Raw genomic sequence first — 47,720 nt, 5'->3', positions numbered from 1 at the left:
CTCACCCTCCCACCGCTGCGCGGCGGGCCCCTCCCTCTCCCCTCCGGGAGAGGGTTTCTTCCTACTTCGCCGCGCGGGCTTCCATCTTCCTGGGGTCGGTGTTGATCGGCGGCAGGGTGGTCGAGCGCTTCATCGTCAGCACTTCGAGCGGCATGATCGTCGCGCACTTCATCCACTTGCCGGCCCAGGCATGGTCGGGGCCCCTGGCCTCGCAGCGCGCCTTCGGCCAGACCCACAGATAGTGGTAGGTGAAAACACTGGCGGACCCGGCCAGGAACAGGCCCAGGAAGATCAGCTGCAGGCGCTTGATGTTGCTCTTCATGCGCGCCTCATAATCGCCCGCCGCCGGGCTGGCCAGAGGCTAAGTGGCCGCGCCACGTCCCTAAGGAACCGACAGCTTCAGTGTGCGGCGCAGCAGACGCGGGCCGGGAAGTGTCCTACGATCGTTTGAACGCTCCTGCCGATAACGTATTACGTTTACGTCAGGGGAAACTTGCAAACCTGCGTGGACGCGGTAATGGCCTCCCCGCAGGCAGGAAAAACTAGCCAGGAGGCGGCGTAGACCGATGAAGGTTCTGGTCCCGGTTAAACGGGTTATCGATTACAATGTGAAGGTCCGGGTGAAGCCCGATCAGACCGGCGTCGACTTGGCCAACGTCAAGATGTCGATGAATCCCTTCTGCGAGATCGCGGTCGAGGAAGCCGTGCGTCTCAAGGAAAAGGGCGTCGCCACCGAGGTGGTCATCGTCTCGATCGGCCCGGCCCAGGCGCAGGAAACCATCCGCACGGCCCTGGCCATGGGCGGCGACCGCGGCGTGCTGATCACTACCGACGCCGACCCCGAGCCGCTGGCCGTGGCCAAGCTGCTGGCCGCCGTGGTGGCCGAGGAGAAGCCCGACCTGGTCCTGATGGGCAAGCAGGCGATCGACGGCGACAACAACGCGGTCGGCCAGATGCTGTCGGCCCTGCTGGGCTGGCCCCAGGCGACCTACGCCTCGGCCATCGAGGTTTCCGGACAGGCCGCCAAGGTCACCCGCGAAGTCGACGGCGGCCTGCAGACGCTGGACGTCGACCTGCCGGCCGTGGTCACCGCCGACCTGCGCCTCAACGAGCCGCGCTACGCCTCGTTGCCCAACATCATGAAGGCCAAGAAGAAAGAGATCGCGCAGAAGACCGTCGCCGACTACGGCGTCGACGTCGCCCCGCGCCTCAAGGTCCTCAAGGTCGTCGAACCGGCCAAGCGCTCGGCGGGCGTCAAGCTCGAGACCGCCGCCGACCTCGTTTCCAAGCTCAAAACCGCGGGGGTGCTGTAATGGCCGTTCTCGTCGTCGCCGATAACGACAACGCGCACCTGCGCGATGGCACCCACAAGACCGTCACCGCCGCCCTGAAGCTGTCGTCCGACGTGGACGTGCTGGTCCTGGGCAAGGGCGCCAAGGCGGTGGCCGACGCCGCCGCCAAGATCACCGGCGTCCGCAAGGTGCTGCTGGCCGAGAGCGACGCCCTGGGCCACGGCGTGGCCGAGGCGGAAGCCGACGCCGTGCTGGCCCTGGCCGGCAATTACGACGCGATCCTGGTTCCGGCCACGGCCGGCGGCAAGAACTTCGCCCCCCGGGTCGCCGCCAAGCTGGACGTCGCCCCGATCTCGGAAATCGTCGAGGTCGTCTCGGCCGACACCTTCACGCGGCCGATCTATGCCGGCAACGCCCTGGAAACCGTCCAGACCAGCGACGCCAAGAAGGTGATCACCGTGCGCCCCACCGCCTTCGCGGCGGCCGAAGAAGGCGGCTCGGCTCCGGTCGAGACCGTCTCCGGCGCCGACGCGGGCAAGACCCGCTTCGTCTCCGAGGAAATGGTCAAGTCGGACCGTCCGGAACTGGCCGCGGCCAAGATCGTCGTCTCCGGCGGTCGGGCCATGGGCTCGGCCGAGGAGTTCCAGAAGGTGATCGAGCCCCTGGCCGACAAGCTGGGCGCCGCCGTCGGCGCCTCGCGCGCCGCCGTGGACGCCGGCTATGCGCCCAACGACTACCAGGTCGGCCAGACCGGCAAGGTGGTCGCGCCGTCGCTGTACATCGCCATCGGCATCTCGGGCGCCATCCAGCACCTGGCCGGCATGAAGGACAGCAAGATCATCGTCGCCATCAACAAGGACAGCGACGCCCCGATCTTCCAGATCGCCGACTACGGCCTGGTGGCCGACTACAAGTCCGCCGTGCCCGAACTGATGGACGCCCTGACGGCGGCCGGTAAGTAAGGCTTTCGCGGTTCGCGAATAGAGAAGGCCCGGGAGTGATCCCGGGCCTTTTTCTTTGGTCGCCGCCCCCTCTCCGCTCGTCATCCCCCGCTTTATGCGGGGGACCCAAGCAGCGCCCCAGATCGCCCACTCAGCTTGGGTCCCCCGAACAAGTCGGGGGATGACGACCGTAGGTGCGTGTTCGCAACGCTTTCACTTCGGGCTGTCGATCGGGATGCCCGCCGCCCAGGCGAAGGCTTCTTCCTTGACCGGCGAGCCGGGGTTGTCGGCCGAGGCGAACAGCAGGGAGAGCAGGGCGATACCGGCTATGAGCAGCAGCTTCATCACATCACCTGTGAGCAAGAGGGGATGGGCCGAGTTGGCCCGCACCCACAAGATGCCGCTGCACGACAGACTTTACGAACGATGGTATCTGCGCGAACTTGTCAGCGGAGCTAACATCCCATGCGCCTGCCACCGTTCCTGACCCTGACCGCCCTCGAGGCCGCCGCCCGTCATCGCAGCTACAGCCGCGCGGCCCGCGAACTGCACGTCACCCATGGCGCGGTCAGCCAGCAGATCCGCAAGCTGGAGGACGAGCTGGGCGCCAAGCTGTTCCTGCGCCAGGGCAACAGCATGATCCCCACCGCCACCGGCGCGCGGCTGGCGGGACAGGTGACGATCGCCCTGACCACCCTGCGGCTGGGCGTCGAGGAGGCCAGCCAGGCGGCGCGCGGGCCGCTGGTGGTGAGCACCGGCGCGGCCTTCGCCAGCCGCTGGCTGGTCACCCGCCTGGCCCGGCTGGCGGCCGACACCGGCGAGCCGGACCTGACCGTGCGGGCCGAGGACCGGGTGTCGGACCTGTCGAGCGACGGCGCCGACGTCGCCCTGCGCTTCGGACGCGGACCGTGGCCGGGCATGGAGTCGGTGACCCTGATGACCGAGCGCCTGTTCCCGGTCTGCAGCCCGGCCTTCCTGCGCGTACATGGCATCGCCCACCCGCGCGACCTGATCGACGTGCCGCTGCTGCGTCACACCGGCCTGCCGTGGAGCCTGTGGCTGTCGGCCATGGGGGTGGAGGAGACGCCGCTGCACCTGGGCCTGCGGTTCGACGACACCGCCCTGATGCTCGACGCCGCCGCCCAGGGCATGGGCGTGGCCCTGGCCCGCAGCGGCCTGTCGGAGCGCGACCTGCGCGACGGCCGCCTGGTGCGGCCCTTCCCCGGCGAGGTGGCGGTCGAGACCGGCCACCACTTCGTCTGGCGCGCCGACAGCCCCAAGCTGACGCGGATCCTGCGGCTGCGGGACTGGTTCCTGGAGGAGACGGCGGCGGCGCGGGCGGACCGCTCGATGGCCTCGCGATAGCTCGGCCGTCCCGCCCCGATGCGGGCGTTGGCCCAAGCATTCCCGAACGGTCGGTCCCGGCCTATTTCGCGGCCTTGGGCGAGGACGGCGACGGCGGCTCGGCGGGCGCGGCGCAAGGGGCGTCGGGGCTGGACCAGTCGATGACGTCGGGGTCCTTGACCCCGAACGCGGGCGCGCCCGCGACCGGCTTGGGGCCCGCGGCCTTCACCAGCCGGGCCGGGGCCTCGAAGACGATCGAGATATTGTTGTCGAACGTCGGCAGAGCGTCGTTGGTCGCCTTGGCCTCGGCCGCCGTGATCTCGGGCGTGTAGACGCGACGACTCATCACCGTGCGCACGACCCCGTCGCGCAGTTCGGCCTCACGCCAGTAGGCGACACCGCCCAGCCGACGGTTGACCGGCTCGGCGCGATAGGTCCAGGCCCGCTTGGGTCCAGCCGGCGGCAGCCGGATCGTCGTGGCCCAGCACCGGTAGCGTGGATATTCCGTCAGCCACGGCGCGGCCTGGTCCTGCTCCTTGGGGCGCTTGTACTCGCCGGGCGGCGAGAACCCCGCGCCGTAGATGTCGAGGCTCTGACCGTCGGCCGCGTCGCCTTCCCATCCCGGCTTGCCCTCGCCCTCCATGGCCAGGATCAGCGCGCCCTGCGCCTCGTCATAGCGCCAGGTCACCGTGTCGGGCTCGACCTGGTCCAGCTGCTGGCGCCAATAGGCCTTTTCCTGCCGCTCGGCGTCATCGGGCGACAGCCCGGCCAGCGTGGTGCGCAGGTTGACCACCGCATCGCCGCGCATCACCTGCTGGGCCTTGAACCGGGCAGGAACGGAAGGACCTCTGCTGGCGTCGATGGCGATGACCTCGACCAGTTGGGGGACGGCGGGCGGCTCGGCCGCGACAGGCTCGAGATCGACCGTGCCGGACCGCACCGGCAGCGCCCAGCGGAACGGCGGCGGCGGCAGAGTCGCCAGGCCCCGGTCGCCCATACGCGTACCGTCCAGCCAGTAGGCGCGCCCGCCGATCGTCGCCTTCACCAGGACGTGGTTGAAGACCGTCGGGCTAGGCAGGCGTTCGTTCGTGCCGTCGCCGCCCGCTGTGTTGCCCAGCACCGGCTCGGCGGACACGCCCAGCTCGCGTAGCAGGGCGATCAGCAGCACGGTCTTGGCCTTGCAGTCGCCGAAGCGGCGGCTCCAGGTCTCGTCAGCCGTAGCAGGTCGGAAATTGCCGCCGTCCAGGCCGACATAGACATAGCGGATGCGGTCCTGCACCAACCGCAAAGCCGCCTCGGCGCGCGCGGTCGGATCGCCGGTCTGCTGGGCGATCTTGCGGGCCTCCTCCCGCACCGGCGAATTTGGCGCCAAGGTCGCGCCGCCGTCGAACAGCGGCTGAACATGGTGGGATACGTCCGCCCAACTGGTGAAGCCCGAATACTCGATCGTGCGGCGCAGGTTCACGCGCGAAGGCGCGCCGTCGGCGACGATGGCCGACTTGGGATCGCGCAGCTCGTAGGTCAGCTCGTTACGGTCGTCGCTCGCGACGGGCGACAGGGTCCCCAGGTCGGGCGTCGCCCGCCACTGCACCGGCCGGCCGTCGGGCCAGACCAGACGCATGCGATAGGCGCCCAACTGTCCGGTCGGCGGGATTTGGATCGCTCCGTACGAGCGGTCGCCCAGAGTGGGATCCTTGCGGCGGATGGTGGCCGCGAAGACGATCTCGTCGCCCACCTGCAAGCCCGGCGTCTGCAGCACGGCCGTCATCTGGCCGTCCAGCATGGCGTAGTCGAGGTTGTTCTCGCGCTGAAGGACCTGAAACTTGTTGTCGGCCAACACGTCGATGACGCGATCGCCACGATAGATCTTCAGCGCGTGGACGAAGATGTCGTCGGACCCGGCGTTCCACGTCGCTCGCGTGTTGCCCAACATCAGCGCCTCGGGCGTCAGCAACTTGACCCGGTAGGCAATGTACATCTCGTCGCCGTCGCGCCCCAGCCGCGTCTGCAGGTCGTTGTAGACCACGCGCATCGGCGCGCCTTCGGGCGTGGGGGCTTCCGTCGTCTTCGGCGCGGGGACGACCCAGGCCGGAGGCGGACCATATTGAACCTGCTTGGACGCCGCCTGGGCAGAACCGGCCGCGAGCAGGATCGCGACCACCGAGACACCAATACGCTGATACATCGAACTACCCCCGAAGCGCCACCATAGCGCTCGGCGCGCCACCCGCAATCTCAGGACGTCCCGGCTCAAATCTTCCTGAACCCCCGCAGCACGTTGGCCTCGGTGCTCAGTTGCAGCCGTCCATAGTCGATGCGCGGCGTGTCGGAGAACAGCAGGTAGTAGTACTTCATCTGCTCGGACCACCAGTAGCCGGGGCAGTTGTCGCCCTGGGTCATCGGCCTGGTGGTGATGTCCTTCAGCGCCGTGTAGCCGAAGGCCGCGCGGCTGGTGGCCTTCATTTCCCGGTAGTGGATGGCGGCCAGCTGGCGATAGCGGTCGTCGCGGCCCTCCAGCCACAGGTTCAGGCAGGCGTCGGGATATTCCGGGCGCAGGCCGGTCTGCTTGCGGCGCGGCTGGCGGGTGGCGACGTCGATCGATTCCGGGATGACGCCGAACGTCGCCTGCAGCTCGGTGAATGAGGCCAGGTAGTCGTCGCCCTCGGTCTTGTGGCCGACCTGACCCAGCAGGCCGGCATAGTAGGCGGCCAGTTCGCTCTGGGCCGTGGCGGTCACCGCGCCGGTCTCGAAGTCGACCATCGGGAACCACAGCCGGCCGTCGTAGCGCTTGGCCTGGTGGGCCAGCTGGGCGTCGACCGTCTCGAGCGCCCAGCGCTTGCAGTCGGCGTCGCCGAACAGCTCCCAGGCGTCCCACAGGTACTCGTAGAAACTGTCGGCATAGACGTCGATGCTGGCGTTGCGGCTGGTGAATTCGCCGGTCATGGCGTGGATGTTGGCGGCCATTAGGCCGATCTTCGAGCGGCGGTCCAGGGCGTGGTGCATGGCCCGCTTGGCCATGTCGAAATAGCGCCGGTCGCCGGTCAGCTGGCTCAGCACCCCGAATTCCGACAGGTAGGTGCCGATCTCGGCCAGGTTGGTCTCCGGGTCGCTGACCGCGCCGGTGCGAAGGTTCACGTAGCGCCAGGGCAGGCCGTGGGGCGAGGCCTCGAACGCCTTGACCAGGCGGTCGGCCAGATCCTTGGCCTTGACCAGCAGCGCCGGGTCGCCGCAGGCCAGGTGGGCCGACAGCAGGCCGCCGACCAGGCGGATATTGGTCTCGAACACCTGGGCGTTCCCATCGACATCGAAATCGAGATGGGCCTTCACCCAGTCGACCCCGGCCTGGAACTCGGCGTCCAGCCCCATGATCCACAGGGTGTCCAGCGCCTCGACCAGCGACAGGCCCAGGTCGTGGCCCTCGACGAAGAACGACGACGACGTGCCGCTGACCGGGTTGATCTCGTCCTTGCCCCAGGCCTTGGCGACATAGCCGCGCCAGGCCCACTGGAACTCGGAGCGGACGTCGGCGGCCAGGGCCTTCCAGTCCTCGGGGGCGGCGGTTTCCGCGGCGAAGGCCGGGATGGCGGCGGCCGAGGCGACCAGGGCCAGGGCGTGGCGGCGGGAGGGGCGAAGGCTGTTCATGGCGCCAGCTTATGCGGGGTTCGGCGGCGGCCGCCAGACCGACGAAACAGGCTTGACCGTCAGTGCAACTTTAGATTCAGTTGAGTTGTCGAAGCTGCACCTGAAGATTGATGAATAGACGCCGATTTTTCATCGCCGGGGCTGCGCTCACGGCCACGCTCACGGATACGGAAGCGCGCGCTCAAGATCGCGGCCCCCGAGAACTGGCGGCCTACGCCGCGTTGTCGGAGGCGTTCATGAACCTGGCGAACTCGCCGAGACCCGCCGGAGACCTTGCCGAGCGGCTCGTCTTTCGCCAGCACGAGACCCCCTGCTTCGATGCGTTACGCAACCTTGGCCTTGCCAACAGGCAGGTCATTAACGGCCTCTACCAGAAGAATTGCCCCAGTCAAAAAGACTTTCCCGCCCTGGAAGGGGCAGCCGTCGCAATCGATGCCGAAACCTCTAGATTCGCCGCAAGATCAAAAGACCTTGCCCGAATAATCAAGCCCACCGACCTTCGGGACGCCATCTACAAGGCGAGCACTGATCTTGGTGCAGTAATACGGCACGAATGGCCGCATGAAATCAATAAATATTGTGCATTTTCGATCCCCGAGAAGATGGCCTATGTGGACAGGATCACAGCTTCCTCGCGAGCGGCAAGGCAATGCGAGGGAGCTCTGAACGCGGCGTCGCGGAAGGTGGACCCTTGGGGCTGAGATCGCCGGAACCAGCCGCGCCAGGCCATTTGGCGCTAAGCGAAGTCCCGTTTCCGCTGCGTCGCAGCAAAGCCTTGGCGACGGTGGGGTTGCTCGTGCTAGAAAAGCGGGCATGAACTCGGGCATGGCGCGCGACGCCTTGCCCCGCCTCGAACAAGGCTAGCCTGAATGACGGATATCAAGACGGTCGGCGTGATCGGCGCCGGCCAGATGGGGTCGGGGATCGCCCATGTGGTCGCCCTGGGCGGCTATGACGTACGCCTGCATGACATTTCGCGCGAGCGCATCGACGCCGGCCTGGTCCTGATCGAAAAAAACATGGCCCGGCAGGTGCATCGCGGCATCATCGACGAGGCGGCGATGGCCGCCGCCATGGCCCGCATCACCGCCGCCGAAGACCTGGCCCAGATCGGCGCGACCGACCTGGCCATCGAGGCGGCCACCGAGAACGAAGAGACCAAAAAGGCGATCTTCCGGGGCCTGCAGCCGCACCTGGGTCCCGACACCCTGCTGGCGTCGAACACCTCGTCGATCTCGATCACCCGTCTGGCCAGCGCCACCGACCGCCCCGAGCGGTTCATCGGCCTGCACTTCATGAACCCGGTCCCGCTGATGAAGCTGGTCGAGATCATCCGCGGCATCGCCACCGACGTGCCGACCTACGAACGCGCCGTGGCCTTCGCCAAGTCGCTGGGCAAGATCACCAGCAACGCCGAGGACTTCCCCGCCTTCATCGTCAACCGCGTGCTGGTGCCGATGATCAACGAGGCGATCTACACCCTGTACGAGGGCGTGGGCACGGTCGACGCCATCGACACGGCGATGAAGCTGGGTGCCAACCATCCGATGGGCCCGCTGGAGTTGGGCGACTTCATCGGCCTGGACACCGTGCTGTCGATCATGAACGTGCTGCACGAGGGCCTGGCCGACAGCAAGTACCGCCCCTGCCCGCTGCTGGTGAAATATGTCGAGGCCGGCTGGCTGGGCAAGAAGGCCGGCCGCGGCTTCTACGACTACCGCGGCGAGGTTCCGATCCCGACGCGGTAGGCTCCTTCCGGCGCCCGGTTGCCAAACCGGGGAACCGTGTTACGCAAGAATCCATCTCGGGGGCGGGTTCATGCGGCATCTGTATCTGGCGTTCGTGTTGGCGTTCGCCGTCACGCTGTTCGGCTTCTTTCCCAGCTTCGCCGGAGCCATGGGGCCGCTGGACCCGATGCGAATCGTCCATGGCGCGCTGGCCACCACCTGGATGCTCATGCTGGTGGTCCAGAGCTGGCTGATCGGTCACGGCCATAACCGCTGGCACCGCTGGATCGGGCGCGGTTCGCTGGTCATCGCGCCCGCCCTGGTGATCAGCGCCTTCGTGGTGGTCATGGACATGCTGGGGCCCAAGTCGCATTTCGACGTCCCGCTGCGCTTGACCCTGGCCTGGATCGACGTCTGGTCGCTGGCCCTGTTCGCCACGGTGTACGTCCTGGCCATCCTGAAGCGGCGGACGATGTTCCTGCATTCGCGCTTCATGGCTTCGACCGTGTTCGTGGCCCTGCCGCCGGCCTTGGGCCGGGCCTATGGCATGAACATCCCGTCGCTGAACGGCCTGGCCGGCGCCCTGCCGCCGAGCTATTGGACGATCGAGGCGGTGCTGGTGGGCCTGATCCTGTGGGACGGCGTCCGGGGTCGCTGGCTGACGCCCTGGTGGCTGACCCTGGCGGTGACCACCGCCATCCACCTGACCATGTTCCAGGCCCCGACCTGGCCCGCCTACGTGGCCTTCGCGCGGCTGATCGGCCTGCCGGCGAGCTAGAGCGTTTTCGAGCGAAGCGGATACCGGTTCGCGTGAAGAAAACGCGTTAAAACAAATATCTAGAGCCCCGGCCCGATGCCATCAGGTCGTTCGCTCCTACCCCGCCCCCATCGACACGGCGACGTGGTAGGTGATGAACGAGGCCAGGTAGGCCAGGCCCGCCATGTAGAGGAACATCACGGTCGGCCAGGTCCAGCTGTTGGTCTCGCGCTTGACCACGCCCAGGGTCGCCGCGCATTGCGGGGCGAAGATGTACCAGGCCAGGAACGACAGGGCGCTGGCCAGTGACCACTGGTGCGACAGCACCGAACCGAGGGTGGCGGTCGAGACGTCGGTGTCGCCCACGGCATAGACGGTGCCCAGGGCGGCCACCGCCACCTCGCGCGCCGCGAAGCCGGGGATCAGGGCCACCGTCATCTGCCAGTTGAAGCCGATGGGTTGCATGACGGGCGCGATCAGATGCCCCAGCCGGCCGGCGAAGCTGTAGTCGATGGCCGGCCCGGTCGCGCCCTCGGGCGGATAGGGGAAGGTCGACAGCACCCAGACCAGCACCATCAGCGGCAGGATGATCCGTCCGGCCCGGTTGAGGAAGATGCGGGCCCGGGTCCACAGGTTCATCAGCACGTTGCGCGGCTCGGGCCAGCGATAGGTCGGCAGTTCCATCATGAACGGCTCGACCGTGCCCCGCCAGAAGATGCGCCGGATGACGGTCGACACCACCAGCGCGCTGACGATGCCGGCGGCGAACAGGCCGAACATCACCAGCCCTTGCAGCGACAGCCCGCCCCACACCGTGGTGCGCGGCACGAAGGCCCCGATGATCAGCGTATAGACCGGGATACGCGCCGAGCAGGTCATCAGCGGCGCGATCAGGATGGTGGTCAGGCGGTCCTGCTTGTTGTCGATCACCCGCGTCGACATGATCCCGGGGATGGCGCAGGCGAAGCTGGACAGCAGCGGGATGAACGCCCGGCCGTGCAGGCCCGCCACCCCCATCAGCTTGTCCAGCAGGAAGGCCGCGCGGGTCATGTAGCCGCTGTCTTCCAGCAGCAGGATGAAGAAGAACAGGATCAGGATCTGCGGCAGGAACACCAGCACGCTGCCGACCCCGGCGATCAGGCCGTCGGCGATGAAGCTGCCCAGCAGCCCGTGCGGCAGGTGGGTGGCCACCAGGTTGCCCAGGGCGGCGAACCCGCCGTCGATGAGGTCCATTACCGGCGCCGCCCAGGTGAACACCGCCTGGAACATCACGAACATCAGGGCCACCAGGATCAGCAGGCCGCCGACCGGGTGCAGCAGCACCGCATCGACCTTGCCGGTCACGGTGTCGGGCCGCTCGGGCGGGCGGACGCATTCCTTGACGATGCGCTGGGCCTCGCGGTGGGCGGCGCGGATCTCGTTGGCGGTCGGCTCGCGCCAGACGTTCTCGTGCTGGCCGGCGTGGCTGAGCGACAGGGCGTCGGCCTTGGCGACCAGTTCCTCCAGCCCGCGCTTGCGGGTGGCGACCGTGGTGACGATCGGCGCGTCGATCTCGGCCGACAGCCGCGCCAGGTCGATACGAAGCCCCTGGCGCTGGGCGATGTCGTACATGTTGAGGGCCAGGACGAACGGCCGGCCGACCTGCTTGAGCTCCAGCACCAGGCGCAGCACCAGCCGCAGGTTGGTGGCGTCGGCCACGCAGATCACCACGTCGGGCGCGACCTCGCCGGCCAGCCGGCCCAGCACCGCGTCGCGGGTCACCATCTCGTCGGGGCTGCGGGCCCGCAGGGAATAGGTGCCGGGCAGGTCAAGGATGTGCGCGCCCCGGCCGCTGGCCATGGTCAGCACGCCTTCCTTCCGCTCGACGGTGACGCCGGCGTAGTTGGCGACCTTCTGGCGGCTGCCGGTCAGGGCGTTGAACAGGGCGGTCTTGCCCGAATTGGGATTGCCGACCAGCGCCAGGCGCACGGGCCGCGCGGGCGCGGGCCTCGGGGGGGCGGACATCACGGTGTCGGTCACGGACTTAGATCTCTTCGAACTGAACGGTGACGGCCCCGGCTTCGCGGCGACGCAACGCCACGCGCATGTCGTCGACGCGCAGGGCGATCGGGTCGCGGAAGAACAGGCCCTCGTGCAGCACCTCGAACGCCGCGCCCTCGACGAAGCCCATCTCGAGCAGGCGCCGCTCCAGTTCGTCGGGGTCGATGGCCTCGGACCGGCCCGTCTGGCCGCCGACCCGCAGGATCACGCCGCGCTGGCCCTTGCGGGCCACGCTCAGCGGGCGCTCCGCCCCCGCCGCGGCGGGGATGTCCGAGATGTCGGGGGCAAGGCTGAGAGCGTCTGACATGGTCGCACCGGAAAAACTTGCGAACGATTATCAGTCTGAAGCCATGCTGTCATGCCCGGAATGGGGCGCCGCCCTCCTGCTCGTCAGCCGCGGGCCTGCGCCCCTCCAAACCGACACAGGTTCTTCGCGGCCATTGAAGGCCCGCCAACGTCCCAGGCGCCGACGGAAGACATTCGGAAGGTCTGGAAAGGGTGGTCGGTGGATATGGCCGCGTCAGACTTTCCGCTTCAGGGAAACATCGCCTGTCAGGAGAGTTTTGGGAATCATGCTTAATCGAGCGATAGCTAGAATGTAGTATTTGCCGACGGCATTCGGCCGAAATTTCAAATTTTATTCAATAATGACCCCAAAATACCCTGTATTGGGTATTTAACAAAGAGTTAATATGGGTAAATCATGAACCACTCGCCGCTGATGCGACGGGAGTGGGCGGGAAATTTCCACATTTGCAGGATCAGGATACGGAGACACACATGAAGATGCTTGTCGGCGTCGCTGCGGCGCTCACCCTGACGGCCCTGGCCGTTCCGGCCTTCGCTCAGAGCACCGCGTCGGCCTCGGGCTCGGGCACGGCCACCATCATCCGGGGCCTTTCGGTGACCAACAACGCCAACCTGGCCTTCGGCACCATCGTCCGGCCGTCGGCCGGCAGCAATTCGGTGGTCGTCAGCACCGCCGGCGCCCGTTCGATCACTGGCGGCGGCGACGCCGTGGCCCTGGGCTCGACCAGTTCGTCGGCCGCCCAGTTCACCGTGGCCGGCGAAGGCGGCCAGTCGATCTCGGTCGGCGTGCCGGCCTCCTTCAGCATCGTCAACGGCGCCGACAGCCTGCTGGTGACCACCAGCAACGACATGGTCGGTTCGGCCAGCGCCCAATTGCTGAGCGGCTCGCTGGGCGGTTCGGGTTCGCTGGTCGTCAAGGTCGGCGGTTCCTTCCCGGTGGCGACGTCCACCGCCACGGGCACCTATACCGGCAACTTCACGGTCAGCTCGAACTACAACTAACCCTCGGACGCAGCCACATTGGAACTCGCGGTTTTCAGGAAAACCGCGAGTTTCCGTTTGCTCCGAGCGGCGGGGGTGGGACAATTCGCGCCGTTGCGCACCCCCATGATTTCGTAAACGCTTGGATTAAAGACCAGAACGACTTGCTGTGGGGGAGCTATGTTTTCGCGAAGACTGTTGGGTCTCGCCGCGATCTCGATGATCGTCGCAACCACCGTTGGCGCGCCGTCGCTCGCCGAGGCGCAGGTCGGCGCCGAACTCAGCATTTCGCCCAAGCGCGTGACCTTCGACGAAACGGGGCGCAGCGCCACGGTCTACATCTTCAACCGCGGCTCCCAGGCGGCGACCTACAGCCTGGGTCTCGTCGACCGGGTCATGACCCCCGACGGGCAGATCCGCACGGTCGCGGAATCGGCGAGCGCGCCGGAAGGGGTCGCGGCCAACGCCCGGCTGAAATCGGCGACCGCGCTGCTGACCTTCGCGCCTCGGCGGGTGACCCTTCGCCCGGGAGAAAGCCAAACGGTGCGCATCCGCGTGCTGCGCCCCGCCGATCTGGCGGTCGGCGAATACCGCACCCACCTGACCGTGACCGACGTGCCGCCCGAGACCGCCGGCCTCACCGCCGAGGAGGCCGTGGCCCCCGGGGCGGGCGAGCTGGCCGTCCGTATCGTCGCGCTGTTCAGCGTCAGCATTCCGGTCATCGTCCGCCAGGGCCCCGCCGACGTCCAGGCGGGGATCGACACCGTCCGGTTCGCGGTCAAGGATCCGCCCGCCGCTGCGGATGCCGCCGCGCCGAAGCGGACGGGCTTGCTGACGATCGACCTGGTCCGCCAGGGGGCCAGTTCGCTGTTCGGCGATGTCGAGATCCGCGCCGTCAAGGCCGGCAAGCCGGGCGAGATCGTCGGCGGAGCCAAGGGGGTCGCCGTCTATGGCGAGATCGACCGCCGCACCCTGGCCCTGCCCCTGACCCGGATTCCGACCAGCGGCGAGACCCTCAACATCGTCTTCCGCGACGATGACACCCGCGCGGGGGCGCCCCTGGCCACGGCTGATTTCACGGTCCCATGAACCGCCGCGCCCCGCTGATCCTGGCGACGGCGCTGCTGGCGGCCGGCGGCGCCCGGGCCGCGACCATGGCGCCGCCGGCCGGGCCCGATGGCGTATCGACGCCGGTGGCCGCCGGTCCCCAAGACGCCGCCGCCCCCCAGGGACCGATCGTCGATCGGCCGCCGCTGTTCTCCCCCGACGACCTGCTGCTGTTCGAGGTCCATGCCGCGAGCGAGACGCTCAGCGACGGCCTGGGAGCTTACTCCTCGCGCGCCGGGGTGTTCGTGCCGCTGGGCGAGCTGTCGCGGCTGCTGGACCTGGCGATCGTGGTCGACCCGTCCCGGCGCCGCGCCGAGGGTTGGGTGGCTTCGGAGGACAACCGCTTCCGCCTCGACCTCGACAGCCGCCAGGCCCGGGCGGCTGACCAGGACTTCAGCCTGTCGCCGACCGAAGCCGTCTTCTACGGCGACGAGATCTATGTCCGCCTCGACCTGCTGCAACGGATCCTGCCGCTCGACGCCAAGGCGGACCTGGCCGACCTGACCCTGACCCTGACGCCGCGGATCTCGCTGCCGTTCCAGGACCGCCTGGCGCGCGAGCGTCGCCGCATCGGACCGGCCGGAGGCGCGGGCCAGGAGGCGGTCACCACCCTCGTCACCCCCTACGCGGCGTTCACCGCCCCCTCGATCGACATCAACCTTTCCGCCGGGGCCGGCAACCATCAACCGCGACGCACCGGCGTCTACGAGGTCCGGGCGGCCGGCGACCTGGCCTGGACCGGGCTGCAGGTCTTCGCCGGGTCCGACAGCGACTGGCGGCTCAACACCCTGCGCGTGCTGGCGACCCGCAAGGACCCCGACGGCAGGATCGCCGGGCCGTTCGGCGCCACCCTCGCCAGCGCCGGCGACACCTTCTCGCCCGCCCTGACGCTGGGGGCGCGCAGCGTCGGCGGGCGAGGCGTGGCGATCACCTCCGCGCCCCTCGAACAGCTCAACGTCTTCGACCGGGTCGATCTGCGCGGCGAACTGCCGCTGGGCTACCAGGTCGAGCTCTATGTCAACGAGGTGCTGCGCGCCGCCCAGTCGCAGCCGGTCCAGGGCCGCTACGAATTCCTCCAGGTCAGCCTGGCCTACGGCCAGAACGTCATCCGCCTGGTGTTCTACGGCCCGCATGGCGAGCGGCGCGAAGAGGTGCGGCGGGTCAATGTCGGCGGCGGCCAGCTGGCCAAGGGCCAGACCGTCTACAGCTTCGGCACCGTCCAGGAAGGCGCGCCGCTGTTCGACGTCGATGGCGCGGTCGCGCCGGCGACGGTCGCCGGCCAGGGGCGGTGGCGGATCGCGGGCAGCCTTTCGCATGGGATCAGCGCCTCCACGACCCTCACGGCCGGCGTCTCGCAATACACGCCGCGCCCGGACGACACGCGGCGGGTCGCGACCCTGGGCGTGGCCACGTCCCTCGGCGGCTACGCCCTGCAGCTCGACACCGCGGGCGACGACTCCGGCGGCGGCGCGGCGGCGGTCGGCCTGGCCGGACGGGTGGGCGACGCCTCGCTGGTCGTCCGCCACAGCGAGTATGCCGGCGGGTTCGTCGACGAGGTGCAGCCGGCGGCCCTGGGCGCCGCGGTCGCCCTGCGCCGCAACACCAGCCTCTATGCCGATGTCGTGGCGCGGCTGGGCAAGGCGGACCTGCCGCTGTCCCTGCGGCTGGGCCGCGACCAGTTCGTCGACGGCGAGCAGCGGATCCAGGCCAATGCACGCCTGAGCCAGGTGCTGGGCCGCTACCTGATCTCCTCGGCCTGGGACTATCAGCGGGTGTCCGGCGGCGCGGCGGCCAGGAACGAGATGTTCACCGGCATGCTCGACGCTTCGGTCCTGACGGGCGGGGCCTGGCAGATGCGCGGCGGCCTGGCCTACGAACTGGCGCCGACCGCCCAACTGAAGGCCGCCGTGGTCTCGGCCGACCGCCAGATCGCCGAGCGCAGCGCTCTGCACCTGAGCCTGGGCCACGCGTTCGAAGGCGGTCAAACCACCGTCCAAGCCGCCCAGACCTGGCGGCTGCGGCCAATGGATCTGTCCCTGGCCGCCAGCTACACCTCGGGGATCGACGATTTCCGGGTCGGCCTGCAGATCAATCTGGGCCTGACCTTCGACCCGCTGCGCGGAGCGTACCGGGCCCTGGGCCCCGGGGCCGCGTCGGGCGGGGCCGTGGCGGTCCAGTCGTTCGTCGACACCAACGGCGACGGCCGGCGCCAGGCGGGCGAGCGGGCGCTGCCCGGGGTCTCGGTCCTGGGCGGCCGCCGCCCGGTGGTCACCGACGCCTCGGGCGAGGCGGTGGCCAGCGGCCTGGGCGACGGCGCCTGGGCCCAGGTCCAGATCGACGCCGACACCATCGACGACCCCTATCTGGCCATGCCGCCGCGGACCCTGCGGCTGACACCGCGCCCCGGCCGAGTGGCGGTCGCGCGCTTCCCGCTGACCGTGACCGGCGAGGTCGAGCTGCACGTGCTCTTCCGACGCCCCGGCCAGGCCCCGCGCGGGCTCTCGGCGGTCCAGATCCAGCTGGTCGACGCGGCTGGCCAGGTCGTCGCCGAAGGGCGGAGCGAATATGACGGGACCCTGATTCTGGAAGCCCTGAGGCCCGGCGCCTACGCCGTCCGGCTGAACCCCGAACAGGCCCGACGCCTGAAACTGGCCATGACCGCGCCGGTCGGCCTGACCGTCCCCGCGACGGGCGGGTTCGCGGGCAAGGCGACGATCAACCTGGAGCTGGGCGCGCCATGACGCATCTCCGCCGCACAGACATCGGCCCATGCGGGCGACCGCGCTCGACGGCCGTCATCGCCTCCACCGCGACAAGAAAGCCCAGCGGAAGATATCCTCGCCCCAAACGGGCGATATACCCAGTATGGGGGATTGAAGGCCGCCCTCTTTGTCCGCAACAATTTCTTATGGTCGGGACATTACGCAAAATTATTCTGGGCCTTGGACTGGCATTTGTCTTAGGCGCCGGCGCATCGCATGCGGAAAACCTTTCGATCTCGGCGATCCCGGCGCTCGACATTGGCAAGGTCGTGGCGGATTCTTCGGTGTCGCGCTTCCATGTGGATGCGGCGACCGGCGTCGTCACCCGGGTCAGCGGCACGGCGATCCGGCTGACCGCCACCAACGCCACCGTGCCGACCGTGACGATCACCTGCGCCCAGTCGTCCGGCAACTGCAAGAAGACCTACACGGTGACGGTCACCAACGGGACCACTACCTCGGGCCGTTCGACCACCATTCCGACCTTCAACGTCTCCAACCTGTCGACCCAGGCCGGCGTCACCTTCTCGCCGGCCGCGCCCAGCCCGGCCGCGCCCCTGGTGTTTTCGATCGTCAGCACCAACAACAGCTTCACCGCCAGCTTCAAGCTGGCCTTCGACGCGACGTTCAATTCCAGCGCCGTGACCGGTTCCACGGCCTGGACCTATTCCGTGGTGGTGAACTAGATGCGCGCCCCCCTTCCCGGCCAGGCGGCATGGCGGATCTGCGGCGCGATCGGCGCGGCGGCGCTGATGGCCACCTTCGCCTACGCCGCCCAGCGCACCGTCGCCGGGACGGCGTCGATCATCCGCACCATGAGCGTCTCGACCACCGCCCAGATGTCGTTCGGCAGGCTGCAATACAATGGCAGCGGCCCGGCGACCGCCAATGTCGTGTTGAGCTCCGCCCCGCCGACGACGCGAACCTCGGCCAATGTCCAACTGCTGCCCAACGGCGGCGAGACCCCGGCCATCCGCGTCATCACCGGCGAGCCGGGCCGGATCTACCGGGTGACGCCGCCGGTCTCGGCGACCGCCACGCCCGGCGGGCTGACGGTCACCGCCTTCACCCTGTGGTCGGCCAACAGCGGCAACATCACCGCCAGCCGGCTTGGCCAACTCAACGCCCAGGGCACCGACACCGTCCGCATCGGCGCGAGCCTGGTCGTGCCCAAGGGCGCCAAGAACGACACCTTCACCGCCAACGCGCCGGTGACCATCACCTACGACTAGACGGTTGTCGGCATCCAACCCGCACTCGGATCTTGGATCGCGGTCCAGGCTGAGTGTCGGTTTCGGTCAACGCACGCCCGTGAAGCGGGGTCGGGCGCCGGGCGCCAGCGCTCCGGAAGGCGCCGAGGGGCTTTCGTCACGCGCCGAAGCCCGCAGACACATCCAAAAATAGTTCAAAGCATTTGACTCAACCTTTGAGATGTGTGGGAGCTGAAAGCTCTCAGCGGCCGAGCTTCCAATGGCAAGGAGGTGTTCAGTGCGCGTCTGCAGCATCACGATGAAGAACGCCGGCGCCGGCGACGCACACGTCGCCGATAGCCATCCTGGCCAGGGCGAATGGCGGGCCGACTTCGCGAGCACGCCCCGCCGGTGGCTTCCGCGAGGTTCAGGCGGCCCTCGGCTCCTGGCGTCCGCCCGCCGCGCCCTGGTCGCCTCGGCCTTCGCCCTGACCGCCGTCACGGGAACGGCGGCGTTCGCCGCCGACCCGCCCTACGCCGGGATCACCGAACCGGAGGTGCTCGCCGCCCAAAAGGCCTGGGGCGACGCCCTGGTGGCCATCTCGCGCGACTACGAGACCGGCGGCATCAAGAAGGCCCGGGCGACCGCCAGCGCGGTGCTCGACCAGGCCTATGGCTACAATCTGGGGCCGGTCCTCTTCAAACCGACCCTGACCCGCGACCCGCAGACCTTCCGCACCACCAAGGAAGGCGCCCTGGCCTATTTCGTCGGCCATGATCGGAACTACCCCCGCGACCGCGGCTTCGCGCTCAAGCACTGGCGCTCGGTGGAGATCCGGAACATCGGCATCCAGATCAACGGCGACGTCGCCAACACCATGGGCACGGTCATGATGCGCGACAAGGCCGGCAAGGTGACCACGGTCGACAAGACCTGGACCTTCAAGAAGGACGAGGCCGGCGTGGTCCGCATCGTCCTGCACCACTCCTCGTTGCCCTACACCGGCAGGTAAGGCCCCCGCCCCCCCCTGGACGCGCGCCTGGGCCTCCGGGCGACCCGAAAGACGCCGTCGCGCGTTCACGAAGAACTGATTTGTGGTTAAGGCGCGGCGTAATGGCTCACGGGCGTTAATCTGTTCGACTCGCGGCCTCCGCGACTCACATAATCAGGCTGGACGATTCGTGGGAAACCCTATGCGAAGGCTGATGCTGGCGCTGCTGACCGGCGCCTATCTCTGTCTGGCCTTGGTGACCTCCCTGGCGCTGTGGCGCATGGGAGCGGCGCCCGCCGTCGGCCTGGCCGCCTTCATCGGGGCCATGGGCCTGTGCTTCGCCGTGCACGCCGTGATCGCCAACGCGTTGCAGGGCGCGGCCCTGCGCGTCGACATCGAGACCATCCGCGAGGCCCACGGCATCCTGCTGGAGCAGGTCGAGAAGGTCGACGCCCGCATCACCGGCCTGCTGGAGACCGTCGCCGACGACGCCCAGCGCCGCTCGGCCGAACTGACCAGCGAGGTCCACCAGCTGGAAGACCTGGTCGGCCGGATGAGCGACCGCCTCGAACACCAGCTGACCTACCAGGTCGCCGCCGCCCGCACCGAAACCCGCGGCCGCTCGCCCCAGTCCGCCGCCCTGATCGACGTCGTGCAGGACGCCCTGGCCGAGAACCGCGTCGACCTCTACCTGCAGCCGGTCGTCAGCCTGCCGCAGCGCCGCACCGTCTTCTACGAAAGCTTCTCGCGCCTGCGCGACGACACGGGCCGCATCATGATGCCGGCCGAGTACCTGGCCGTGGCCGAGCCCGAGGGGCTGACCGCCGCGATCGACAACCTGCTGCTGTTCCGCTGCGTGCAGATCGTCCGCCGCCTGGCCAAGCAGGACCGCAAGGTCGGGATCTTCTGCAACATCTCGCTGGCCAGCCTGGCCGACGAGGTGTTCTTCGCCCAGTTCCTGGAGTTCCTGCAGGTCAACAAGGACCTGTCGGGGGCCCTGATCTTCGAACTGGGCCAGGCCGCCTTCAACGACCGCGGCCCGGTCGAGGCCCGGCACATGGCGCGTCTCGCCAGCCTCGGCTTCCGCTTCAGCCTGGACAAGGTCCACGACCTGGACCTCGACTTCCAGGACCTGGCCCGCGCCGACGTCAAGTTCCTGAAGATCGGCGCCCAGCTGCTGCTGGACCAGCTGGAAGAGCAGGACGGCAAGCTGGTCATCGCCTCGCTGCCCGACCTCAACGCCGCCGACTTCGCCGGCCTGACCCGCCGCTACGGCATCGAGGTGATCGGCGAGAAGGTCGAGACCGAGCGCCAGGTGGTCGACATCCTCGAACTCGACATCGGCTACGCCCAGGGCCACCTGTTCGGCGAACCCCGCGCCATCCGCGACGCCATCCTGGCCGAGGCCGATCCGCCCCAGGACTTCATGCGCGGCGCGCTGCGGCGCCGGGCCGGGCGGTAGGGCGGCTACGCCCTAAACCTCTCAACCGTCATCCCGGGCCTTGTGCCCGGGCCCCCTCGTTCAGCCGACGGTGAGGCGCCTTGGCGCGCTGGCGCGCCACACCCCCGCACTTGCGGCGGACAGAGGGGTCCGGGATGACGGTTGATATTGAAGCGTCGCACCACAGCCCCTACCAAACACCCCATGCTGATCGAGACCACCGACGCCCATTTCGCCGCCCTGATCGCCGGGGGCGCGCCCGAGGGCCTGACCGTCGCCGAGGGCGGGGTCGAGACGCCGGAGATGCTGGAGATGCTGCGCGACCTGTCGGCGACAGTCGGCGAGGAATTCGCCCCCAACGCCTGGATGATCGTCGAGGACGGCGAGGTGGTCGGCCTGTGCTCGCTGGTCAGGATTCCCTATGTCGGCGACACGGTGATGATCGGCTACGGCGTCGCCGAGTCCCGCCGCCGGCGCGGAATCGCCCGACGGGCGGTGGCCGACCTGCTGGACTGGGCGCGGGCCGACTACCGGGTGAGCGTGGTCACCGCCGAGACCTCGATCCACAACGCTCCCTCGCAGCGGGTGCTGGAAGCCAACGGCTTCACGCGGTCCGGCGAGCGGACGGACGAGGAGGACGGCGAGCTGTTCTGCTGGCGGGTCGAGGTCTAGAGGCCCCGGACGCGAAGGGGACACACACTCACCCCCTACGCCTCGCTATCCGGGTGGAGACCGTGGGGTGAGTGTGTGTCCCCGGCCCGATCTCCGGCCTCAGCGCGCCGCCGCCAGCTCGTTTTCGGCCGGGGTCTTGGCGATCTGGGCGGGGTTGCAGGCCGCCAGGTCGGCGGCCTCCAGCGCCACGCCCCGATAGCTGAAGGCCGTGACCGGACCCAGCTCGCGCGCCAGGCGCTTGCAGCTGCGCAGTGGCGGCAGCGACTTGACCTGCGGCGAACGGCAGACGTCGGCCTTGCAGCGCCAGACCGCGCCGTCGAACACCACATGGTCGCGGGTGGTCGGCGCGCTGAGGGTCAGCCAGCCGCTCTGCGGCTTGGTTTCGGCCATGGCGGGGCCGCCCGTCGCGGCGAGGGCCGCGACGGCGATGATGAGACTACGCATGACTTAGCTCCTGGGGAGAGGATTGAGGGGTGGGAGGGAACACCCACTCACGGCCACGTCTCGCCAACCCGGCTCTGACCGTGGGGTGGGTGGGTGTCCCCGTACGCGAACTAGGCGGCGGCCTTGTAGAGCGTGAACTCCTCGCCCAAGGCCCGGGCGACGGAGGGACGGGCTTTCAGGCGATCGTGATAGGCGGCCAGGGCTGGGTAGGCCGCCAGGTCCAGCTTCACGGCTCCGGCCCAGGTCAGCATCACCAGCAGATAGGCGTCGGCGACGCTGAACCGGCCCTGCAGGAACTCGCGCCCGGTCAGATGGGCGTCGAGGTGGGCGAAGCGCTCGGCGGCCGCCTCGCGGGCGAAGGCCTTGGCGCCCTCGGGCGCCTTGGCGTTCAAAAGCGCGATGAACGCCCCGGTGTGCAGCTCCGAACCGATGAAGCTCAGCCAGCTCTGCACGCGGCGGCGCTCGATCCCGTCGGGGGCGATCAGGCCCGCGGCCGGGAAGCGGTCGGCGACATACTGCAGGATCACCGGGTTCTCGGTGATCAGCTCGCCGTCGTCGGTGCGCAGCACCGGCACCTGGCCCATCGGGTTGATGGTCAGGAATTCGGTCCCATCCTCCACCCGCTTGGGCGAGGCCTTGGTGTTGACCTTGTGGAAATTGGCGTCGGCCCCGGCTTCGTAGAGGGCGATGCGGGTGGCCATCGAACAGGCCAGTGGGGAGAAGTAAAGATCCATCGGAGCCTCCGTTTGCATTTTCATACCATTTCGCATAAAAATAGCGGACGCAAGGTTTTTATTCGAAATGGTACAAAAATCAAATCCGGCTGAACCGCGTCTCCCGCCTGAAGGCGAGGCCCCTCCGGAAGCCCGGCGCAGGGGCAGGCCCCGCCGCTACGATCCGGACGTCGCGGTGCGCCAGGCGACCGCGACCTTCTGGGACCAGGGCTATGCCGGGGCGTCGCTGGACGACCTGAGCGCGGCCACCGGCATGAACCGCCCCAGCCTGTACGGCGCGTTCGGCGACAAGCAGACCCTCTTCCGCATCGCCCTGGATCGCTACATGGACGAGTCGCGGGCGGCGATGATCCAGGCCTTCCGCGCCGGCGGCACGCTGCGCGAGGCGCTGGAGCGGGTCTATCACGCGGCGCTGGGCTTCTATCTTTCGGGCGACGTCGGCGGGCGCGGCTGCTTCCTGGTCAGCGCCGGCCTGGGCCAGGCGGTCGTCGATCCGGTGGTGCGCGAGACGGTCGCCAACGGCCTGCACGAACTGGATCGGGGCTTCGAGCGGCTGTTCGCCCGCGCCCACGCGGCCGGCGAGCTGGCGCCCGGCGCGGATCATGCCGCCCTGGCCCGGGTGGCCGGGGTGATGATCAACGCCCTGTCGGTGCGCGCCCGGGCCGGCGAGACCCGCGAGCAGCTGGAGGCGACGATCGCCGCCACCATCGACCTGATCTGCGGACCGCGCGTCGCGGAATGACGGAATCCAGGCGCGCCGACGCGGCGATCGCCCCCGGCGCCCGACCGCCGAGGTTGTAGGGGGTCGGGGCCCTGGGTGATAGGCTACCGCCTCCGCAAATCCGGAGAACCGCCATGTTGAAGACAACGGTAGCGTTCTGCATCGGCCTCGCGTTCGCCTCCGCCGCCCAGGCCCAGGTAAATTCGCAAGACCTGAAATGGGGCCCCGCCCCGGCCATGTTCCCGAAGGGCGCGACGATCGCGGTGCTGTCGGGCGACCCGGCCAAGGCGGGTCTGACGACGGTGCGGATAACCGTGCCGGCCGGCTACCAGGTCCCGGCCCATCATCATCCGACCACGGAATATGTGACGGTGCTCTCCGGCGACCTCCATCTGGGCATGGGCGACAAGCTGGACATGACCAAGGCCGCCGCCCTGGCCGCCGGCGGCTTCGCCGAGGCGCCGGCGGGCATGAACCACTACGCCTGGAGCCAGGACGGCGCGGTCCTGCAGATCCACGCCCAGGGGCCCCTGGATATCGTCTACGTCAATCCGATGGACGATCCCCGCAAGAAGTAACGCCGCCGCGGGACGGAACGGGGACACGCCCATGTGCGTGTCCCCAGCCGTGTTCTGCGGCCCTACAGCGTCGCCCCCTACAGCGTCGCCATGTCGATCACGAAGCGGTAGCGCACGTCGCTCTTGAGCATGCGGGCATAGGCGTCGTTGATCTGGTCGATGGCGATGGTCTCGATCTCGGCGACGATGCCGTGCTGGCCGCAGAAGTCGAGCATCTCCTGGGTCTCCTTGATCGAGCCGATCATCGAGCCGGCCAGGGTGCGGCGGGCCGGGATCAGGGCGAAGGCGTTGACGGGCGCCGGCTCCGCGGGCGCCCCGACCAGCACCATTGCGCCGTCCACCTTCAGCAGGTTCAGATAGGCGCTCCAGTCCAGCACGGCCGAGACCGTGCAGATCAGCAGGTCGAAGGTCCCCGCCAGGGTCTCGAAGGTCGCCGCGTCGCTGGTGGCGTAATAGTGGTCGGCCCCCAGCTTCAGCCCGTCCTCCTGCTTGGACAGCGACTGGCTCAGCACGGTGACCTCGGCCCCCATGGCGTGGCCCAGCTTGACGCCCATGTGGCCCAGCCCGCCCATGCCCAGGATCGCCACCTTCTTGCCGGGCCCGGCCTGCCAGTGGCGCAGCGGCGAATAGAGGGTGATGCCGGCGCACAGCAGCGGGGCGGCGGCGTCCAGCGGCAGGTTGTCGGGGATCGACAGGACGTAGCCTTCCTTGACCACCATGTGGTCGGAATAGCCGCCATAGGTCGGGGTGTCGCTGCCCGGCTGCAGGCCGCTATAGGTCAGGACCAGGCCGGGCTGGTACTGCTCCAGGTCCAGGTCGCGCTGGGCGCAGGTGGTGCAGCTGTCGACGAAGCAGCCGACGCCGACCCGGTCGCCTTCCTTGAAGCGCGTGACCCCGGAGCCCACGGCGGTGACGACGCCGGTGATCTCGTGGCCCGGCACGATCGGATAGAGGCTCTGGCCCCAGCCGTTGTCGACCATGTGGATGTCGGAATGGCAGACGCCGCAGTGCTTGATGGCGATGACGACGTCGTCGGCGTTGGGTTCGCGCCGCTCGAAGGTGAAGGGGGTCAGTTTCTCGGACGCGGCTTGAGCCGCGTAGCCCTTGGCGATGGCCATCGGATAGTCCTCGGATTTGGGGGAACGGCCTGGGGAGCGGCCGGACGGCCAAGACTTGCCACGCGCCGGGCGTCCGGCGTTAAACCGATCCTGCACGTCTGATGCACGATCCTGTCAGAGCCGCCGGACGCGGCGCGCAAAGCTGGGGACACACACTCACCCGACCGCGCCTCGCCATCTTGGCGACGACCGTGGGGTGAGTGTGTGTCCCCGTCCCTGCAGCGAACCTTATCGCGCTCGCAGCATTCCCCCGCTGGCCTCCGCGCCTTGGCGGCCCTACATGCGCTACCGTTGACGCACCCGTCTCCGCCCGGTACCGCCCGTCTCCATGACCGACCTGCCCGCTGGACTATCCGCCCTCGCCGACCGCTACGACGTGCTGCTGTGCGACGTGTGGGGCGTGATCCACAACGGCGTCGCCAGTTTCCCGGAGGCCTGCCAGGCCCTGGTCGAGTGGCGGGCCCATCATGGCCCGGTGATCCTGATCTCCAACTCGCCGCGTCCGTCGGCCGACGTGGTGGCCCAGTTGGACGCCCTGGGCGTGCCGCGCGCGGCGTGGAGCGCCTTCGTCACCTCGGGCGACGCCACCCGGACCCTGCTGGCCCAGCGCGCGCCGGGCCCGGTCTGGACCGTCGGCCCCGATCGCGACGCCGTGCTCTACGAAGGCCTCGGCCTGGCCTTTTCGGGGCCCGAGGACGCGGCCTTCATCTCGGTCTCGGGCCTCTTCAACGACGAGGCCGAGGGTCCCGAGGACTATCGCGAGCGCCTGACCACGGCGGCCGAGCGTGGCCTGGCCCTGATCTGCGCCAATCCCGACCGGGTGGTGCAGCGCGGCGACCGGCTGATCTATTGCGGCGGCGCGCTGGCCGACCTCTATGAAGGCCTGGGCGGGCAGGTGCTGATGGCCGGCAAGCCCTACGGCCCGATCTACGACCTGGCCCTGGCCGAGGCCGAAGCCCTGAAGGGCGGAGCGGTCGACCGCTCGCGGGTGCTGTGCATCGGCGACGGGGTGATCACCGACGTCAAGGGCGCCCAGGACCAGGGCCTGGCCTGCCTGTTCATCGCCAAGGGCATCCACGGCGAGGCGGCGCTGGGCCCCGACGGCAAGCTCGATCCGGCCAAGGTCGAGGGCCTGCTGGCCGCCGAAAGCGTCGGCGCGACCCACGCCATGGGCGATCTGGTCTGGTGAAGCCGCCGCTGATCGCTAGATTGGTTGCAACGCACAATAAGAAAAGGGCGTGGGATGCGGGGACTATTTCTTGAGGATCTGAGCGTCGGCCAGTCGGCCGAGCTGGTCCGCACCGTCGGCGAGGTCGACATCGTCGCCTTCGCCGCCGTGACCGGCGACAACAACCCCGTCCACCTGGACGCCGACTACGCCGCGACCACCAGCTTCGGCGAACGCATCGCCCACGGCATGTTGTCGGCCGGCTACATCTCGGCGGTGCTGGGAACCACCCTGCCCGGCCCCGGCGCGATCTACCTGTCCCAGACCCTGAAGTTCAAGCGCCCGGTCAGGATCGGCGACGCGGTCACCGCCCGCGCCACGGTCACCGAGATCGACGAGGCCAAGGCCCGCGTCACCTTCGCCACCGTCTGCCTGGTCAATGGCAAGCCCGTGGTCGACGGCGAGGCCGTGGTCATGGTCCCGCGCAAGAACGTCTAGAGAGAGCTCGCATGCGCCTGAAGATCGTCCACGGCTGGAAGGACCTGCCCGAAGAGCAGCGGGGCGCGGCCGTGGCCCTGGGCAATTTCGACGGCGTGCATCGCGGCCACCAGCAGGTGATCGCCCAGGCCGCCAAAGCCGCCCTGACGGCCAAGGTCCCGCTGGGGGTGGTCACTTTCGACCCGCACCCGCGGCGGCTGTTCCGGCCCAGCGAGCCGGCCTTCAAGCTGATGACCCACGACCAGCAGGCCCGCGCGCTCGAGGCCCTGGGCGTCGACATCCTCTACCTGCTGCCGTTCGACTTCGAGATGGCCAGCTTCGGCGATCGCGAGTTCGTGGAGAGGGTGCTGGTCGGCGGTCCGGGAGAGGGCCTGGGCGTGAAACACGTGGCGGTCGGCTTCGACATCTCGTTCGGACGCGGCCGCACGGGCAGCGCCGACCTGATGAAGACCTATGGCCAGCAGGACGGCTTCTCGGTCTCGGTGGCCGAGCCGGTGGCCAGCCGCGACGGCGAGAAGTTCTCGTCGACCGCGGTGCGCTGCGCCCTGCGCGACGGCCATCCCGAGCAGGCCGCCCGCATTCTGGGCCGTCCCTTCGCCATCGAGGGCGTGGTGCGCCGGGGCCAGCAGCTGGGCCGCCAGCTGGGCTTTCCCACCGCCAATGTCGAGGTCGAGGACTATGTGGTGCCGAAACTCGGCGTCTACGCCACCCGCACCCGCCTGCCCGACGGCCGCCTCGTGCCCGGCGTCGCCAACCTCGGCAACAACCCGACCACCGGCGTGGTCGAGACCCGGCTGGAGACCTGGCTGTTCGACTTCGACGAGGACCTCTACGGCCAGATCATCGAGACCCAGCTGATCACCTTCCTGCGGCCGGAGCTGAAGTTCGACAGCATCGAACTGCTGGTCGAGCAGGTGCTGCGCGACGAGGTGGCCGCCCGGGCGATCGTGGCGCCGGGGTTCTAGGGGGACGGCCGGAGGTCCTCCCCCTATGGGGGAGGCGATCGCGCAGCGATCGGTGGGGGGCGTTTTAGGGTCGACCGTCGCAGGTCTGGCCATCGGCCGATCGCTCCCCCCACCGTCGGCTTCGCCGACACCTCCCCCAAAGGGGGAGGACCTGCCCCCGCTCGATCAAGCGCATGGCGCGGGGCCCCGCCAGGGTTTATTCTCAGGGCATGGCGACCAACCTGACCAAGGCAGACCACCTCCTTCTGGATCGCTATCTGGATTGTGTGCTCCTGCGCCACGCGGAAGGCGTCTACAATCTCGAGATGGCCCGGGCTGAACTGGCCGAGGCGTTCACCCAGATCACCCGCGACGAGCCCGCGTTCCGCAACCACATGCAGGCCGTCCTGGACGCCCGCGACGACGCCTGAAGGCCCGGTCGCCCCCGGCCGCTCATCGACTCGCCAACCCGCGTTCTTCCCGTTAACCTTCGCCATACGCAGGCGGGGGCCGGGACGTTGAAAGCACGCAAGTACGAACGGTTCGCCCAGGCCCGGCGGCCCCGATCCACGCGTCTGCGCGAGATCCTGGCCTATCCCGACATCGACGCCGACGGGGCGACCTTCGTCCTCGACCCCGGCGAGCCGCCGCGGGCCGGCGGCGCGGCGTCCGACGACACCCTGCTCGACGCCTATTCCAACGCCGTGGTCCGCGCGGTCGAGGCGGTGGGCCCCAGCGTGGTGCGCATCCATCCGATGCTGGACGATCCCCGCATCCAGGGCGTCGGCTCGGGCTTCGCCATCGCGCCCGGCGGGCTGATCCTGACCAACAGCCACGTGGTGCAGGGGGCGGCGCGCTTCGTGGTGATCACCGCCGAGGGCCGCAGCCTGACGGCCCGCTGCGTCGGCGACGACCCCGACACCGACCTGGCCCTGCTGCGCCTCGACCAGAAGACCGACCTGCCGGTGGCGCGGCTGGGCGATTCCAAGGCCCTGCGGCGCGGCCAGCTGGTGATCGCCATCGGCGCGCCGCTGGGCTTCGAGGCCACGGTGACCACCGGCGTGGTCTCGGCCCTGGGCCGCTCGCTGCGCGGCGAGCGCGGCCGGCTGATCGAGGACCTGATCCAGACCGACGCCGCCCTCAACCCCGGCAACAGCGGCGGGCCGCTGGTCGCCTCGAACGGCGAGGTGGTCGGCATCGCGACGGCGGTGATCGCCGGCTACCAGGGCCTGTGCTTCGCCGTGGCCTCCAACACCGCCAGCTTCGTGATCGCCCAGCTGCTGCAGCACGGCCATGTGCGGCGCGGCTCGATCGGCCTGGTCGCCCAGCAGGCCCCGATCCCGCCGGGCCTGGCCAAGGCCACCGGCGTCACCCAGGGCTATGCGGTGTTCGTGGCCCAGGTCGACGCCGGCGGACCGGCGGCCAAGGCCGGGGTGCGCGAGGGCGACCTGCTGGTCAGCGCGGCCGGCGCGCCCCTGACCGGCCTGGACGACCTGCTGCGGGCCCTGGACCACCACAGCATCGACAAGCCCGCCGCCTTCGTCCTGATCCGCGAGGGCCGGCTGATGACGGTGACCATCACGCCCCGGACTCGAAAGCGGGGCTAGGCGGGCGGGAACCCACAAATCCGGGTAACGATGGTTTTTCACCATAGACGCGACCATTTGACGCGCCTACACTTTTTCCGTCAGCGTCGGGGAATGGGTCTTGCATCACGACTTCAGGGGGCATCGAATTTGGCGGCGGTCCCTGCGGGCCGTCAAGCGGCTTACGCCGCCCGGGTTGGCGCGCCAGTCCCGCGAAGGCCGTTTGCTGATGGTCGCCTGGACCCTGGCCGCCCTGCTCACCCTCGGCGTCGCCCTCGCCCAGAGCCTGCCGATGTTCCTGGCCTCGTTCGCGGCGGTGACCTTCGGCACCTGCACGGCGCTGTGGCTGATGAACGCCATGGCGCGGCGGTAGGGGCGCGGCTTCCAACTTCCACGCACAATTCGTTGTCATCCCGGAAGCCTCGCAGAGGCTGTCCGGGACCCAGGGGACTGGGCAGATGCGGTGCGGCCGCCCCTGGGTCCCGGACAAGCGCTGCGCGCTTTCCGGGATGACAACGGTGGGGGATGACCTAGCAGTTCCAGGTCTCATAGAGATCGCGCCAGTGCGGGTTCGTCTCCTCGATCAACCGCAGTTTCCACGCCCGACGCCACCGCTTGATGCGCTTCTCGCGGATGATCGCGTCGCTGATGTCCGGATAGTCCTCGTACCAGACCAAACGGATGACGCCGTACTTCGAGGTGAAACCCGGCGTCAGACCCTCCTTGTGCTCCCATACGCGCCGCGACAGGTCGCCCATCACACCGACATAGAGCGTGCCGTTGCGCTGGCTGGCGAGGATGTAGACGTAGTAGGTGCGCATGAAACTCAACCATCGCGCGTAAACCTCTAGTTGTCATCCCGGAAGCGCGCAGCGCTGTCCGGGACCCAGGGGCCGGCGCATTGCGGTTGCCGCTGGGTCCCGGCTCTCCGCTTCGCTGCGGCCGGGATGACAACCTTTGATGATGTGAGGAAGAAGGTAACGCACCTCGCCGTTTGCCCCTCCCCTCCGCCTCTGCTATCCCCCGCCCATGCCTTTCGTTCGGAAAACCCCGCGAATTAACCGCCCGGCGTGACGCCGCCGGACGACTGCTCCAGCGCGCGCCGGGACGACCACCCGCACTTTCCGAACACTCCAAGCTGGATAGCTCTCCCATGGCCGACGACGCCACGCCCGCTCGCGACTACCGCGAAACCGTCTTCCTCCCCGACACCTCGTTCCCGATGCGCGGCGGCCTGCCCAAGAAGGAGCCCGAGATCCTGGAGGGCTGGGCGGCCCTGTCGGACAAGGGCCTGTACGGCGCGGTCCGCGCCAAGCGCCAGGCCGACGGCGCCCCGCTGTTCGTGCTGCACGACGGCCCGCCCTACGCCAACGGCGCGATCCACATCGGCCACGCCCTGAACAAGACGCTGAAGGACTTCGTGGTCCGCTCGCGCTTCGCCCTCGGCTACGACGTCGACTACGTGCCCGGCTGGGACTGCCACGGCCTGCCGATCGAGTGGAAGATCGAGGAGGAGTTCCGCGCCAAGGGTCGTCGCAAGGACGAGGTGCCCGCCGCCGAGTTCCGCGAGCGCTGCCGCGAATATGCCGCCGGCTGGATCGAGGCCCAGAAGGTCGAGTTCCAGCGCCTGGGCGTGCTGGGCGACTGGTGGAACCGCTACGCCACCATGGACTATACGTCCGAGGCCACCATCGTCGCCGAGTTCCACAGGTTCGCCACCAGCGGCCAGCTCTATCGCGGCTCCAAGCCGGTGATGTGGAGCCCGGTCGAACGCACGGCCCTGGCCGACGCCGAGATCGAGTACCACGACCACACCAGCCCGACGGTGTGGGTGAAGTTCCCGGTCAAGGCCTATGACGAGGACCGCTACGCCCTGTCAGGCGCCGAGGCCGGCGACAACGTCTTCCGCCTGCCGCCCAACGACGCCAGCGTCGTGATCTGGACCACCACCCCGTGGACCCTGCCGGCAAACCGGGCGATCTCGTTCGGGCCCAAGGTCGAGTACGGCCTGTACGAGGTCGAGGAGATGGAGGCCGACCTGGCGTTCGCCCCGTGGGCCGCGCCGGGCGACCGGCTGATCGTCGCCGACAAGCTGGCTGACGATGTGGCCAAGGCCGCGAAGATCGCCAAATGGCGGCGCGCCGAGCCGGTCGATCCGACCGGCCTGGTCTGCGCCCACCCGCTGGCCCAGTTCGCGCCTGATCCGGTGGGCGGCTACGGCTACGACGTGCCGCTGCTGCCCGGCGAGCACGTCACCGACGACGCCGGCACCGGCTTCGTCCACACCGCCCCGGGCCACGGCGCCGACGACTACCTGGTCTGGCTGAAGAGCGGCCACAGCCTCGACTCGATCCCCGACACCGTCGATCCCGACGGCGCCTATTTCCCGAGCGTGCCGCTGTTCGCGGGCCTGAAGGTCATCGAGACCGAGGGCAAGAAGGCCGGCAAGTTCGGGCCGGCCAACGGCGCGGTGATGGACAAGCTGATCGAGGCCGGCGCCCTGCTGGCCCGCGGCCGGGTCGAGCACAGCTACCCGCACAGCTGGCGCTCCAAGGCCCAGGTGATCTTCCGCAACACCCCGCAGTGGTTCATCCGCATGGACCACGCCGTCGACCAGCTCGGCGGCAAGACCCTGCGCGAGACCGCCGTCCAGGCCATCGCCGACACCGCCTTCCACCCCGAGGCCGGCCGCAACCGCATCGGGGCGATGGTCGAGACCCGTCCCGACTGGCTGGTCAGCCGCCAGCGCGCCTGGGGCACGCCGCTGGCGATGTTCGTCGACAAGGAGACCGGCGTCCCGCTGATGGACCCGGACGTCAACGCCCGCATCCTGGCGATCATCCGCGAAGGCGGCAGCGACGCCTGGTTCGAGCGCCCGGACGCCGACTTCCTCGGCAACCACGACCCGGCCCGGTACGAGAAGGTCGTCGATATCCTCGACGTCTGGTTCGACAGCGGCTGCACCCACGCCTTCACGCTGGAAGGCCGCGACGACAGCCGCACGCCGGCCGACCTCTACCTCGAAGGTTCCGACCAGCACCGCGGCTGGTTCCAGTCCAGCTTGCTGGAAAGCTGCGGCACGCGCGGCCACGCGCCCTACAAGGCGGTTCTCACCCACGGGTTCACCCAGGACGAGAACGGCGAGAAGATGTCCAAGTCCAAGGGCAACACCGTCGAGCCGCAGACCATCACCAAGGAGAGCGGGGCCGAGATCCTGCGGCTGTGGGCGGCGATGGTCGACTATTCCGAGGACCAGCGGATCGGCAAGACCATCCTGGCCACCACCACCGACGCCTATCGCAAGCTGCGCAACACCACGCGCTACCTGCTGGGGGCCCTGGCCGGCTTCGACGAGGCCGAGCGGGTGACGGACTACGCCGACTTCCCGCCGCTGGAGAAGTACATCCTGCACCGCCTGTGGGAGCTGGACGGCCAGGTCCGCGCCGCCTACGAGGCCTTCCGGTTCAGCGACGTGATCCGGCCGCTGATCGACTTCTGCCAGGGCGACCTGTCCAGCCTGTTCTTCGACATCCGCAAGGACAGCCTCTATTGCGACGTCCCCACCGCCCTGCGCCGCCGGGCCTATCGCACGGTGCTGGACTACGTGTTCGAGCGCCTGACGGTGTGGCTGTCGCCCCTGACCAGCTTCACCATGGAAGAGGCGTGGACGACGCGGTTCCCCGACGCCGGTTCGAACGTGCTGCGGGTGATCCCGGAGACCCCGGCGGATTGGGAAAACCCGGCGGAGCAACTTCGATGGGATCGGGTTCAGGAAGTGCGTCGCGTCGTGAACGGCATTCTTGAGGAAGAGCGTCGCGACAAGAAAATCGGCTCGTCTCTCGAGGCCTCCATCGAAATCTTCATCGCCGACCCGGAGCTGTTTGAAGCGTTTTCGGGCGTCGAGGCCGCCGAGACGTTCATAACCAGCATTGCCGTCATAACCCCCGTGAAACACACTGATTTCAAGGCCGCGTTCCCCGAAGGCGCACGCACCCTACCCGACCAAAAACTCGTCGGCGTATTGGTGAAATTGGCGTCCGATGAAGGCGCCAAGTGCGCTCGCTCGTGGCGGATTCTGCCGGAGGTGGGCAGCGACCCCCGCTATCCGGAGCTGTCCTTGCGCGACGCCGAAGCGGTGGCGTGGTGGGATGAGCGGCAGACCACAGCCTGAAGCCGGGGGCTTGATAAACGCGCGTCATCCTCCGCTTTATGCGGGGGACCCAAGCCGAGCTGGCCAACGCCGCTTGGGTCCCCCGAACAAGTCGGGGGATGACGGGATTTTTGAGTGACGGGATTTTTGAGGTCGGTCGAACGCCGACCAGGTTTGAAGAGGCCTCGTGAAACAACAGACCATCACCCGCCTCGGCTGGGCCGCCTACGCCATCGCGATCGCCACCCTCGTGCTGGACCAGGTCAGCAAGGCCTGGATCCTGTCGACCCTGGGCGCCGACCCCGGCGCCAGCCAGCCGCTGCTGGGTCCGCTGCACCTGACCATGGTCCATAACCAGGGCATGAGCTTCGGCCTGTTCCGGGGCTCGGAGCTCAGCCGCTGGCTGCTGACGGCCTTCTCGGCCGCCGTCGTGGTCGGCCTGGCGATCTGGGCGCGCAAGACCACGCGCTGGCTGATGGCCGGCGGCCTGGGCCTGATCATCGGCGGGGCGTTCGGCAACAACCTGATCGACCGCATCCGCTATGGCTACGTGGTCGACTTCATCGACGTCACCCGCCTGCACTTCCCGTGGGTGTTCAACGTCGCCGATTCGGGGATCACCGTCGGGGTAGCGCTGCTGCTGCTCGACAGCTTCCTGTCGGAGGAAAAAACCATCGCCCATCCCGACGGGCATGGGCTGTAAGCGTCTTCGCGCGAAGTGGCCGCCGGTTCGCGTGAAGAAACCGCGCCGAAACCCGGGAAACGAGATCGCGACGGCGATCTCGCCGCCCTAACGTAGCCACGTTTCCAAGGAAGATTGGCGCCCGGCCCCGGATGTCGTATCGAGGGCGTCCGAAATTTGGCCTACCCGGGGGCGGGCCGCTGGAGCATGGGTTTCATGAGTTTCTATCGGGTCGCGACCCTGAGCGCATTGGTCGCCGTGGCCGCCACCGGCTTGGCCGGCTGTCAGACGGCCTCCAAGGCCCTGGGCATGAACAAGGTGGTCCCCGACGAGTTCCGCGTCGTCACCAAGGCCCCGCTGGTGGTGCCGCCCGACTACAGCCTGCGCCCGCCGGCCCCGGGTGAGCCGCGCCCGCAGGAACTGCAGCCGGAAAGCGCCGCGCGCCAGGCCCTGATCGGCCAGAGCAACGCCGCCAGCCGTTCGGACGGCGAGAAGCTGCTGGTCTCCAAGGCCGGCGTCGAGAAGGCCGACCCGCTGATCCGCTTCGTCGTCGACGACGAGAACGGCGACCTGGCCCACAAGGACGAGAGTTTCGCCAGCAAGGTGATGTTCTGGAAGAAGGGCGACAAGACCGCCGCCCCGACCGCCTCGGAAACCGGCGCCACCGACGCCGCCCCGGTCGACGCCGCCACCGAAGAGGCCCGCCTCAAGGCCCTGACCGGCAACGGCGCCATCGTCATCACCCGCGACAAGCAGGGCAAGATCAAGCTGCCGGGTCTGTAGGCTTCGGCGGTCTTCGAATTCTGGAAAGGCTCGGCGGCGAAAGCTTCCGGGCCTTTTTTTAAGTCCTCCCCCCGTGGGGGAGGTGTCGGCGAAGCCGACGGTGGGGGGGAGCGGTCCGACCGCTCAAAACTCCCCCCACCGATCGCTACGCGATCGCCTCCCCCACGGGGGGAGGACCTAGTCCCCCGGCGTCGACACCGTGAACCCTCGCGCCCGCATCTGGTCCAGCACCCCGTCCCGGGCCACCAGGCCCCGCACGCCATAGACCGCCACAGCGTGCCCCGGCGTCCGCATCGCCGCGCTCAGCGCCTCGACCTCGTCCTGGGTCCCGCGCCGCTCCAGCTCGGCCATGCCCGGCAGGCCCAGCAGGCAGCGCTGGAAGTTGCGCGGCCCGCTGATCGCGCCGCGCACGTCGCCCAGCGCCCAGGCCCGGGCGGCGGTCCGCGTCGCGCCGGCCCCGGCGTTGATCTCGTCCAGCACCCCCTCCAGGCACACCAGTCCCGCCTCCGCCGAGTGCCCGCGCACCGCCGTCTTGAGCACCGGCATCGCCTTGTAGGTCGCGGCCGGGCGGACCTTGACCCGATGCTTGCGGGCCAGCCGGGCGATGGCGCGTTCCGGCTCGGCCGGCTCCAGCCTGACCGCCTTGCGATAGTCGCCGGCCATCATCACCCCCGCGCCCAGCGGGCTCCACTGGCGATAGGCGTCGGGGGCCTTGCCCAGGGTGGCCCGGGCCCGCGCCAGCTTCGGCGCCAGGCTGGCGGCGGCGACGTCGAGCGGCGTGTCGGACTTCAGCCGGCCGCGCAGGGCCAGGGCGGCGGGGAGGTCGCGGAGCCCGGCCTTGCCCTCCGGCGGCAGGATCACCGCGAAGGCCCCGGTCAGCCGTCGCTCCAGCACCGACTTGTCCCAGCCCTGGCCCTCCGGCAGGGCCTGCAGCACGCCCAGCATGTAGATCGTGGTGTCGCCGTCGGAAATCCGCCACCAGGCCGGGCCCGGCAGCTTGGCGCTGACGACCAGCTCATCAACGACGTTGGCTTCGGGGTCGTCGATCACCTGGGCGCGGGCGGGAGCGGCCGTCGCGAGGGCCAGCAGGGCGAAACCCAGAAGCGCCGATCGCCACATGCCGAATCTCCAACCCCGCCTGTCATCCCGGACGCAGCGTAGCGGAGATCCGGGACCGACGCCTGAGCGCCGCGCTTGAGACGGGGACACACACTCACGGCGAGGTCCATATGAGCCTGGCGGAAGGCGGTTGGGTGAGTGTGTGTCCCCACCGCGTCTCCGGTGTCACTCCCCCGGCGTCGTCACCGTGAACCCCTTGGCCTTCAGCCGCGCCAGCACCCCGTCCTCGGCGAGCAGCGAGCGCAGTTCGATCACCGCCACCGACTTGCCGGGCGTCTTCAGCGCCGCTTCGATGGCTTTCACCGCGTCATCGCGGCCGTCCCGCAGCTCGCGGGCGATCGACGGGGTCGAGGCCAGACAGCGCTGGAAGCCGCGGTCGGCCGAGACCACCTCGCGCACCTGGCCCTTCGCCCAGCGCTCGGCCAGGGTCTTGATCCCGCCTTCGCCCAGATCGGCCTCGCGCAGGCCCGCGTCCAGGCACAGCGCCTGCAGCGGCTCGGGCGCCTCCGCCAGGGTCTTGACCGCCCCCACCAGGCTGTAGCCGCCCAGTTCCTGGATGCGCGGCCGCTTGCTCAGCGACTTGTCCTTGGCCAGGTCCTTGATCTTCTCGGTGACGCCGCCCAGGCTGATCGAGACATTGCCGTCCTGCGAATTGGCGATCAGGAAGCCGGCGAAGGCGGGCTTGATGTCATCCATGCTGTCGGGCCTCTGCTTCGAGGCCTCCAGCCGCGCCTCCAGCCGGGTGCGCAGGTCCGGCGGCAGGGTCTCGCGCATCGGCCGGTCCATGACGAAGATCTTGCGCCCGCCGATCGCCAGGCTGATCAGCCGAATGACGCTGACCTCGGCCTCCTGCCCCATGATCAGCACGTTGGAACCGTCGAGACGGCGGCGCAGCACGGTGTCGTCGAACTCCAACTTGCTGGGCGTCATGGCCGGCGCGCCCATCACATAGACCGTGGTGTCGGCGTCGCTGACCTTCCACCAGGCCGGGCCCGGCAGCGTGGCGTTGACCACCAGTTCCTCGACCAGGTTGGCCTCGGGATCGACGCGACGCAGGTCGATCGGTCCGGAGGCGTCGACGGCCTGCTGGGCCAGGGCGCCCGAAGCCTGCGCGGCGGCGGCCGTCACGGCCAGGGCGGCGCAGAGGGCGGCGAAGCGTCTGGTCGTCACTATGTACAATCCTCGAAGGCGGGCGGAATCGATCTAGGATGATCACCCCCTCGCATAGATCGGGCCAAGCTGGGCCGGTCAAATTACGAAGGCGCAATGCGGGCCCTTGCCCGCGTCCCGAGAGTTCCCGATGCCGATCCGCCGCCTGCCGCCCGAGACCGTCAACCGCATCGCCGCCGGCGAGGTGGTCGAACGGCCGGCCAGCGCCATCAAGGAGCTGGTCGACAACGCCATCGACGCCGGCGCCACCCGGATCGAGGTCGAGGCCCACGGCGGCGGCCTGACCCGGATCATGGTCGCCGACGACGGCTGCGGCCTCAGCGCCGAGGAACTGCCGGTGGCCATCGAGCGCCACGCGACCTCCAAGCTCTCCCCCGACGCCGAGGGCCTGTGGGACCTGCTGGCCATCCACACCATGGGCTTCCGGGGCGAGGCCCTGCCGTCGATCGGCTCGGTGGCGCGGCTGTCGATCAGCTCGCGGGCCAAGGGCCAGAGCGACGCCTGGTCGATCCTGGTCGAGGGCGGGGCGGTCGGCGACGTCGCCCCCGCCGCCTTCGCCGGCGATCACGGGGCGCGGATCGAGGTCCGCGACCTATTCTACGCCACCCCGGCCCGGCTGAAGTTCATGAAGTCCGAGCGCGCCGAGGCCCTGGCGATCACCGAGGAGCTCAAGCGCCAGGCCATGGCCAACGAGTCGGTGGGCTTCAGCCTGGATATCGACGGCCGCCGGATCATCCGCCTGCCGCCCGAGCATCCGGGGCCGCAGGGACGCCTGGCGCGGCTGTCGGCGGTGCTGGGCCGCGACTTCCAGGACAACGCCATCGAGATCGACCAGACCCGCGACGGCGTGCGCCTGACCGGTTTCGCCGGCCTGCCGACCTACAACCGCGGCAACGCCGCCCACCAGTACCTGTTCGTCAACGGCCGGCCCGTACGCGATCGCCTTTTGCAAGGCGCCCTGCGCGCCGCCTATGCCGACTTCCTGGCGAGGGATCGCCACCCGACGGCGGCGCTCTACATCTCGCTCGACACCTCGGAGGTCGACGTCAACGTCCACCCGGCCAAGGCCGAGGTGCGGTTCCGCGACCCGGCCCTGGTGCGCGGCCTGATCGTCGGGGCCCTGCGCCACGCCCTGGCCGGGGCCGGCCACCGCGCCTCGACCACCACGGCGGCCAGCGCGCTGGAGGGGTTCCGGGCGCAGAGCATGATCCCCGGCTACCAGCCCGGCCCGTCGCCCGCCGGCTTCTCGGCCTGGCAGGCCGGCGGCTGGACGCGGCCTTCGCCCCAGGTGCTGCCCGGGCTGTCGGACGTCTCGGCCCGGGTCGAGCCCGCCCCCGATGGCGGTTACGGCTATGGCGTGGCCGAGGCCGTGCGCGAGGCGGCCTATGGCGATTACGGCGCGCCACCCGCCATTGCCTATCCCCGGGGGACCTATCCCGGGATGAGCGAAGGCCCCGCCCCGGTGTTCGACCCCGTCGACTTCCCGCTCGGCGCGGCCCGGGCCCAGGTGCACGAGACCTATATCGTCGCCCAGACCCGCGACGGGGTGGTCATCGTCGACCAGCACGCCGCCCACGAGCGCCTGGTCTACGAGCGGATGAAGACCGAGATGGCGGCCGGCGGCGTCGCCCGCCAGGCCCTGCTGCTGCCCGAGGTGGTCGAGCTGGACCCCGCCGAGGCCGAGCGCGTGGTGGCCCGAGCCGACGAGCTGGCGGCCCTGGGCCTGGTGGTCGAGAGCTTCGGCCCCGGCGCCGTGCTGGTGCGCGAGACCCCGGCCCTGCTGGGCAAGGCCGACGCCGCCGGCTTGGTCCGCGACATCGCCGACGACCTGGCCGAGAACGGCGCGGCCCTGGCCCTCAAGGAGCGCCTGGAGGAGGTCTGCTCGACCATGGCCTGCCACGGCAGCGTCCGCGCCGGGCGGCGGCTGAACGGCGCCGAGATGAACGCCCTGCTCCGCGAGATGGAGGCCACGCCGCATTCCGGCCAGTGCAACCACGGGCGGCCGACCTATGTGGAGCTGAAGCTGGCGGATATCGAGAAGCTGTTCGGGAGACGGTAGGGCGCGCGATGACCTGGCCGGTCCCCGCCCGCGCCGTCTAGCCCGCCATCACCCGCGCCTCGTAGATCATCACCGCCTTCTCCCCCGCCTCCAGCCGCACCCGCGCGGGGCCGGCGCCCGGTGGCAGCGGCAGGTCCACGGCGAAGAAGCCGTCGCGCGTCTCCGTCGGGGTCTCGAAGACGCCGGCCGGAGCGCCGTCGACCAGGACCTTGGCCGCCTGGCCCGCGTCCTGTCCCCAATGGATCAGTTGCAGGCCCAGGGGCCCGGGACGGCGGGCCAGGGTCATTTCCAGCCAGCCGCCGGGACCGAGCTTGCGACCGCTGCGGCCATTCAGCTGGATGATCTCGCTGTTCCCCGCCGTCACCTTGTGGTCGACCTCGGGCTGCTGCTCGCCGAGATAGACCGTGTCGACCGTGCGGGCGACGGCGTCGATGCGGGCGCGCTCGGCCGCCAGGAAGCCCTGCCCCTCGGACGCCCAGCGGGCCCTGGTGAAGACGGGGGCGTAGACGGCCGTGCGACGATCGTACTGGGCGAAGAACGGGCTGAAGGTCGCCGTCCCGCCCGCGGCCAGGTCGGCGGCGTAGACATGTGGCGCGGAGCTGGCCTTGCGCAGCAGGGTCGCCGGCGGGCCGTCGCCCAGCAGGGCCGGGGCGGCCCGCTCGAAGGGGCGCTCGGCCGGACCGAGATCGGCGGCCAGCACCAGCGGACCGCTGACGAAGGCGACCAGATTGGGATCGTCCGGCGTCGGCTCGGCCCGTAAGTGCATCGGCAAGACAAGCTCGATGCGGTCGCCCGCCTTCCAGCGGCGCTTGAGACGGGCGTAGCCGTCGCGCCCCGGCCGCCCGATCGCCGCGCCGTTGACCTTGACCAACGGAGCCGCGCACCAGGCCGGCAGCCGCAGGGCGATCTCGCGCTCAGCCGACGGGGCCCGGACGACGCTCAGCCGCACCAGGCCCTCCGCCGGATACCGGGTGTCGAGGTCGATGGCGAAATCGCCGTCCGGCAGGTCCAGGCGCGAGGGGAGGAAGAGGTTGAGATAGAGGGTGTCGCCGCCCCGCCACCAGATGGAATCGGCGTGCTTGGCGTGGCTCTCCATGCCCGACCCCACACAGCACCAGAAGCTGTCCTCGGGTGTGGAGTAGCTGCGCCGCCCGCCGGCGGCCATCGGCATGAAATAGACGAACATGCCATCGCTCGGCCGCTGGTGGGCCATGATGTGGTTCAGCTGGGCGCGCTCGTAATAGTCGAACAGCGCCCCGTTCGGCGCCCAGCTCCACAGGCGGCGGGTGAGCTTCAGCATATTGTAGGTGTTGCAGGCCTCGCAGGTGGTCTCGGCCATGTGGCGGGCGATTTCGTTCGGCTTGCCGAAATGCTCGCGGTCGGAATTGCCGCCAATGACGTAGCTGTGGTTTTCGGTGACGACCTGGTGGAAGAACCGCGCCGCCCGGGCCTCGGCCGGATCGCCGCCCACCTCGTACAGGCGCGCCAGGCCGATGACCTTGGGGATCTGGGTGTTGGCGTGCAGGCCGGCCAGTTCGTCGCGGCCCTCGGCGATGGGGTCGAGCACGGCCTTGTGGCGCAGGCGGCGGGCCACCTTCAGCCAGCGCTCGTCGCCGGTCAGGGCGTAGGTCTCGGCATAGGCCTCGTTGATCCCGCCATGCTCGGTGATCAGGATCTGTTGCACCTGCGCGTCGCTCAGGCCTTCGACGATGGTCGCGAAATAGCCGGCCAGGCCCACGGCCACGGCCAGCGCCCTGGGCGTACCGGCCAGGCGGTGGGCGTCAAGCAGCCCGGCGTGCACCTTGTGCCAAGTGTAGATCGGCACCCAGCCATCGTTGAGGCTGAAGCGCGACGCGCGGATGTCGCCCCGGCGCAATTCCTCGAACACCTGCTTGCCGCCGGCCGCGTCGGACTGGCCCCAGCGGGTGGTCCCGCCGACATAGCCGTCGCCGTGGGCGGCCTGGACGCGGGCCAGTTCGGCGACGATGTAGGTCAGGCGATCGCTCAGCACAGGGTCGCCCGTGCCGGCCACCTGCAGGGCGCAGGCGGTCAGGTAGTGGCCCAGGGTGTGGCCAGCGATGCTCTGGGCCTCCCAGCCGCCATAGACCGGCGCCTTGACCGACAGGCCGGCGCCTTGATGGAAGTTGTGCAGCAGTCGGTCGGCCGACAGTGAGACCAGATAGGCGCGATTGGCGGCCTGAGCTTGCTGGAAGATCGAGGGCTTCAGCGCGACATGGCGGGCCGGCACGGGTTCGGCCACCACGCGACCGGCCGGCGCGGCCAAACCCGGCGAGGCCGCGCCGACAAAGGCCATGGCGCTGGAGGCCAGCAGAAAGGCGCGTCGGCTTGGCCGATCATAGTCCATGGCGCTCACTTCCGTCCGGTATTTTGTCTGACTATTTCCCGCAAGAAAGCACGGCGCGCCTTGTGGACTCAAGAGCGGTTTCTCAGACCTCGCCGTGCCGCCTGCGTCCTACGGCCTGCCAATTCTCGATAATTGTTTGACAAAATACGGGGCGGGATCCGGCTCCCGGAGGCTTCAAAGAGGACCGCGCCCCCGCCAGCCGACCGGTTCATGGATCTTTTGTAAGATTATAGGCTTTGTGCGCTCGCCCGCGCCCGATCACTCTCGCGCCCACAGCAGATTGGGGGAGCCGCGATGAGACGGGTTTCGAGCGCGATCATCGGCGGCGGCCTCGCCCTTCTGGCGGCCTGCGCGAACGCCTCGCCCTCGGTCGGCCGCGATCCGCTCGCCGCCCTCGACCACGGCCTGCGTCCCAGCGTGATCGCGCCGGGCGCGGCGGAGCCCGGCTGGTCGCTGGCCGAGCGCATGCGCCACTACAAGGTGCCAGGGGTGGCGATCGCGGTGCTGAAGGACGGCGAGGTCGTGCAAGCGGTCGGCTACGGCGTGCGCCAGGCCGGCGCGCTGGACAGGGTCGACGGCGACACGCTGTTCTCGGTGGGCTCGATCAGCAAGGTGGTGACGGCGACGACGACCTTGCGGCTGGTCGCGCAGGGCCAGTTGGACCTGGACCGCGACGTCGACGACTACCTCAAACGCTGGAAGTTGCCGGCCTCCGCCGAGGCGCCGCGGCCGCCAGTCAGCCTGCGCATGCTGATGTCGCACACCTCCGGTTTGGGCGTGCACGGCTTCGCCGACTACCAGCCCGGCGAACCGCTGCCGACCGTGGTGCAGGTGCTGAACGGCCAGAAGCCCGCCAAGGGCGAGGCGGTGCGATTCAAGACCGCGCCGGGGCGGGTCCAGGACTATTCGGGCGGCGGCGTCACGGTGGAGCAGGTGGCGATCGAGGACGCGACCGGCCAGCCGCTGGGCGCGCTGGCCCAGGCCCAGGTGTTCGCGCCGCTGGGCATGAGCCGCAGCACCTTCGAAAGCCCGTTGTCGGCGGCGCGCGGCAACATCGCCAAGGCGCACGACGGCGCCGGCGCGCCGACGGCCCTGCCGCGCGGCTGGGAGAGCTTCGGCGAGACCGGCGCGTCCGGGCTGTGGACCAGCGCACGGGACCTGGGGCAACTGGTCGGTGGCCTGATCACGAGCTACCAGGGCCGCGGCGACTTCCTGCCGCAACCCCTGGCGACGGCGATGATGACCGAGGTGTCGCCGAGCTCGTTCGGGCTGGGGCCGAAGCTGGGCGGCGCCGGCCCGGGCCGGCATTTCTTCCACCTGGGGGCCAACGACAGCTACCGGGCCTTCATGGAGGGCTATCCGGAGACCGGCGACGGCTTCGTGATCCTGACCAACGGCGCCAACGGCGACGCCCTGGCCGCCGAGATCCGCAACGCGCTGGCCGACGCGATCGGCCTGGGCGCCCATGCCCCGGTGCGGGCCGTGGCCCTGCGCGCGCCGCCGTCGCCGTCGCCGGACTATGCCGGCCGCTACCGGATCGACCCCGCCGTGCCGATGGACCTGCGCCGGGCGGCGGCCGACAGCTTCGAGTACGAAACCCTCCAGGTGCGGGTCGCCGGCGACGCGATCGAGATCGTCCTGCCGGGCCAGGACAGGCCGTCGCCCTTGCTGCCGCTGGGGCCGGCCCAGTTCGTCCAGGCCGGCCTCTACACCAACGTCTTCGCGTTCCACCGCGACGCCTGGGGCAAGGTGCGCGGCGTGACGGTGTCGATCCCCGAGGCGGATTCGATGGCCTACTACGCGCGGGATTGACCGGTAGGCGCCCGACGGCTGGAGCCGCGCGCGCCTAGCGCCGTCCCCGCAGCCACGGCGCCAGCCGATCCTGCAGCGGCTGGTCGACATAGGTGTGGAACAGCCAGGCCGCGCCCATGGCGATCGGGAACGAGGCCAGCCACATCAGCCATTGCCAGCCAATGCCGATCGGCACCGTCTCGATCAGCTTGTGGACCGCGCTCCAGTAGATCACCCCCACCAGGATGTGGGTGATGAACAGGGCGAAGGACAGCTTGGCGCCTTCCTCGATCCAGGCCCGGGGATGCTTGACCGGCAGCCGGCCGGCCCCCAGCACGATGGCGGCGATGGCGATCAGGCAGGGAATGTCGAAGATCAGCTCGTCGGGCAGGGCGTAGCGGTCCAGCGGCTGCATGACGGCCAGCAGCCCGCAGCCGGCGACCAGCAGGGCGCGCGCCGCCTTCTCCGACGGCCAGTTCATCTCCACGGCCCGGGCCAGGCAGACGCCGAGGATGAACAGCGGCAGGGCCCGCACCACCCCGAATCGGAACTGCAAGTCCGACAGGGCGTGGTCGAAGACCAGGCGCGCCAGCACCTCGCAGGCAACGAAGGCCAGGGCCCCGATCAGCGGCAGGATCCACGGGTGGCGGACCTTGTCGGCGGCCCGCCACAGCCACGGGAACACCGCGTAGCAGACGACCAGGGCCGACAGTGACCAGCTGGGCAGGTTCCAGCCGTCGCTGTTGAATCCCCAGGCGTGGACCAGCAGGGCCTGGACCGGCAGCTGGTCCCAGGCGAAGCGCGAGGGCTTGTGGGCGTCGGTGCCCAGGGCGTTGAGGGCCAGCACCAGCCCGGCCATCATCACCAGCACGATCAGGTGCCCCGGCCACACCCGTCCGACCCGTCGCACCCAGAAACGGCCATGGCTGATCCGGCCCGTCAGGGTCGAGGCGCCATAGGCCCGGCCCAGCACGTAGCCCGACAGCATCAGGAAAAAGTCGGTGGCCAGGAAGCCGCGCGAGAACACCTGGCCGAAGCGCTCGATGCGCATCGGCCCCTCGGCCCCGTAGTGGTAGACGACGATCAGCAGCGAGGCGAGCAGCCGCAGCAAGTCCAGCGCCCCGCCGCGGGTGGAGGCCCGCGCCGGGCGCGCCGCCACCGGCGAGGCCACCGCGGGCGTCGCCTCGCTGGATGCCTCGGAGGGCGTAACGGGAGGAAGGACGGGTACGTTCACAACGCCCGCCTTAACAAAGCCGGACGCGCCGGGAAAGCACGCGTCGCGACGCGGGGCGCGACACCGCGACGCGGCGCCCCGGCTGTGACCAAATGGTCGCCCCCGGCGTTGTTGAACACACGGCGGAAGTTCCTATCTGTAACTCAATCAGTATCTAATTGGATCGCCACGGATGACCGCCCGCCTCCCCGTCCTGTTCCTCGGCCACGGTTCCCCGATGAACGCCATCGACGACAACGCCTGGAGCCAGGCCTGGGCCCGGCTGGGCGCCGAGCTGCCGCGTCCCAAGGCGGTGCTGATGATCAGCGCCCACTGGGAGACGATGGGGGCCAGCGCGGTCAGCGCCGCCGAGCATCCCGAGACCATCCACGACTTCGGCGGCTTCCCCCAGGCGCTGTTCGACGTGCGCTACGACGCGCCGGGCGACCCGGCCCTGGCCCTGCGGGTCGCCGAACTGCTGGCCCCCGACCGTGTGGTCCAGCACCCGACGCGCGGCCTGGACCACGGGGCCTGGGGCGTGCTGCGGCCGATGTATCCGCACGCCGACGTGCCGGTGGTGCAACTGAGCCTGGATCGCGGCCGCCCTGACCAATGGCACTACGACGCCGGCGCGCGCCTGGCCGCCCTGCGCGACGAGGGCGTGCTGATCGTCGGCAGCGGCGACATCGTCCACAACCTGCGGGCCGTGAACTTCCGCACCGGCGAGATCCCCGACTGGGCGCCGCGCTTCAACGACAAGGCCAAGGCCCTGATCGCGGCCGGCGACCATGGCCCGCTGATCGACTGGCGCAGCCTGGGCCCCGACGCCGAGGCCGCGATCAACAGCGCCGAGCACTACCTGCCGCTGCTCTACGTGCTGGGCGCCCAGCAGCCGGCCGAGCCGGTGTCGTTCTTCACCGACGACCTGTTCGCGGCGATCTCGATGACCAGCGTGCGGATCGGATAGGCATTCCGGCCTCAAACGCCACGCTGACGCTTGCATCGGCCGCCCGACACCGCCGATGGTCCCGGTGTTGAACGCAGGAAAGTCGTCATGATGCGCCGCAGCGCCCTCGTCGCCGCCATGATCGCCCTGGCGGGAACGGCGAGCGCCCAGACCCTGGACGCCCGGACCCCGAACGCCAATACCCAAGGCGTATGGCGCTCGCGCGGCTACGGCTACATCGTCAGGATCGACGCCGCCGGCCCCAAGCTGTTCCACGCCGTCGACGGCGCCTGCTACGCCGACCCGCGTCCGCAGGCCGATCCCGACGGCCTCCTGGCCGTGCGCCGGGCGGTCAGCCCGAGCACCATCGCCTTCTCGTCGGGCCCGGCCGACACCGCCTACCTGTTCGACCGCCTGCCCGCCCTGCCCAAGGCCTGCCTGGCCAAGACCGACTGGACGCCCCGCCGCGTCGCCGCCGTGACCGCCGACACCTTCGCGGCCTTCTACCCTTCCTCGCGCGAGCGCCACATCGACTGGCCGGCCCGGGCCCGCATCGCCGACAAGGCCGCGGGCAAGGCGACCAGCGACGCGGCCCTGTTCGACGTGCTCGACGGGCTGATGGCGGGGCTGAACGACCCGCATGTCGGCCTGCAGGCCACGCTGGGCGGAGGCGAACGCGAGCTCGAGAGCGGCCAGGCCGCCACCCTGATCCGGGTGCGCTCGGAATCCAAGGAGGCCGACCCCGCCGCCTCGGAGAAGGCCTGGCTGCAGGCCTACAAGCGCGGCGTGATGGACGGCGTGCTGAAGGGGCGCGGCCACCAGACGGCCAACAACCGGGTGATCTGGGGCCGGGTGGGCGAGATCGGCTACCTGAACGTCGTCACCATGGGCGGCTTCGACAAGGACGCCGCCCCCGGCGACCCCGCGGCCCTGGACAAGGCCCTGGACGAGGCCATGGCGGCCTTCGCGGGCGCCAAGGCGGTGATCGTCGATGTCAGCAACAATCGCGGCGGCTACGACGACATCAGCCTGCGCATCGCCGGCCGTTTCGCCGATCGCTCGCGCCTGGCCTGGACCAAGGTCGCGGTCGGCGCGCGCGGCGTGGTTCCCCAGGCCTTCCATGTCGAGCCGACGCGCGGCCGCCGCTACCTGGGACCGGTGTACCTGGTGACCAGCGACGTCACGGTCAGCGCCGGCGAGACCTTCACCCTGGCCATGCGCGCCCTGCCCAACGTGGTGCAGGTGGGCGAGCGCACGCGCGGCGCCCTGTCGGACAAGCTGAACAAGCCCCTGCCCAACGGCTGGATGCTGACCCTGCCGGGCGAGATCTATCGCGATCCGCGGGGCATGCGCTTCGAGGCGGTCGGCATCGCACCGGACGTCCCGCGCGCGGTGTTCGCCGGCGACCTGGCCGAGGGCCATGCCCGGATGATCCGCGCCCTGATGGACCAGATCGAGCAGGGCGGCGCGCCGTCACCGGTCGCGCGGAGCTGAGGGCGCGTCCTAGGACGCCGCGTTGGCGGTGACGCTGTCGACCCGCCGCCAGGTCTGCGACTTGCACAGGAACGCGCCGACCAGGCAGCCCTTGGCCTTCATGGTGGTGGCGTCGGGGAAATCGGCCGTGCCGCTCAGGGTCATGTTGAGGTCCGGCACGAACACCTTGCCCCGCCAGCTGCCGTTCTTCTGCAGCTGGAAGTCGCGCAGCAGCTGCAGGCCGATCAGGTTCGGCGTGCCGCCCTTCCTGGCGTCGGCCTGCGCCTCGGCGGTGGCCCAGACGACGTTGCCGCAGGCGCGGCCACCGCCGCAGGGCTTGATCTCGACATGCACGCTGTTCTTGGGATTGCGCCAGACGCCATAGGTGAACGGGACGTCCTGGGCCGCGGCCGGCAAGGCCGTCGCCAGGCCGGTCAGGGCCGCCAGAAGGGCAAGGGCGGATTTAACTGAACGCATGAGCGCCTCCGAACACCCCCATGTTGTGGTGCAGGTCAGCGCCCGGATCAAGGCGGGCGGGGCGATTTGGCGCGGGACGCCGGTCAACCAGGCTGGAGCAGATCCCAAAATTCCGCTCATCCCGGCGAATGCCGGGGATGAGCGGAAGTGAGGCGATGCCTTACGCCCCCGCCAACACCCGCTCCCCCGCCGCCCGGGCCGCGGCCCAGCGCGTGTCCATGCCCCGGCCGTAGATCGCCTGGACCCGCTCCAGAACGGCCGGCGGCGCGGTCTCGGGGCGGCCGGCGTCGAACGGCGGGGCGGGGGCGTATTCGACGGCCAGCTGGATGGCCTGGGCGACGTCGGGACCGGCGATCTCGGCGGCGATGGTCAGGGCGAAATCGATGCCCGCCGTCACCCCGCCGCCGGTGAACACATTGCCGTCGCGCGCCACCCGGGCCGGGTCGGGCATGGCCCCGAACAGCGCCAGCTGGTCGCGCCAGGCCCAGTGGCAGGCCGCCCGCCT

Annotated in this window: 44 protein-coding genes and 2 pseudogenes; 29 read left to right on the top strand and 17 right to left on the bottom strand. The window is 69.5% G+C overall.

The features are described from left to right. Window positions 1-61: 61 nt before the first annotated feature. Window positions 62-322 (bottom strand): hypothetical protein, encoded by a 261-nt coding sequence (locus tag PMI01_RS09055; RefSeq protein ID WP_007667075.1) that lies wholly within the window; start codon window positions 320-322, stop codon window positions 62-64. 244 nt (window positions 323-566) lie between these two features. On the opposite strand from PMI01_RS09055, the gene PMI01_RS09050 reads away from it, so the two are divergent. Both PMI01_RS09050 and PMI01_RS09045 read left to right on the top strand, forming a co-directional pair. Beyond that, window positions 567-1,313, top strand: a complete 747-nt coding sequence (locus tag PMI01_RS09050; protein WP_007667070.1) for an electron transfer flavoprotein subunit beta/FixA family protein — start codon at window positions 567-569, stop codon at window positions 1,311-1,313. Next, on the top strand, window positions 1,313-2,254 hold the full coding sequence (locus PMI01_RS09045) for an electron transfer flavoprotein subunit alpha/FixB family protein (RefSeq protein ID WP_007667068.1): 942 nt from the start codon (window positions 1,313-1,315) through the stop codon (window positions 2,252-2,254). Before PMI01_RS09050 ends, PMI01_RS09045 begins: the two co-directional genes overlap by 1 nt. A gap of 192 nt (window positions 2,255-2,446) precedes the next feature. On the opposite strand, the gene PMI01_RS28055 is transcribed toward PMI01_RS09045, so the two are convergent. After that, window positions 2,447-2,578, bottom strand: coding sequence for a hypothetical protein (locus tag PMI01_RS28055; RefSeq protein WP_007667067.1), 132 nt, complete (start codon window positions 2,576-2,578; stop codon window positions 2,447-2,449). A gap of 120 nt (window positions 2,579-2,698) precedes the next feature. Here PMI01_RS28055 and PMI01_RS09040 point away from each other — a divergent pair, with 120 nt between their 5' ends. Next, entirely contained in the window at window positions 2,699-3,598 is a 900-nt protein-coding gene (locus PMI01_RS09040) for a LysR substrate-binding domain-containing protein (protein ID WP_007667065.1), read from the top strand. A gap of 61 nt (window positions 3,599-3,659) precedes the next feature. Here PMI01_RS09040 and PMI01_RS26040 read toward each other — a convergent pair whose 3' ends face one another. After that, window positions 3,660-5,762: a DUF3857 domain-containing transglutaminase family protein gene (locus tag PMI01_RS26040; protein WP_007667063.1), complete on the bottom strand. Its 2,103-nt coding sequence runs from the start codon at window positions 5,760-5,762 to the stop codon at window positions 3,660-3,662. A 65-nt stretch (window positions 5,763-5,827) separates the two neighbouring features. Next, a complete protein-coding gene (locus tag PMI01_RS09030) occupies window positions 5,828-7,219 on the bottom strand; it encodes a glycoside hydrolase family 47 protein (RefSeq protein ID WP_007667060.1) in 1,392 nt (463 codons plus the stop codon). A 236-nt stretch (window positions 7,220-7,455) separates the two neighbouring features. On the opposite strand from PMI01_RS09030, the gene PMI01_RS27040 reads away from it, so the two are divergent. From PMI01_RS27040 to PMI01_RS09020, 3 genes are all read left to right on the top strand, one after another. Continuing rightward, on the top strand, window positions 7,456-7,920 hold the full coding sequence (locus tag PMI01_RS27040) for a hypothetical protein (protein WP_157223719.1): 465 nt from the start codon (window positions 7,456-7,458) through the stop codon (window positions 7,918-7,920). Window positions 7,921-8,088: 168 nt separating this feature from the next. Beyond that, window positions 8,089-8,967: a 3-hydroxybutyryl-CoA dehydrogenase gene (locus PMI01_RS09025; RefSeq protein ID WP_007667057.1), complete on the top strand. Its 879-nt coding sequence runs from the start codon at window positions 8,089-8,091 to the stop codon at window positions 8,965-8,967. Between the two features lie 70 nt (window positions 8,968-9,037). Further along, complete coding sequence (locus PMI01_RS09020; protein WP_007667053.1) at window positions 9,038-9,724, top strand: hypothetical protein; 687 nt, start codon at window positions 9,038-9,040, stop codon at window positions 9,722-9,724. A 96-nt stretch (window positions 9,725-9,820) separates the two neighbouring features. Here PMI01_RS09020 and feoB read toward each other — a convergent pair whose 3' ends face one another. Continuing rightward, window positions 9,821-11,707: a ferrous iron transport protein B gene (feoB, locus tag PMI01_RS09015; protein WP_007667051.1), complete on the bottom strand. Its 1,887-nt coding sequence runs from the start codon at window positions 11,705-11,707 to the stop codon at window positions 9,821-9,823. 19 nt (window positions 11,708-11,726) lie between these two features. Then, a complete protein-coding gene (locus tag PMI01_RS09010; RefSeq protein WP_007667048.1) occupies window positions 11,727-12,050 on the bottom strand; it encodes a FeoA family protein in 324 nt (107 codons plus the stop codon). Window positions 12,051-12,523: 473 nt separating this feature from the next. Between PMI01_RS09010 and PMI01_RS09005 the strand changes: the two genes are divergently transcribed. From PMI01_RS09005 to PMI01_RS08970, 8 genes are all read left to right on the top strand, one after another. Continuing rightward, window positions 12,524-13,054: a DUF4402 domain-containing protein gene (locus tag PMI01_RS09005; protein WP_007667045.1), complete on the top strand. Its 531-nt coding sequence runs from the start codon at window positions 12,524-12,526 to the stop codon at window positions 13,052-13,054. Window positions 13,055-13,252: 198 nt separating this feature from the next. Next, window positions 13,253-14,122, top strand: coding sequence for a hypothetical protein (locus PMI01_RS09000; RefSeq protein WP_238537029.1), 870 nt, complete (start codon window positions 13,253-13,255; stop codon window positions 14,120-14,122). Then, the gene (locus PMI01_RS08995) at window positions 14,119-16,881 is read left to right on the top strand and encodes a hypothetical protein (RefSeq protein WP_007667039.1); all 2,763 of its coding nucleotides are present in this window, start codon (window positions 14,119-14,121) and stop codon (window positions 16,879-16,881) included. The genes PMI01_RS09000 and PMI01_RS08995 overlap by 4 nt, the downstream gene beginning before the upstream one ends. A 305-nt stretch (window positions 16,882-17,186) precedes the next feature. Continuing rightward, window positions 17,187-17,588 carry a hypothetical protein gene (locus tag PMI01_RS08990; protein ID WP_238537028.1) on the top strand — a complete coding sequence of 134 codons (402 nt, stop codon included), beginning with the start codon at window positions 17,187-17,189 and terminating at the stop codon, window positions 17,586-17,588. Further along, the gene (locus PMI01_RS08985) at window positions 17,589-18,134 is read left to right on the top strand and encodes a DUF4402 domain-containing protein (protein WP_007667033.1); all 546 of its coding nucleotides are present in this window, start codon (window positions 17,589-17,591) and stop codon (window positions 18,132-18,134) included. It begins immediately after the preceding gene. 256 nt (window positions 18,135-18,390) lie between these two features. Then, complete coding sequence (locus tag PMI01_RS08980) at window positions 18,391-19,104, top strand: hypothetical protein (protein ID WP_007667030.1); 714 nt, start codon at window positions 18,391-18,393, stop codon at window positions 19,102-19,104. A gap of 181 nt (window positions 19,105-19,285) precedes the next feature. Further along, window positions 19,286-20,545: a flagella assembly cyclic-di-GMP phosphodiesterase TipF gene (locus PMI01_RS08975; RefSeq protein ID WP_007667027.1), complete on the top strand. Its 1,260-nt coding sequence runs from the start codon at window positions 19,286-19,288 to the stop codon at window positions 20,543-20,545. Between the two features lie 183 nt (window positions 20,546-20,728). Continuing rightward, window positions 20,729-21,196 (top strand): GNAT family N-acetyltransferase, encoded by a 468-nt coding sequence (locus PMI01_RS08970; RefSeq protein WP_007667024.1) that lies wholly within the window; start codon window positions 20,729-20,731, stop codon window positions 21,194-21,196. A gap of 99 nt (window positions 21,197-21,295) precedes the next feature. Here the strand turns inward: PMI01_RS08970 and PMI01_RS08965 are convergent, their stop codons facing one another. Together PMI01_RS08965 and PMI01_RS08960 are read right to left on the bottom strand one after the other, a co-directional pair. After that, window positions 21,296-21,640, bottom strand: a complete 345-nt coding sequence (locus PMI01_RS08965; protein WP_007667021.1) for a CC_3452 family protein — start codon at window positions 21,638-21,640, stop codon at window positions 21,296-21,298. 110 nt (window positions 21,641-21,750) lie between these two features. Further along, the gene (locus PMI01_RS08960) at window positions 21,751-22,374 is read right to left on the bottom strand and encodes a glutathione S-transferase C-terminal domain-containing protein (RefSeq protein ID WP_007667019.1); all 624 of its coding nucleotides are present in this window, start codon (window positions 22,372-22,374) and stop codon (window positions 21,751-21,753) included. A 175-nt stretch (window positions 22,375-22,549) separates the two neighbouring features. On the opposite strand from PMI01_RS08960, the gene PMI01_RS08955 reads away from it, so the two are divergent. Beyond that, the gene (locus PMI01_RS08955; protein ID WP_007667016.1) at window positions 22,550-23,116 is read left to right on the top strand and encodes a TetR/AcrR family transcriptional regulator; all 567 of its coding nucleotides are present in this window, start codon (window positions 22,550-22,552) and stop codon (window positions 23,114-23,116) included. A 113-nt stretch (window positions 23,117-23,229) separates the two neighbouring features. Next, on the top strand, window positions 23,230-23,673 hold the full coding sequence (locus PMI01_RS08950; protein WP_007667013.1) for a cupin domain-containing protein: 444 nt from the start codon (window positions 23,230-23,232) through the stop codon (window positions 23,671-23,673). Between the two features lie 77 nt (window positions 23,674-23,750). Here the strand turns inward: PMI01_RS08950 and PMI01_RS08945 are convergent, their stop codons facing one another. Further along, window positions 23,751-24,791 (bottom strand): NAD(P)-dependent alcohol dehydrogenase, encoded by a 1,041-nt coding sequence (locus PMI01_RS08945; RefSeq protein WP_007667010.1) that lies wholly within the window; start codon window positions 24,789-24,791, stop codon window positions 23,751-23,753. Between the two features lie 328 nt (window positions 24,792-25,119). On the opposite strand from PMI01_RS08945, the gene PMI01_RS08940 reads away from it, so the two are divergent. The 6 genes from PMI01_RS08940 (at window position 25,120) to PMI01_RS27810 (ending at window position 29,360) form a co-directional block, all read left to right on the top strand. Then, window positions 25,120-25,980, top strand: a complete 861-nt coding sequence (locus tag PMI01_RS08940; RefSeq protein ID WP_007667009.1) for a TIGR01459 family HAD-type hydrolase — start codon at window positions 25,120-25,122, stop codon at window positions 25,978-25,980. A 54-nt stretch (window positions 25,981-26,034) separates the two neighbouring features. Next, the gene (locus tag PMI01_RS08935; protein ID WP_007667008.1) at window positions 26,035-26,457 is read left to right on the top strand and encodes a MaoC family dehydratase; all 423 of its coding nucleotides are present in this window, start codon (window positions 26,035-26,037) and stop codon (window positions 26,455-26,457) included. Window positions 26,458-26,468: 11 nt separating this feature from the next. Beyond that, window positions 26,469-27,422, top strand: a complete 954-nt coding sequence (locus PMI01_RS08930; protein ID WP_007667007.1) for a bifunctional riboflavin kinase/FAD synthetase — start codon at window positions 26,469-26,471, stop codon at window positions 27,420-27,422. Window positions 27,423-27,631: 209 nt separating this feature from the next. After that, a complete protein-coding gene (locus PMI01_RS08925) occupies window positions 27,632-27,832 on the top strand; it encodes a hypothetical protein (RefSeq protein WP_007667006.1) in 201 nt (66 codons plus the stop codon). Window positions 27,833-27,919: 87 nt separating this feature from the next. Beyond that, a complete protein-coding gene (locus PMI01_RS08920) occupies window positions 27,920-29,008 on the top strand; it encodes a S1C family serine protease (RefSeq protein ID WP_007667005.1) in 1,089 nt (362 codons plus the stop codon). 208 nt (window positions 29,009-29,216) lie between these two features. After that, the gene (locus PMI01_RS27810) at window positions 29,217-29,360 is read left to right on the top strand and encodes a hypothetical protein (RefSeq protein WP_007667003.1); all 144 of its coding nucleotides are present in this window, start codon (window positions 29,217-29,219) and stop codon (window positions 29,358-29,360) included. A 157-nt stretch (window positions 29,361-29,517) separates the two neighbouring features. On the opposite strand, the gene PMI01_RS08910 is transcribed toward PMI01_RS27810, so the two are convergent. Together PMI01_RS08910 and PMI01_RS27805 are read right to left on the bottom strand one after the other, a co-directional pair. Continuing rightward, a complete protein-coding gene (locus PMI01_RS08910; protein ID WP_007667001.1) occupies window positions 29,518-29,808 on the bottom strand; it encodes a GIY-YIG nuclease family protein in 291 nt (96 codons plus the stop codon). A gap of 57 nt (window positions 29,809-29,865) precedes the next feature. Beyond that, window positions 29,866-29,973: pseudogene (locus tag PMI01_RS27805) on the bottom strand (hypothetical protein); the annotation flags it as partial. A 167-nt stretch (window positions 29,974-30,140) separates the two neighbouring features. On the opposite strand from PMI01_RS27805, the gene ileS reads away from it, so the two are divergent. From ileS to PMI01_RS08895, 3 genes are all read left to right on the top strand, one after another. After that, window positions 30,141-33,158: an isoleucine--tRNA ligase gene (ileS, locus tag PMI01_RS08905; protein ID WP_007666999.1), complete on the top strand. Its 3,018-nt coding sequence runs from the start codon at window positions 30,141-30,143 to the stop codon at window positions 33,156-33,158. A gap of 166 nt (window positions 33,159-33,324) precedes the next feature. Next, window positions 33,325-33,840: a signal peptidase II gene (gene lspA, locus PMI01_RS08900; protein WP_007666997.1), complete on the top strand. Its 516-nt coding sequence runs from the start codon at window positions 33,325-33,327 to the stop codon at window positions 33,838-33,840. 195 nt (window positions 33,841-34,035) lie between these two features. Next, a complete protein-coding gene (locus tag PMI01_RS08895) occupies window positions 34,036-34,602 on the top strand; it encodes a DUF3035 domain-containing protein (protein WP_007666994.1) in 567 nt (188 codons plus the stop codon). Between the two features lie 177 nt (window positions 34,603-34,779). Here PMI01_RS08895 and PMI01_RS08890 read toward each other — a convergent pair whose 3' ends face one another. Continuing rightward, window positions 34,780-35,721, bottom strand: a complete 942-nt coding sequence (locus tag PMI01_RS08890) for a TraB/GumN family protein (RefSeq protein WP_007666992.1) — start codon at window positions 35,719-35,721, stop codon at window positions 34,780-34,782. Window positions 35,722-35,886: 165 nt separating this feature from the next. Next, entirely contained in the window at window positions 35,887-36,891 is a 1,005-nt protein-coding gene (locus PMI01_RS08885; protein WP_007666990.1) for a TraB/GumN family protein, read from the bottom strand. 130 nt (window positions 36,892-37,021) lie between these two features. Between PMI01_RS08885 and mutL the strand changes: the two genes are divergently transcribed. Then, a complete protein-coding gene (mutL, locus tag PMI01_RS08880) occupies window positions 37,022-38,950 on the top strand; it encodes a DNA mismatch repair endonuclease MutL (RefSeq protein ID WP_007666988.1) in 1,929 nt (642 codons plus the stop codon). A gap of 37 nt (window positions 38,951-38,987) precedes the next feature. Here the strand turns inward: mutL and PMI01_RS08875 are convergent, their stop codons facing one another. Beyond that, window positions 38,988-41,315 carry a beta-L-arabinofuranosidase domain-containing protein gene (locus tag PMI01_RS08875; protein ID WP_007666985.1) on the bottom strand — a complete coding sequence of 776 codons (2,328 nt, stop codon included), beginning with the start codon at window positions 41,313-41,315 and terminating at the stop codon, window positions 38,988-38,990. Window positions 41,316-41,609: 294 nt separating this feature from the next. Here PMI01_RS08875 and PMI01_RS08870 point away from each other — a divergent pair, with 294 nt between their 5' ends. Next, the gene (locus PMI01_RS08870) at window positions 41,610-43,127 is read left to right on the top strand and encodes a serine hydrolase domain-containing protein (protein ID WP_007666982.1); all 1,518 of its coding nucleotides are present in this window, start codon (window positions 41,610-41,612) and stop codon (window positions 43,125-43,127) included. A 34-nt stretch (window positions 43,128-43,161) separates the two neighbouring features. On the opposite strand, the gene PMI01_RS08865 is transcribed toward PMI01_RS08870, so the two are convergent. Further along, window positions 43,162-44,277, bottom strand: a complete 1,116-nt coding sequence (locus tag PMI01_RS08865) for an acyltransferase family protein (RefSeq protein ID WP_007666979.1) — start codon at window positions 44,275-44,277, stop codon at window positions 43,162-43,164. Window positions 44,278-44,512: 235 nt separating this feature from the next. On the opposite strand from PMI01_RS08865, the gene ygiD reads away from it, so the two are divergent. Both ygiD and PMI01_RS08855 read left to right on the top strand, forming a co-directional pair. Continuing rightward, window positions 44,513-45,286, top strand: a complete 774-nt coding sequence (gene ygiD / locus PMI01_RS08860; RefSeq protein ID WP_007666967.1) for a 4,5-DOPA dioxygenase extradiol — start codon at window positions 44,513-44,515, stop codon at window positions 45,284-45,286. An 87-nt stretch (window positions 45,287-45,373) separates the two neighbouring features. Beyond that, window positions 45,374-46,759, top strand: coding sequence for a S41 family peptidase (locus PMI01_RS08855; RefSeq protein WP_007666964.1), 1,386 nt, complete (start codon window positions 45,374-45,376; stop codon window positions 46,757-46,759). 9 nt (window positions 46,760-46,768) lie between these two features. On the opposite strand, the gene PMI01_RS08850 is transcribed toward PMI01_RS08855, so the two are convergent. Together PMI01_RS08850 and PMI01_RS08845 are read right to left on the bottom strand one after the other, a co-directional pair. After that, a complete protein-coding gene (locus tag PMI01_RS08850) occupies window positions 46,769-47,215 on the bottom strand; it encodes a DUF2147 domain-containing protein (protein WP_007666962.1) in 447 nt (148 codons plus the stop codon). 160 nt (window positions 47,216-47,375) lie between these two features. Then, window positions 47,376-47,720: pseudogene (locus PMI01_RS08845) on the bottom strand (DJ-1/PfpI family protein); the annotation flags it as partial.

This window comes from Caulobacter sp. AP07, from assembly GCF_000281955.1.
Classification (GTDB): Bacteria; Pseudomonadota; Alphaproteobacteria; order Caulobacterales; family Caulobacteraceae; genus Caulobacter.
This window is presented reverse-complemented; position numbering and strand designations above follow the sequence as displayed.

Excerpts from the sequence above, each read along its gene's own strand:
- PMI01_RS08855 (WP_007666964.1), top strand. The coding sequence starts at position 45,374 with ATGATGCGCCGCAGCGCCCTCGTCGCCGCCATGATCGCCCTGGCGGGA.
- PMI01_RS27810 (WP_007667003.1), top strand. The coding sequence starts at position 29,217 with ATGGTCGCCTGGACCCTGGCCGCCCTGCTCACCCTCGGCGTCGCCCTC.
- PMI01_RS08925 (WP_007667006.1), top strand. The coding sequence starts at position 27,632 with ATGGCGACCAACCTGACCAAGGCAGACCACCTCCTTCTGGATCGCTAT.
- PMI01_RS08895 (WP_007666994.1), top strand. The coding sequence starts at position 34,036 with ATGAGTTTCTATCGGGTCGCGACCCTGAGCGCATTGGTCGCCGTGGCC.
- PMI01_RS09005 (WP_007667045.1), top strand. The coding sequence starts at position 12,524 with ATGAAGATGCTTGTCGGCGTCGCTGCGGCGCTCACCCTGACGGCCCTG.
- PMI01_RS08850 (WP_007666962.1), bottom strand. The coding sequence starts at position 47,215 with ATGCGTTCAGTTAAATCCGCCCTTGCCCTTCTGGCGGCCCTGACCGGC.
- PMI01_RS09000 (WP_238537029.1), top strand. The coding sequence starts at position 13,253 with ATGATCGTCGCAACCACCGTTGGCGCGCCGTCGCTCGCCGAGGCGCAG.
- PMI01_RS08950 (WP_007667013.1), top strand. The coding sequence starts at position 23,230 with ATGTTGAAGACAACGGTAGCGTTCTGCATCGGCCTCGCGTTCGCCTCC.
- PMI01_RS09010 (WP_007667048.1), bottom strand. The coding sequence starts at position 12,050 with ATGTCAGACGCTCTCAGCCTTGCCCCCGACATCTCGGACATCCCCGCC.
- PMI01_RS08890 (WP_007666992.1), bottom strand. The coding sequence starts at position 35,721 with ATGTGGCGATCGGCGCTTCTGGGTTTCGCCCTGCTGGCCCTCGCGACG.
- PMI01_RS09055 (WP_007667075.1), bottom strand. The coding sequence starts at position 322 with ATGAAGAGCAACATCAAGCGCCTGCAGCTGATCTTCCTGGGCCTGTTC.
- PMI01_RS09045 (WP_007667068.1), top strand. The coding sequence starts at position 1,313 with ATGGCCGTTCTCGTCGTCGCCGATAACGACAACGCGCACCTGCGCGAT.
- PMI01_RS09025 (WP_007667057.1), top strand. The coding sequence starts at position 8,089 with ATGACGGATATCAAGACGGTCGGCGTGATCGGCGCCGGCCAGATGGGG.
- mutL (WP_007666988.1), top strand. The coding sequence starts at position 37,022 with ATGCCGATCCGCCGCCTGCCGCCCGAGACCGTCAACCGCATCGCCGCC.
- PMI01_RS08910 (WP_007667001.1), bottom strand. The coding sequence starts at position 29,808 with ATGCGCACCTACTACGTCTACATCCTCGCCAGCCAGCGCAACGGCACG.
- PMI01_RS08960 (WP_007667019.1), bottom strand. The coding sequence starts at position 22,374 with ATGGATCTTTACTTCTCCCCACTGGCCTGTTCGATGGCCACCCGCATC.
- PMI01_RS09040 (WP_007667065.1), top strand. The coding sequence starts at position 2,699 with ATGCGCCTGCCACCGTTCCTGACCCTGACCGCCCTCGAGGCCGCCGCC.
- PMI01_RS08985 (WP_007667033.1), top strand. The coding sequence starts at position 17,589 with ATGCGCGCCCCCCTTCCCGGCCAGGCGGCATGGCGGATCTGCGGCGCG.
- PMI01_RS26040 (WP_007667063.1), bottom strand. The coding sequence starts at position 5,762 with ATGTATCAGCGTATTGGTGTCTCGGTGGTCGCGATCCTGCTCGCGGCC.
- PMI01_RS08875 (WP_007666985.1), bottom strand. The coding sequence starts at position 41,315 with ATGGACTATGATCGGCCAAGCCGACGCGCCTTTCTGCTGGCCTCCAGC.
- PMI01_RS08930 (WP_007667007.1), top strand. The coding sequence starts at position 26,469 with ATGCGCCTGAAGATCGTCCACGGCTGGAAGGACCTGCCCGAAGAGCAG.
- PMI01_RS08940 (WP_007667009.1), top strand. The coding sequence starts at position 25,120 with ATGACCGACCTGCCCGCTGGACTATCCGCCCTCGCCGACCGCTACGAC.
- PMI01_RS08995 (WP_007667039.1), top strand. The coding sequence starts at position 14,119 with ATGAACCGCCGCGCCCCGCTGATCCTGGCGACGGCGCTGCTGGCGGCC.
- PMI01_RS09030 (WP_007667060.1), bottom strand. The coding sequence starts at position 7,219 with ATGAACAGCCTTCGCCCCTCCCGCCGCCACGCCCTGGCCCTGGTCGCC.
- PMI01_RS08935 (WP_007667008.1), top strand. The coding sequence starts at position 26,035 with ATGCGGGGACTATTTCTTGAGGATCTGAGCGTCGGCCAGTCGGCCGAG.
- ygiD (WP_007666967.1), top strand. The coding sequence starts at position 44,513 with ATGACCGCCCGCCTCCCCGTCCTGTTCCTCGGCCACGGTTCCCCGATG.
- PMI01_RS08970 (WP_007667024.1), top strand. The coding sequence starts at position 20,729 with ATGCTGATCGAGACCACCGACGCCCATTTCGCCGCCCTGATCGCCGGG.
- PMI01_RS09020 (WP_007667053.1), top strand. The coding sequence starts at position 9,038 with ATGCGGCATCTGTATCTGGCGTTCGTGTTGGCGTTCGCCGTCACGCTG.
- PMI01_RS08975 (WP_007667027.1), top strand. The coding sequence starts at position 19,286 with ATGCGAAGGCTGATGCTGGCGCTGCTGACCGGCGCCTATCTCTGTCTG.
- PMI01_RS08965 (WP_007667021.1), bottom strand. The coding sequence starts at position 21,640 with ATGCGTAGTCTCATCATCGCCGTCGCGGCCCTCGCCGCGACGGGCGGC.
- PMI01_RS09050 (WP_007667070.1), top strand. The coding sequence starts at position 567 with ATGAAGGTTCTGGTCCCGGTTAAACGGGTTATCGATTACAATGTGAAG.
- feoB (WP_007667051.1), bottom strand. The coding sequence starts at position 11,707 with ATGTCCGCCCCCCCGAGGCCCGCGCCCGCGCGGCCCGTGCGCCTGGCG.
- PMI01_RS28055 (WP_007667067.1), bottom strand. The coding sequence starts at position 2,578 with ATGAAGCTGCTGCTCATAGCCGGTATCGCCCTGCTCTCCCTGCTGTTC.
- ileS (WP_007666999.1), top strand. The coding sequence starts at position 30,141 with ATGGCCGACGACGCCACGCCCGCTCGCGACTACCGCGAAACCGTCTTC.
- PMI01_RS08870 (WP_007666982.1), top strand. The coding sequence starts at position 41,610 with ATGAGACGGGTTTCGAGCGCGATCATCGGCGGCGGCCTCGCCCTTCTG.
- PMI01_RS27040 (WP_157223719.1), top strand. The coding sequence starts at position 7,456 with ATGAACCTGGCGAACTCGCCGAGACCCGCCGGAGACCTTGCCGAGCGG.
- PMI01_RS08945 (WP_007667010.1), bottom strand. The coding sequence starts at position 24,791 with ATGGCCATCGCCAAGGGCTACGCGGCTCAAGCCGCGTCCGAGAAACTG.